This window comes from Neobacillus drentensis, from assembly GCF_036962125.1.
Taxonomy (GTDB): Bacteria; Bacillota; Bacilli; order Bacillales; family Cytobacillaceae; genus Neobacillus; species Neobacillus drentensis_B.
The window spans coordinates 58103-115773 of sequence record NZ_JBALOA010000005.1 but is presented as its reverse complement, the minus strand read 5'-3'; the positions used below and the strand labels follow the sequence as shown (position 1 = coordinate 115773).

The following is a 57671-nucleotide window of genomic DNA, read 5'->3' as shown; positions in this document are numbered from 1 at the left end:
ATACCTTCTCCTACTTCGTAACGAACGAATTCACGGATCGTAGCACCTTTAGATTCAACAAATTGACGAACCTTTTGATCAGGGTTTTTAACAAAAGTTTGATCAAGTACACAAACATCCTCAAAATATTTACCTAAGCGGCCTTCAACCATCTTTTCAACGATTTTTGCAGGCTTGCCTTCGTTAAGAGCTTGTTGTGTTAATACTTGACGCTCATGCTCTACTTCGTCTTGTGATACTTGGTCACGAGATACATACTTTGGCTTAAGTGCAGCAATATGCATAGAAACATCTTTCGCAGAATCAGCATCTGTTGTACCTTCAAGTACAGATAATACAGAAATGCGGCCGCCCATGTGGATGTATGCACCAAAAGCATCATTGTCTGTTTTTGATAAAACTGTAAAACGACGAAGCGTTAATTTTTCACCAATTTTAGCAATCGCAGCATTGATATGGTCTGCTACTGTTGCGCCATTTTCCATTGTTTGAGCTGAAGCTTCTTCAACTGTTGCTGGCTTGTTGTTTAAAAGATGTGCAGCTAATTCCTTTACAAGAGCTTGGAAAGCTTCGTTTTTCGCAACAAAGTCAGTTTCAGAGTTTACTTCTAAGATTACTGCATCGTTTCCTTCAGTAACAACATATGTTAATCCTTCTGCAGCAATACGGTCACCTTTCTTAGCAGCAGATGCAATCCCTTTTTCACGTAGGAAGTCAATTGCTTTCTCCATATCCCCATCAGTTTCAGTTAATGCTTTTTTACAATCTAACATACCTGCACCAGTTTTTTCACGTAATTCTTTTACCATTTGAGCAGTAATTGCCATAATGTAAATTCCTCCTTTATTTTACTATGTATCCATATCTTAGCCAATGACAGCTAATATAAAACTTTCTTCTATTAACCTTCTTTAAAAAAAGGTGATAAAGGGTCTCCCTCTTATCACCTTTTCATTTACTCACTTAAATTAGGCTTGAACTTGTACTTCTTCACCTTGTTTTGCTTCAAGGATAGCATCTGCCATTTTACCAGTTAAAAGCTTAACCGCACGGATTGCATCGTCATTCGCAGGAATAACAACATCAATTTCGTCTGGATCACAGTTTGTATCAACGATACCAACGATAGGAATGTTTAATTTCTTAGCTTCAGCAACAGCGATACGCTCTTTACGAGGGTCAATGATGAATAATGCATCTGGAAGTTGTTTCATGTCTTTAATTCCGCCTAGGAATTTTTCAAGACGCTCTTGTTCTTTCTTTAATTGTACTACTTCTTTCTTAGGTAATACTTCGAAAGTACCGTCTTCAGACATTCTTTCAATATCTTTTAAGCGGCCAATACGCTTTTGAATTGTTTCAAAGTTTGTTAGTGTACCACCTAACCAACGTTGGTTAACATAGTACATACCTGAACGGCCAGCTTCTTCTTTAACTGAATCTTGAGCTTGTTTCTTAGTACCAACAAAAAGAACAGTTCCGCCATTTCCAGCAAGTTCCTTAACCCAGTTATAAGCTTCTTCAACTTTTTTAACTGTTTTTTGAAGGTCAATGATATAGATACCGTTACGCTCTGTGAAGATATATTTCTTCATTTTAGGGTTCCAACGGCGTGTTTGGTGTCCAAAGTGTACACCAGCTTCAAGCAATTGCTTCATAGAAATTACTGACATGATTTTTTTCCTCCTAATGGTTTGTTTTCCTCCGCTCACTTCATTTTTAAACAGAAACTGTTAGTAACAGCACCGTCTGTTTAAATCAATGAGCGTGTGTATTAACACCATGAAATAATATAGCATATGTAAAAATAACAATCAAGTATTACTTTACTAAAAAAACAAAATCCCTGGCAAAGCCAAGGATTTATCACAATTAATTCGATCTTAATTTATCTAATTCAACCAAGAACTTATCATTTAAGACCTTGATATACGTCCCTTTCATACCAAGTGAACGTGATTCAATTACTCCAGCACTCTCAAGCTTTCTTAAAGCGTTTACGATAACGGAACGGGTAATTCCAACACGGTCAGCAATTTTTGATGCTACCAACAACCCTTCACGTCCGTTAAGTTCTTCAAAAATATGCTCAATTGCTTCAAGTTCACTATAAGATAATGAACTAATCGCCATTTGAACAACAGCTTTGCTTCGAGCTTCCTCTTCAATTTCTTCAGATTTTTCACGAAGAATTTCCATTCCAACTACTGTTGCACCATATTCTGCGAGGATTAAATCTTCGTCATGGAATTTTGCTTCTAATCTTGCAAGAATTAGCGTTCCAAGACGTTCCCCTCCACCAATAATTGGAACAATTGTTGTTAAACCTGTACGGAATAAGTCTCCGTTCTCGACAGGAAATGCAGTATACTGACTTTCAATGTCAAGGTTTGACGAGGTTTCTTGAATATTAAATAAACCATTTGTATATTCTTCAGGGAATTGACGGTCCTCAAACATCTTTTTCATTCTTTCATTTTCAATTGCTTGATAAATTGAAAAACCAAGAAGTTTACCGCGACGGCTGACGATGTAGACATTTGCTTCAATTGTTTCACTTAATGTTTCAGACATTTCCTTAAAGTTGACTGGTTTTCCAGCTGCCTTTTGTAATAATACGTTAATTCTTCTAGTTTTTGTAAGTAAATCCATCTGTTCTTCCTCCTAATTAACTACAACCATTATTAAATTTTAGATAAGTATTAATGTTACATTTTAGGGTATTTAAAAAATCAACCCTCTCCCAAATCGGAAAATGAAAGGCTCATTTTTATAGGATAAACTGACTTAAATCTTTGTTTTTAGAAATAGCACCCAGTTTATCATCTACATACTGTGGTGTAATTGTTATCTTCTCCATCGAAATATCCGGTGCTTCAAAAGATAAATCTTCTAAAAGCTTTTCTAAAATGGTATGAAGTCGTCTTGCACCAATATTGTCTGTATTTTGATTGACTTCAAAAGCAACTTCAGCAATTCTACGAATAGCATCGTCAGAAAATTCAATTTGTATACCTTCAGTTTCCAATAAAGCTTGATATTGCTTAATCAGTGCATTATCAGGTTCAATTAAGATTCTGAAGAAATCTTCCACCGTCAGCTTCGTTAATTCTACACGAATTGGAAAGCGTCCTTGAAGCTCAGGAATTAAGTCTGAAGGTTTAGCCATGTGAAATGCCCCAGCAGCAATAAATAGAACATGATCAGTTTTAACTGAACCATATTTTGTCACAACAGTCGACCCTTCCACGATTGGAAGAATATCTCTTTGGACACCTTCTCTTGATACATCTGCAGACGATCCGCCTGAATTTTTACTAGCAATTTTATCAATTTCATCGATAAAAATAATCCCTGCTTGTTCAGCACGATAAATGGCTTCAGAATTTACTTCGTCCATATCAATTAGCTTTGCAGCCTCTTCACTTGTTAATACCTTTCGAGCTTCCCGGACAGTCAGCTTTCGCTTTTTATGTTTTTTCGGCATGAAACTGCTAAGAGCATCCTGCATGTTCATTCCCATTTGTTCAATACCGGACCCTTGAAGCATATCAAACATGGATGGTGTTTGCTCTTCAACTTCTACTGTAACAATTTCATCTTCTAGCTGCCCTAGTGCTAATTTTTCTTTGACAATTTTACGTTTTTCAGTAATCGAATAATCCTCTTGCTGGGTTTCCGGTTCAGTCGAAGGGCTTCCGCCGCCAAATAACATCTCAAGCGGATTTTTAAAGTTACTTGCCTTTTTCGCTGAAGGGACTAGTAAATCAACTAGCCTAGCGTTGGCATTCTCTTCGGCCCGTTCCTTTACACTTTGCATTCTCTCCTCTTTCACTAACCGTACAGAGGTCTCAGCAAGGTCTCTAACCATGGATTCAACATCACGACCAACATAACCCACTTCCGTAAACTTGGTAGCCTCAACTTTAATAAAAGGAGCACCAACTATTTTGGCAATTCTTCTGGCAATTTCTGTTTTACCTACCCCAGTTGGCCCAATCATCAAAATATTTTTAGGGATAATTTCATCCCTAAGTTTCTCATTTAACAACCCTCTTCTAAAACGATTTCTAAGGGCAACAGCAACTGCTTTCTTAGCATCCTTTTGTCCAATGATATATTGATCAAGTTTTTCAACAATTTGACGCGGGGTTAAATTAGTGGTTCTTCCCATAAATATCGGTCTCCTTTCGTTATAGCTCTTCAACAATAATGTTGTGGTTCGTGTATACACATATTTCCGCTGCTATTTCTAAAGAAGCTTTCGCTATTTCCTTTGCAGATAAGTGGTCACCTGCATATTTCTTTAGAGCACGACCTGCGGATAATGCATAGTTCCCCCCTGAGCCAATCGCAAGAATTCCATCATCCGGTTCAATAACTTCTCCAGTACCGGAAACAAGCAATAAATATTCACGGTTCATTACAATTAACATCGCTTCAAGCTTTCTAAGCACCTTATCGCTTCTCCACTCTTTGGCGAGTTCTACTGCAGCTCTTTGAAGATTACCGTTAAATTCCTCTAATTTACCCTCAAATAGTTCAAAAAGTGTAAATGCATCAGCTACTGAACCTGCAAAACCAGCTAATACTTTACCATTAAATATCTTTCTAACTTTTCTTGCAGTGTGCTTCATCACTACCGCATTACCAAATGTCACTTGTCCATCACCTGACATTGAATATTCTCCATTATGATGGATCGCAAAAATCGTTGTCGCATGAAATTGATTCATTACGATGAGCCTCCCTTTAGGGTGATTTCTATTCTCATTTTCGCGCTGATAACTATGTAACATGTGAAAATATCATAAAAAAACATATTTTACTGATATTATGTTGATAATGTTCAATTGTATTTTGAGGAATTCAGTTCCATTTGTAAATACTCGATAATTAACTTTAAGAAAACATTCACATTTGTCATAATATTATCTCACAAGGGCTTCTAAATCGTAACATACTTCTAATTCTCTTGCAATAAACTTTACAAAACTTTCACAAAGTTCTGAATTGTTTCTAACGCTCGATTTGCATGTTGCAAATTCCTTTCTTGCTTGCCTTTAATTCTTTCCGGCAGTTCAGGGAATAAACCAAAGTTTGCATTCATTGGCTGGAAATTTTTCGCGTTGGTTGTCGTAATATAATGGGCCATGCTACCGATTGCTGTCTCAGCAGGGAATTCTAATGGATCTAATCCCTGGGACAATCTTGCTGCATTTATTCCTGCAATTAATCCACTTGCAGCCGATTCAACATACCCTTCTACGCCTGTCATCTGGCCTGCAAAGAACAAATCTTCACGATTCCGGAACTGGTAGGTTGCTTTTAAAACTTTCGGAGAATTGATAAAAGTGTTCCGATGCATCACACCATATCGGATAATTTCCGCATTTTCTAAGCCGGGTATTAATTGAATGACTTCCTTTTGGGCGCCCCATTTTAAATGTGTCTGAAATCCGACAATATTAAAAAGTGTCCCCGCCGCATCATCTTGACGAAGCTGTACTACAGCAAAAGGTCTCTTTCCTGTTTTTGGATCTTCTAAGCCGACTGGTTTTAATGGACCGAAAAGCATCGTTTTCTTTCCTCGTGATCCCATTACTTCAATCGGCATACATCCTTCGAAAAAGACTTCCTTTTCAAACTCTTTAACTGGAACAGTTTCAGCAGAGATAAGTGCATCATAAAAGCGATTAAACTCTTCTTCGGTCATAGGGCAGTTCAAGTAAGCTGCTTCCCCTTTATCATAGCGGGATTTTAAATAAACCTTTTCCATGTCGATGCTGTCTTTTTCAATAATTGGTGCAGCAGCATCGTAAAAATAAAGGTAGTCTTCGCCGGTTAGTCCCTTTAGCTTTTCTGAAAGCTCAGGGCTTGTGAGTGGGCCTGTGGCGATTACTGTTAAACCCTCAGGTATTTCAGTTACTTCTTCATTCACTACCGTAACATTTTCATGGTTTCTCACCATTTCTGTTACTTTCGCTGCAAATTCATGGCGATCAACTGCTAATGCACCTCCTGCTGGAACAGAACAAGCATCTGCTGCCGAAATAATGACTGAATCAAGCTTTCTCATTTCTTCTTTTAACACACCTACTGCATTAGTTAATGTGTTGGCACGTAAAGAATTGCTACAAACTAATTCTGCAAATTTATCTGTATGGTGCGCTGGTGTTTGCTTTACTGGACGCATCTCATATAGTCGTACTTTAACCCCGCGTTTTGCAATCTGCCAGGCTGCTTCACTACCTGCCAATCCTGCACCGATTACATTTATAGTGACATCTTTCATTTATTATCCTCCTAATTATAACCTTGGTTTATGTATATGTGGAAAAGTTCACATACCTATCATTACCTTTCCCACAATTAAGTCCAACTTGCATTGTACTATACGAATGAAAAAGAAAAAAGTTTTAAGATTTTAAACATAATGAAAAGAGTGGACTTTGTCCACTCTCCCCCTTAGCTTTGTGGTTCTTCCTTGTAGTCACAGCTAACACATTGAACTTGCATGCCCTTTTTCAATTTCTTTTCAACTAGCATGCCTTCACATTTAGGGCATTCCCTTGGCAGTGGTTTATCCCAAGAGATAAATTCACATTCAGGATATTTGGTGCACCCATAAAATAATCGCTTTTTCTTGCTTTTACGTTCAATAATCTGTCCTTCTTTACAAGTAGGACAGGTAACACCAATTTCTTTGACAATCGGTTTTGTATTCCTACAATCTGGGAAATTGCTGCAAGCCATAAATTTTCCATAGCGTCCCATTTTAAAGACCATTGGACTTCCACAGTTCTCACAATCTTCCCCTGCCGGCTCGTCTTTGATTTCAACCGATTGCATTTCTTCTTCAGCTTTTTTTAAATCAATTTCAAAGTCTTGATAAAACTCGTCGATTATTTTGACCCATGGTACTTTTCCGACTTCAATATTATCTAAGCCTTGTTCCATTTTCGCTGTAAATTCCACATCTAAAATATCTGGAAAAAACTCTAAAATTGCTTCATCGATTATTTCACCAAGTTCGGTTGGTACAAATCTTTTATTGTCTAGTGCGACGTAACCCCGCTTTTGAATCGTATCAAGGGTTGGTGCATAAGTAGACGGGCGTCCTATCCCCAGCTCTTCGAGTGTTTTAACAAGTCTTGCTTCTGTATAACGTGGCGGTGGCTGCGTGAAGTGTTGCTTCGGCTCAATGTCCTTTTTAAACACTTCATCTCCTTCTTTAAGGTCAGGAAGCATTTTGTCTTTTTCATCTACCTGGTCATCTGACCCCTCAACATAAAGCTTCATAAAACCTGGAAACTTAATTTTCGATCCATTCGCACGGAAGATGACATTGCCATTTTGTAAATCTACGCTCATTGTATCCATAACAGCTTGGGCCATTTGGCTTGCTAAAAATCGATCCCAAATTAATTTATATAAACGGAATTGGTCTCTCGATAAAAATGCTTTTAAGCTATTAGGATCCCTTAATGTACTTGTCGGGCGAATCGCTTCATGTGCATCTTGAGCGTTTGTTTGTTTTTTCTCTTTTCTTTGTTCTTCTTTTAAATATTGTTTCCCAAACTCTGTACTGATGTAATCCGCCGCTTCGGCTTGGGCTACTTCAGAGATTCTAGTAGAGTCTGTTCTCATATACGTAATTAAACCAACTGTTCCTTCTTTTCCAAGTTCAATTCCTTCATATAACTGCTGTGCAAGCATCATCGTTTTCTTAGCACGAAAGTTTAGTTTTCTAGCAGCTTCTTGTTGCAAGGATGAAGTAATAAAAGGTGGGGCTGGATTTCTTTTTCGTTCTTTTTTGGAAACTGACACAACCCTAAATGTATTATCATTCATTTGACTTAAGATTTTTTTGACATCTTGTTCAGATTTTAGTTCAAACTTTTCCTTACCCACCAATGAAAAATACTGGGCACTAAAATGGTCTTTCCCTTTTAAAAACTCTCCATCAATGGTCCAATACTCTTCGGGATTAAAGTTTTTGATTTCATTTTCTCTATCAATAATGAGATGGACCGCAACGGATTGAACTCGTCCTGCACTTAATCCCTTTTTTATCTTTTTCCAAAGCAGGGGACTGATATTGTAACCGACTAGGCGGTCTAAAATTCTGCGTGCTTGCTGCGCATCAACTAAATCCATATTAATTGGTCGTGGATGCTTAAATGACTCTTTAATTGCATCCTTTGTAATTTCATTAAAAACCACCCGGCAATCAGAATTAATGTCTACTGATAAACTATGGGCCAAATGCCAAGCAATTGCTTCCCCTTCGCGATCCGGGTCAGCTGCGAGATAGATTTTTTTTGCCTTTTTGGCTGCTGTTTTTAATTCTTTTAAAACTGGACCTTTTCCACGAATGGTAATATATTTTGGTTCATAGCTATTTTCTACATTGACCCCCATTTGACTCCGTGGTAAATCTCGAATATGTCCCATTGATGCTTTTACTTTATATTTATTCCCTAGGTATCGTTCAATCGTTTTCGCTTTGGCCGGCGATTCAACGATTACAAGAAAATCAGCCATTCAAAAATCCTCCTTAAGAGGGAAAGTGTAGAAGCGCCCCGCATCCGGCAATGTCTGTTTCTAAGGTGCTTATTTGGAAAGCATTCCTAATTACCAGTTATACCTAATTTGAACGGAGAAAATACTTTACAAAACTGCCCTATCCCAAAGTTATTCTTTATATGTTATTTACAATATTATTTATGCTATTTACAAATATTCTTTTTTTCGAACATCTGTTGGAAAATGTATAACAAATTAGAAAATATTGCAACCTTTTTAAGCTAATTTCTCCATTTATTCATGAAAAACCTCTAATTTTAATGAATTTTTCGTAAAAATATCCAGTATCTAGAGTCTTATCTAATTTCAACTAGAATATCCTCCGCTTCTGTTACAAGCTTTGCCCCTTGTTGAATTAATTCATTTGCACCGATGGAATATGGATTAAAAATGCTGCCCGGCAAGGAAAATACATCTCTTCCTTCATTAACAGCATAATTAGCTGTAATTAGGGACCCGCTTTTTCGTTTTGCTTCTATTATAAGTGTCCCCTTGGATAAACCGCTAATAATACGATTTCTTGACGGGAAATGCCATCTAAGTGGTTTAGTATCAGGAGGAAATTCCGAAAGAACAAGCTGGTTTTTCATCATCTCTAAAGCTAAGTTCATATTTTCTTTTGGATAGATATGATAAAACCCTCCAGCAATGACGGCAATTGTTTTTCCGCCATTTTTTATAGCAGATTCATGGGCAAGTGCGTCAATCCCTCTTGCTAACCCACTGACTATTAGGACTCCGTTACTTATTAATTCCGGAAAAATCAATCGAATCGCATTTTTGCCATATTGGGTAGCTTGTCGGGAACCCACCACGGCTAGTTTGGGATCCTTTTCAAGCAAGGAGAGGTCGCCCTTGGCAAATAATGCCCACGGGGGTTGATAGATTTCTTTTAACAACGGTGGATATTCCTTATCCAATATAGTGATAACTGCAATTTCATTGGTATCGTATTGGCGAATTTGGTCACGAATAATATCGGGATTGAAAGTAGGACTAGAAGATTTTTGTGGAGGAATATTTGAGGTACTTGGTGGGAATAAGCTTGTTTGCTGAGAGGATTGGTTTTTTAACCTATATAAGTTCGACAGTGCTGGGTCCCTTTTTAGAATTTGGAAAACTGTACTCCAGGAGATATCAGGGTAGTGCAACAAGGAAATAAGTTTTTCTTTAAAGTCATCCATTTATAATTGCCTCCTTTATTTTATAAAGAACAAATAGCCCCTCAATTATGAGGGACTATTTGATAAGATCTAGCTGAGTTTGAAAACCTATATAACTGTCTAGCACTTACACGGCGTTTCACACTTTTTAGTGAGTTTTACACTTTTCGTATAAGCCTTGCTCTTTTAATACTGTAATTAATGTTTCACCCATTACAGACGGTGTATCGGCAACTTTAATTCCGCATTCGTTCATGACACGGATTTTTTCGTCTGCAGTACCCTTACCACCAGAAATAATTGCACCTGCATGGCCCATACGTTTTCCTGGAGGGGCTGTCCGTCCGCCGATGAAGCCGACAACAGGTTTGGTCATGTTTGCTTTGACCCATTCTGCTGCTTCTTCCTCCGCCGTACCGCCGATTTCACCAATCATGATCACAGCGTATGTTTCAGGATCTTCATTAAATGCTTTTAAAACATCGATAAAGTTTGTTCCGTTAACTGGGTCGCCGCCAATACCAACAGCCGTTGTTTGACCGAGTCCAGCTTGAGTTAATTGATGAACAGCTTCGTAGGTTAATGTTCCAGATCGGGACACAACACCTACATGGCCTTTTGTATGAATGTAGCCTGGCATGATCCCAATTTTACATTCATCAGCCGTAATAACACCCGGGCAGTTTGGACCAACTAAGCGGGTCTTTTTGCCTTCCATATAACGTTTTACTTTTACCATATCCAAAACTGGAATATGTTCTGTAATGCAAATCGCAAGATCCAACTCAGCATCGACAGCTTCGATTATTGCATCGGCTGCAAATGGTGCAGGAACGTAAATAACAGAAGCTGTAGCGCCTGTTGCAACAACTGCATCTTTAACAGTATTAAAGACAGGAACGCCTTCTACTTCCATTCCGCCCTTACCTGGAGATGTGCCACCAACAATTTGTGTTCCATATTCAAGCATTTGTTTTGTATGAAAAAGGGCTGTTGAACCGGTAATCCCTTGAACAATAACTTTTGTATCTTTATTAATAAAAACGCTCACGTTAATTCCCCTTTCTTTAATCCTATTTCACTAATGAAACGATTTTTTGTGCGCCATCAGCCATGGATTCAGCAGCAATAATTTCTACAGTTGACTCAGCTAAGATTTTCTTACCTAACTCAACATTTGTTCCCTCTAAGCGAACAACAAGCGGAACACTTAGCCCAACCTGCTTAGCTGCTTCTACAACACCCTCAGCAATAACATCACACTTCATGATTCCACCAAAGATATTAACGAAAATACCTTTTACGTTTGGATCAGAAAGGATAATTTTGAATGCTTCTGTAACCTTTTCAGCCGTCGCACCGCCCCCAACATCAAGGAAGTTAGCGGGGTCACCGCCGTAATGTTTAATAATATCCATTGTTGACATCGCAAGTCCCGCACCATTAACCATACAGCCAATGTTACCATCTAATGCAACATAGCTTAAATCGTATTTAGAAGCTTCGATTTCTTTAGCATCTTCTTCTTCTAGGTCACGGTACGCTAATACGTCTTTCTGACGGTATAATGCATTTGAGTCAAAGTTTAACTTCGCATCAAGAGCCATTACTTTTCCATCACCGGTCACAACAAGTGGGTTGATTTCGGCAATTGAACAATCTTTGTCAATATAAGCATTGTAAAGAGCTGTCATAAATTTTACAGCCTGGTTAATTAATTCTTTTGGAATATTAATATTAAAAGCGATTCGGCGTGCTTGGTATGGCTGTAAGCCGACAACCGGATCAATTTCTTCTTTAAAAATTTTCTCCGGAGTCTTTTCAGCAACCTCTTCAATTTCTGTTCCACCCTCTTCAGAAGCCATTAAAACGACTCGTGAAGTTGCACGGTCTAAAACTAGTCCAATATAATATTCTTTCTTGATATCACAGCCTTCTTCTATAAGCAGGCGTTTAACTTCTTTTCCTTCTGGACCTGTTTGGTGAGTTACTAATGTTTTTCCGAGGATTTCGCTTGCGTATGTACGAACCTCTACAAGGTTTTTCGCTACTTTAACACCACCGGCTTTTCCCCGTCCACCGGCATGGATTTGTGCTTTTACTACACAAACCTGTGTACCTAATTCTTTCGCTGCTTCGACTGCTTCTTCAACAGTGAATGCTACTTTTCCATTTGGAACCGCAACCCCGTATTTTCTGAGGATCTCTTTCCCTTGATACTCATGGATATTCATTTCCCATCCTCCTATTCAAACTCTTCTAAAAACTGACTCCGTTTTCATTTTATATAATGATACATACCTTGTCTACCATTATGCTAAAAAATTATATACATCTTTAAAATATTCGGAATAGTCAATCATTATTTTCAATTATATCAAGGAAATGCCCACCTGATTTGGAACAATTTGTTTTTTGGAATAATAAAAAAACAGGGATCGCCCTGTTTTTTATTATTGCACTTTAGATTAAACAAAGTCCTTAACTGGTGCAAAGCTTTTTCTATGATAAGAAGTAATTCCATGGTCCTTTATTGCCTCAATATGTTCTTTGGTTCCATAGCCCATATTTTGCTGAAATCCGTATACAGGATAGAGCTGTGAAAGTTCTTTCATTAATGTATCTCTGGCTACCTTTGCCACAATTGAAGCGGCTGCGATCGAAATACTTTTTGCGTCACCTTTAATAATTGCTTCAGAAGGAAAGGGAGTTTCAAGCTTCATTGCGTCAATTAATAAGAAGTCTGGTTTTGGGTCTAATGACGCAATCGCTGCTTTCATTGCTTTTTTTGTCGCATGATAAATATTCAATTCATCAATTTCCGGAGCATGAATCATTGAAATACTGTAAGCAACAGCTTCTTTTCTTATGATTGCATTATACTCTAAGCGCTTTTTTTCTGATAGCTTTTTAGAGTCATCGATACCTGCAAGGAAAAAGTCGCGTGGCAAAATCACTGCAGCTGCAACTACCGGTCCTGCAAGAGGTCCTCTTCCCACTTCATCAATACCAGCTATCATTTCAAAGCCCTTTTCCCGCCATTTGTACTCATATTCATTCATTTCAATAAACTTTTCATTTAAACGTTTATTCTCGGCTAAATTCTTTTTCCATCTATGTATCAGCTGTTGAACACCTTTACGCTCATCTTGAAGTAAATCTACTAAGAACGGATCAGATTCAGCCACGATATTATTTAATTGCCGCTCGATCTCTATGATTGTTAATTGTTTCATTTTATCACCCGCTGTATATACCTTAGTAATTTATAAACAACACAAAATAACACCCAATACAATTTAAATTGGGTGTTATTTCAAAAGTTAGGATAACACTAAATCTTTTAATTTAAATGGTTTGTTTGAGCCAAAAATCTCTTGTTCCAATCGCCTTCCAGTCGGCGTCGCTGCAAGACCACCCTCTGCAGTTTCCCTTAAAGCCGATGGCATGGACTGGCCAATCAAAAACATCGCGTGGATAACTTCATCACATGGAATTCTGCTTTTAATTCCTGCCAGTGCCATATCCGCTGCAGTAATTGCATTGGAGGCACCCATTGCATTTCGTTTAACACATGGAACTTCAACTAAGCCTGCTACTGGATCACATACTAATCCAAGCATATTTTTCAAGGTGATTGCCATTGCCTCAGCAGACTGTTGTGGTGAACCGCCAGCTAATTCTACAATCGCAGCAGCAGCCATACCGCTTGCAGAACCTACTTCTGCTTGGCAACCCCCTGCGGCTCCAGAAATAGAGGCATTATTAGCCACGACGAATCCAAAAGCCGCTGCCGTAAATAAAAATTCAATCATTTCTTCTCGGGTTGGATTTAACTTTTCTTTTACCGCAAATAATGTGCCTGGAACTACACCTGCTGACCCAGCAGTTGGCGTTGCACAAATTACGCCCATCGCAGCATTCACTTCATTGGTTGCCACTGCTTTACTGACAGCATCTAATAAAATATTTCCCCCAAGAGATTTACCACTTTTGATATAGTTTTGGAGCAATACTGCGTCTCCTCCAGTTAGGCCTGTATGGGAGTGAACACCTTTTAGACCTCTTTCTACAGCTTGTTCCATTACTGTTAAGTTAAGATCCATTTTACCGATAACTTCATCACGAGATAGCCCAGAAACTTCTATTTCTTGACGAATCATGATTTCAGCTATCTTTACCTGATTGCTTTCTGCCAATTGAACGAGTTCCACTACATTCCGAAACATAAACCCACCCCCCTATTGCTGTTTCGTTTGAATTTATTCAGCCATGCGAATGATTTTTGATACGTTAGGAAGATGCTCTAATTCCTCGATAACTAACTCATCAATTTTCTGGTCAACTTCAATTACCATTAAAGCCATTTCACCTTTTTCTAAGCGTGAAACTTCCATATGACCGATGTTAATTTCATATTTTGATAAAACACTTGTTACAGCAGAGATTATGCCAAATCGGTCTTGATGAACAACTAGGATAGCTGGATGTTCACCGGAAAGCTTTAATGGGAAGGAGTTTAACTCAGTAATCTCAATCGTTCCCCCGCCAATAGATATCCCGACTAATTCAAGTTCATTATCTTCGTTATATAAATTAATTTTCACGGTATTTGGATGTTCCGGTACGGCTTCTTCCACACGAAAGATAACCTCTAAACCCCATTCTTTTGCAATTTCTAACGATTGAGGCATCCGTTCATCAAATGTATCAAAATCTAATAGCCCTGCCACAATAGCAAAGTCTGTCCCATGACCCTTATAGGTTTTTGCAAATGAACCGTATAAGGAGATTATCGCCTTCTTTGGAAGATGACCAAATAAGGTTCGTGCTACCCTGCCAATTCGTGCGGCACCGGCAGTATGAGAGCTTGACGGTCCAATCATAACAGGACCAATAATATCAAACGCGGATCGATATTTCATAAGGACACTCCTTCGCTTCATTACTAATTAATTCTACAAGAACTAAGGCTAAATAGCCTGCTAAAAATATTGGTAAATAAAAAAGCAAAATGCGCTCTCAAAAAAAAAAGACTCTCCATAGGAGAGTTTAAGCCAAATCTATTTATTATTCAACACCAATATCAGCTGGTCGTTCAAATGTAATCCGGCCAAATTTTTCCGACCTTATTTCCTTAATGACCAACTCTGATACCTTATCATAATCAACGATACCGCCAGGGGCAAGGCACCCGCGCTGTACACCTATTTTATCAAACATCTCAACAACATCTTCAGGAAGAGTTTCAAGACTATAACGCTCCTTTAAGCGCTCAGGATATTCACGTTCTAGAAATCTTAAGACATAGACAGTAAGATCTTGCAGGTTGAGTAAAGTATCTTTGATAGCACCGGTTACAGCCAGTTTCTTACCTACTTCTTGATCCTCAAACTTTGGCCATAAAATCCCTGGTGTGTCTAAAAGTTCCATTTCTTTCCCTACTTTAATCCATTGTTGAGCTTTCGTTACCCCAGGCGTATTTCCAGTTTTAGCGATATTCTTTTTTGCTAACCGATTAATCAGTGTCGATTTACCTGCGTTTGGAATTCCGACAATCATTGCTCGAATTGCCCTTGGATTTGTTACACCTCTTGCTCTAAGGCGGTCAAATTTTTCTTTTAAGATTTCTTTAGAAGCCTGAGCAATTTCTCTCATTCCTTCACCCGCTTGAGAGTTAATTGCTAAAGCTTTAATTCCTTTTTCGGCAAAGAAGTCAACCCACTGTTTCGTTGCTTCTCTATCAGCCATGTCCGCTTTATTTAACAAGACAAGTCTTGGTTTATGCTGAATGATTTCATCAATCATAGGATTTCGCGAAGAGTAGGGAATCCTTGCATCAACCAATTCAAATATAATATCAACTAATTTTAACTTTTCCGTGACCTCTCTGCGAGCCTTTGCCATATGGCCTGGAAACCATTGGATCGTCATCGTTGGCCACCCCCCTTAAAAGCTTAAGCCCTTGACCAGCCCCGACAAGCAAAAGCCAAGCTGGCAGGAAGGTTGATTTTTAACCTTCAAGTCGGATTGGCTTTTGACCTCGAGGGACTAGGCGCTTTAGCTGGATAGTAAACTTTATTTAACTGTTACGATATGTGCATCATTTAAAGGCCAGTATACGAAACTTGTTTTACCAATTATTTTACTATATGCAACGGTCCCAATGTGACGGCTATCTTTACTAAAACGACGATTGTCCCCCATCACAAACAGTTCCCCTTCTGGGACTGTTTTACGGCCAATTTTTTCTTCCAATGTGAAGTCATCTGTTAACGGTCCATCTTGAACTTCTTTTTTATACTTATCCAAATATGGCTCTTTATACGCTTTTCCATTAACATATAATACATCATCCTTATACTCAATGGTATCGCCAGGAAGTCCAATCACTCTCTTTATGTAATCTTTTTGCTCAGGTGCATGAAAGACAATGATATCAAACCGTTTGGGCTCACCAATATGATAACTAAATTTATTTACGATCATTCGGTCCTGATCCTTCAATGTCGGCATCATCGATAACCCATCAACGACAATCGGAGCAAATAGGAAATAACGAATGACTGCAGCTAAAATCACAGCAATCAAAAGGGCTTTTGTCCATTCCCAGAGTTCATTTTTCTTTTTTGTCATAGAAATCCCCGCCAATCTCAGTAAAAAAATGTTTTATAAAGCTTATTTTACATAACTTCAATAAATTTAACACGATGGGAACCTATTTTTTAATCAAACTTTAATAATTTATTTAAAAATCAGCAACAATTTGGAAATGGAATAAAATGCATAAAAAAAGAGCCTGCTCCCGAGCAAGCTCTTTTCTTTTCATATTATCGAATCTCTTTAATTCTTGCTTTTTTACCACGAAGGTTACGCAAGTAGTAAAGCTTAGCACGGCGAACTTTACCGCGACGAAGTACTTCTAGCTTCGCAATTTTTGGTGTGTGTACTGGGAAAGTACGCTCTACGCCTACTCCGTAAGAAATTTTACGAACTGTAAAAGTTTCGCTAATTCCACCACCACGACGCTTAATCACAACACCTTCAAATAACTGAATACGCTCACGAGTACCCTCGACAACTTTAACGTGTACACGTACAGTGTCACCAGGACGGAAAGCAGGAAGATCAGTACGAAGCTGTTCTTTTGTGATTTCTTCAATCAATTTTTGCATCGTTTTCAACTCCTTCCAACAGACGCTCATGCACATTAAACCTCTAAATCCATTGCAGCGGAACATCGTTATAAGACCACAATCTGATAGGTATCAGCTCAAGTCACAAGATGTATCATACCATATTTACTAGACACACGCAATACTACTTGTATTCTTTTTTTATTTCAGTAACTAATTTTTCCTGCTCGTCTGTTAATTCCATTTTCTCTAAAAGATCTGGGCGTCTTACTAATGTACGTCGTAATGATTCTTTATTACGCCATTCCTCTATTAACTTATGATTTCCGGATATTAGAACTTCCGGAACCTTTAGGCCGCGGAAATCAGCTGGTCTTGTATAATGTGGATGTTCAAGCAGTCCAGTGCTAAATGAGTCTTTCATATGTGATTCCTGATTGCCTAACACTTCTGGCAGCAGACGGACAACACTATCGACTACCACCATGGCACCTAGTTCACCGCCTGTCAGAACATAGTCACCTATGGAAATTTCATCGGTAACCACATATTCTCTAATCCGTTCATCATAGCCCTCATAATGGCCACAAATAAATATTAAATGGTCCTCTTTTGCTAATTCTTCCGCTTTTCGCTGGTCGTAGCGTTCACCCTGTGGACATAGAAGAATCACTCTTGGATTCGTACTTTTTGCATTTTCCTTAAGAGATTCAACCGCATCAAAGATCGGCTGCGGTTTTAGAACCATACCAGCACCACCGCCATAGGGGTAATCATCCACCGTTGAATGTTTGTTATCTGCGAATTCCCGAAAATTAACAACATGATAGTTGACAGCTGACTTCTCGGCAGCCTTTTGCAAAATCGATTGGCCTAGTACTCCAGTAAACATCTCCGGGAAAAGCGTAAGGATATCAATCTGCATCATGAAAGTAATCCTTCCATCGGTTCAATTAGGATTACTTTTTCTTTCACATCTACTTTCTTGACCACATCATGGATATAAGGGATAAGTATCTCTTTCCCGCCTTTTCCTTTAACGACCCACACATCATTGGCACCAGGAGATAGAATTTCAGAAACTTTTCCAAGTTCCTCCCCTTTTGTTGTTGCAACAAGGCAGCCAATGATTTCATGATAATAAAATTCATCTTCTTCAAGTGTACCAAGTTGTGTTTCTGGAACCTTTAGAATCCCATCTCTAAACTTTTCCACTTCATTGATATTGTTGTACCCTTCAAATGTTAATAATTCAAAATTTTTATGGGTGCGGTGGCTTTTGACGGTTAGTTCCATCGGTGTGCTTGAATTTGGCATAAACAAATATAATACATTTCCCGCCTTATAGCGCTTTTCTGGGAAGTCTGTCTTTGAAATGACCCGAACTTCCCCTTTAATTCCTTGTGTATTAACAATTTTTCCGACATTAAACCATTTTTCCATAATCTTATTCACCTTCTCTTATTTCCTCGATTATTCCGTTTTTAATGATAATTTCAGGCTGACCTAGACGTTCGTTCCATGAATCGCCCACTTTGACCTCAATGAGTGCCTGGATTTCTTTTTCCTTTAATTCACTGCCTAAAGGTAGCATATGTAATTGTTCGATTTGAAACTCAAGAAGCTTTTCTTTTTCCAACCTCTTGTTGATTTCTTTGTCAAAATGATTCTTTAATGCTCCAGGTGAAAACTTTTTCGTCTTTTCTAAACGCTTTAGTTCAAATTGAAGCTGACTGTTTTCGCGTTGAAGCTGCTGCTTTTGTGCTTCATATTGATCAAATAATCTCTTCTTGCTTTCTTCCGTTAGAATCTGTTTAACCACCACAGTTTGAATGATTTGCAAAGAAATTCCTCCCTAAATAGATCTTGCCATTCTCTATCTAGCTCTTGCGCCCCTGTACAAGGCGCTTCCGCTTTTCGTTATAGCAAAAAAGGGAGGAATCAATTCCTCCCTTTCATCTAGGTGCAAAAAGCTATTCACCAATTTCTAGAAAAATTTTCTTTTGTTGTGATGATCCTGCTGCATAAACAACAGTTCTAATGGCCTTTGCAACACGCCCCTGTTTACCAATTACTTTTCCCATATCTGTTTTATTAACAGATAATTGATAAGTTACACGGCTGTCGTCTTCCACGACATTCACTCGAACGTCTTCTGGAAAATCAACAAGAGGCTTAACAATCGTTTCGACTAATTGTTTCATCGTCGTCCGAATTACTTGCTTAATTTTGCATTATGGAATTTTTCCATGATGCCTTGGTTAGAGAACAGGTTACGAACTGTATCAGATGGTTTTGCACCGTCTTGTAACCATTTAAGAGCTAATTCTTCATTGATGTCTACTTTAGCTGGTTGTGCAACAGGATTGTAAGTTCCAACAACCTCGATGTAACGTCCATCACGTGGTGAACGAGAATCTGCTACTACGATACGATAGAAAGGAGTTTTGTTAGCTCCCATACGTTTTAAACGAATTTTTACTGCCATTTTAAAAAAGCACCTCCGAATAGTTTCACACAAGATAGTATAATATCAATTCTTTTATAGTTTGTAAAGTGTTTTTTCTTTACATGCCTAAAACTCTCTAGAATGGATTAAATGGAAACTTAAATCCACCTTTTTTCTTGCCTTTTTGCTGCATTCCAGTCATTTGTTTCATCATTTTTTTCATATCTTCAAACTGCTTCAACAAACGGTTTACTTCTGTTACAGAACGGCCGCTGCCCTTAGCAATCCGGTTTTTCCGTTTTGCGTTCAAGATTTCCGGATTATTTTTCTCTGCCATCGTCATCGAACGGATGATTGCTTCTACGTGAGCAATTTGCTTCTCATCAATTTGAAGATTGTTTAACCCTTTGATTTTGTTTGCACCAGGCATCATCTTTAATAATTCATCAAGTGGTCCTAAATTACGAACTTGCCCAAGCTGTTCCAAAAAATCTTCGAGCGTGAAAGACGCATTCCGCATTTTTTGTTCCAACTCTTTGGCTTTTTCTTCATCAACATTTGCCTGTGCCTTTTCAATTAACGTCAGCACGTCACCCATACCAAGGATCCTGGATGCCATCCGTTCAGGGTGGAACGGTTCAAGAGCGTCTAGCTTCTCTCCCAAACCGACAAATTTAATCGGTGTTTGCGTAACAGCGCGAATGGAAAGCGCTGCACCACCCCTAGTATCGCCATCCAATTTGGTTAAGACAACCCCAGTTAGGCCGAGTTGTTCATTAAAGCTTTGAGCAACATTGACGGCATCTTGACCGGTCATGGCATCGACAACTAGGAAGATTTCATCTGGCTTAGTTAATTCTTTAATGTCCTTTAATTCACCCATTAAGTTTTCGTCCACATGAAGTCGACCGGCGGTATCAATAAGGACATAATCATTGTGCTCTTCTTTTGCCTTCTCAATAGCCTGCTTAGCAATTTCTACTGGGCTAACTTGATCACCGAGCGAGAAAACTGGCATATCCAATTGCTTACCAAGTGTTTGAAGTTGTTTAATAGCGGCTGGTCGATAAATATCTGCAGCAACAAGTAAAGGCTTGCGGTTATACTTTTTGCGGAGTAAATTAGCAAGTTTACCTGATGTCGTTGTTTTACCAGCACCTTGTAAGCCGACCATCATGATGACAGTAGGCGGACGATTAGACGCAGCGATTTTGCTTTGTTCTCCACCCATTAATTCCGTCAATTCTTCATTAACGATTTTAATAATTTGTTGTCCAGGTGTTAAGCTTTTCAGTACTTCCTGCCCTATAGCACGTTCACTGACTTTTTTCACAAAATCTTTAACTACCTTGAAGTTTACGTCAGCTTCTAGTAGAGCTAACCGCACTTCCCGCATCATTTCTTTTACATCCGCTTCTGAGACTTTTCCTTTTCCGCGGATTTTCTGGATTGTATTCTGCAGTCGGTCGGCTAATCCTTCAAATGCCATTCATGCCGCCTCCTAATCTAAATTCTCCAACTCGGCAACTGCTTCTAACATTGCCTGCTTTGAAGGGTCGTCCTCGTTAAGTAATTCTTTTACATTTCTTAAAAGTTTACTTCGCTCTTGAAATTTATGAAATAACAACAACTTTTCTTCATATTCCTCGAGCATTGCCTCGGTCCGCTTAATATTATCATAAACGGCTTGACGACTGACGTCATACTCTTCGGCTATTTCCCCTAATGAGAAATCGTCTAAATAATAGAGAGACATATAGCTTTGCTGCTTTGGTGTTAACAACGTATGATAAAAATCATAAAGATAATTCATCCGTGTTGTCTTTTCAAGCATGCCAATCCCCTCCAACACGTATGTTAAGTGAAATGCCTTTACATAATTAGTTTACAGGGTCAGACATTATCTGTCAAGATAATCCCTTTACATCACTAATCAGCTTTATCTATCTCATTAGCAAATAATCCATACACATATTTCTCTGCATCAAATTCCTGAAGGTCATCCATTTTTTCACCCAAACCAACAAATTTTACTGGAATATTTAATTCATTGCGAATCGCAAGTACAATTCCACCTTTGGCAGTTCCATCCAATTTGGAAAGGACGATTCCACTCACATTTGTTACCTCTTTAAATGTTTTCGCCTGGATTAAAGCATTTTGACCAGTTGTTGCATCTAGAACAAGAATTACTTCATGAGGAGCACCAGGAATTTCTTTTTCAATAACCCGCTTGACCTTTTCTAGCTCCTTCATTAAATTCACTTTGTTTTGTAAGCGGCCGGCAGTATCACATAACAGAATATCCGCCTTCCGGGATTTCGCTGCCTGAATTGCATCATACATAACCGCTGCAGGGTCGGAACCTTCTGCTTGTTTGATGACGTCCACTCCAACTCTTTCTCCCCAGACTTCTAGTTGTTCAATCGCTCCTGCACGGAAGGTATCTCCTGCAGCCATCAGTACTTTCTTTCCTTCGTTTTTAAATTTATAACCTAGTTTACCAATAGTAGTTGTTTTTCCAACCCCATTAACACCCACAAAAAGGATAACAGTCAACCCATTTTCCTGTATATTCAATTTCGAGGATTGTTGTTCACCTGCATTATAAATGTCAACAAGCTTCTCAGAAATAACACTTTGGACTTCCTGGGGATCTTGGATGTTCCTCCGTTTTACCTCCATTTTCAGCTCTTCAATTAATTTCATCACTGTCTCAAAACCGACATCGGCTTGAATCATAATTTCTTCTAATTCTTCAAAAAAGTCTTCATCTACTTTACGATATCTTGCGACCAGGTCATTCACTTTTCCTGAAAAATTATCCCTTGTTTTGGTCAAACCCTCTTTAAACTTCTCTGTAACCGTGTCTGTTGATTTCGTAATTTTTTCTTTTAATTTTTTAAAAAAACTCATTTTTTCACTTCCTATTATTAAAATTCAACAAGCTCTTTTGTATCCTCAAGACGAACTGACACAAGCTTCGAAACACCTGATTCTTGCATTGTTACCCCGTAAAGGACATCTGCTTCTTCCATTGTGCCTTTGCGGTGGGTTATGACAATAAACTGCGTCTCCTTACTGTACCGTTTTAAGTATTGGCTGAAACGTTGGACATTTGCTTCATCCAAAGCGGCTTCAACCTCATCTAGGATACAGAATGGAACAGGCCGTACTTTCAAAATAGAAAAAAGTAACGCTATTGCCGTTAATGCACGCTCTCCACCTGAAAGTAAGCCTAAATTCTGCAGTTTTTTCCCAGGTGGTTGCGCCACAATTTCAACACCTGTATTAAGTAAATCTCCTGGAGTAGTTAAGACCAGATCAGCCCTTCCCCCGCCAAAGAGCGATCTAAATACCGGCTCAAAATGTTCGCGAATACCATTGAAGGTTTGTTCAAAGCGCTTCTTCATCTCCTCATCCATTTCCTCAATGACCTTATAAAGCGTTTCTTTGGCTTCTTGAAGGTCGTTCTTTTGTTCATTGAGGAACTCATATCGTTCGGAAACACGCTCATATTCTTCTATCGCACCAATGTTGACATTTCCAAGCTCCTCTATTGCCAGTTTGATAAGTTTGACCTTTTTCCGTGCTTCTTCTAACGGTATCGTTAAGGGAAATTGCTCCTTAGCACCTTCAAATGATAAGAGATATTCTTCTCTTAAACGGGCAAAACGGTTTTCAAGCTCTACATCTAAGCGATTAATTTTTACTTCCTCGTCTTTTAAAACAACAATCAGCCCACGGTGAAGCCTTTTTACTTCTTTTACCTCTAGTTCTAGGTCTTCTAAAGCATTTTTTAAGGATAAGCGTTCCTCTCTCCTAACAGTAATTAACTGTAAAGCGGCTTCCTTATCCTGCTGTTTCCTAGTAGCAGCAGACTCTAACAGTTCCTCACCTGAGGAACTATTTGTCATTTCAGAGCTTAATAAATTTAAGTCCTCTTTATACAGGGCAAGCTTTTGTTCACTCTCTTCAATATCTTCTTGTAATTGAGAATAGCGTTCCCGTGCACTCATATACTGTTCATTTTTGGAAGCAAATGCGACTTTCAAATCATTGATTTCGTTTGTAAGTGCTTCTTTCGATGACAGATCACTCGACTTTTGTTCTGAAAGCTTTGCTATTTGAGCATCAAGATTCCCAATCGAAATTTTGTAGTTTTCAATTGCAATAGATAATTCCTTTTTTCTATTTGTTAAAGTTGATTTCTCATCAGAAAATTGCCCTTTTTCAAGATCATAAACAGCTAATCGTTCGTTGATATTCTTTTCTTCTAGCTCCGCCTGACGGAGGTCACCCTTTAAAGACAGTTCATTTAATCGTAATTCTTCTCCCTCTTTCCTCATTTCCTCCAGTTGTTTTTCAGAGAGTTGAACCTCTTCTTTTAAGGACTTTACCAATTTCTCTAATTGGATTGTCTTTTCATCCATTACACCGAGCTTTTCTTTTAACTCCTCAAGCTCTCCTTTTCGCGTTAAAAGTGAGGAACTTTTTTGTTTTATCGCTCCACCTGTCATTGAACCGCCTGGATTTACAATATCACCATCAACGGTGACCATTCGACAGCGATATTGAAGAACTTTAGCCAATTCATTCGCGCCTTTTAAATCTTTCGTAATCACGACATTTCCCAGCAGGCTGCTCATAACTTCCTCATATTTCGGATCAAATTTCACTAGACTTACTGCTGTTCCAATATAGGAAGAATGATCTTGTATAGAAGATATTTGGCCTTCTGATAAGGAACGCCCTTTTATGACATTTAACGGTAAGAACGTAGCCCTTCCAAAAGAATTCTGCTTTAAATATTGAATGGCTGTACGTCCACTTTGTTCATGATCGACAACGATATGCTGCAGCGCACCGCCAAAAGCGGTTTCTAAGGCAGTCTCATACTCTTTTGGAACGTTCACAAGTTCCGCAACAGCCCCTTCAATTCCAATCAGCTTTTTTCCGCGAGCTTTCAGAATTTCTTTTACACCTTGGAAAAATCCAGAAAAATCTTCTTCCATTTCTTCGAGCATTTCTTTTCTTGACTTTGCCTGCTGGAGAATTTGATAGGCTTGGTAGAGTGTCTTTTCCTGCTTTTGATAGTTATTTCTCGTTGACTCCAGCTTCCGTTGTTTTTCCCGGAACGCTCCTACCTGATCTGTTATTTTTTGTTGGATTTCATCTAAAGCAACTCGAATGAGCGATTTTTTATTCTTTGCAATGTTCCGTTCTGCAAGAAATTTGTCATTTTCAACATCGAGTCGAGAACTTTTTCTTTCTTGCTGCTCAAGCTGGGTATCAATGAATTTCAATTCATTTTTTGCGCCAGCTTGATCGTTTAGTAAATCAATATATTCACTTTTTAATTCCTCAATTTTTTCTTCAATATTTTCAGTGAATAACTGCAATTTTGCCTGTTTTTCTTTTAATTGCTTTTGCAATCGGGTAACCTGTGTACCCAAATCCTCAACTGACTTAGCAAGGATGTCACGATTATTTTTATGTTGGTTCATTTTTTCGGTTATTTCTGAAATGTTGTTTTGAAGTTGCTCCTTATTTTGTGAGGCATTCTTCTTTCGTTCTTTTAAAACTTCTTTTCTGCCCTCAAGTTTTTCTAGTTCCTCAGTAGCATGAAGGAGAACGTTTTGCAAATCAGTAATCGATTCATCAAATGCAGCGATCTGATCTCTTTTTTCAACGATTTTAGCTTCTTTTACTTGTAAGTCAGAAGAAATCTTGAGTTCTTCCTCCTGATGTTCTTGGAGCTGTTTTGAAAGACTCTCCCAATTTTGATGAAGATCTTCAATTTCATAAACAGTTAAGGCCACTTCAAATTTTTCCAGTTCTTCTTTTTTCTCAAGAAAATCTTTTGCCATCGATGCTTGGATCTTTAATGGTTCAACTTGGCTTTCAAGCTCGTGAAGGATGTCGTTGACACGGTTTAAATTATCCTGTGTCTCAAACAATTTTACTTCTGCTTTTTTCTTCCGATGTTTATATTTTAGGACACCTGCCGCTTCATCAAATATCGTTCTTCTTTCTTCCGCTTTACTATTCAAGATTTCTTCCACTTTACCCTGACTAATAATAGAAAATGCTTCTCGTCCCAGCCCAGAATCCATGAATAAATCGATAATATCTTTAAGACGGCACTGCTGTTTATTTATTAAGAATTCACTCTCACCTGAGCGAGAAACTCTTCTTGTGACGCTTACTTCGTTATAATCAAGTGACACGCCTTGGTCTTGATTATCTAAAGTTAATGTAACTTCAGCAAAATTCAGAGGTTTTCTGGTGTCGCTTCCGCCAAAAATAATATCCTCCATTTTGCTGCCTCTAAGCGACTTCGCTGATTGTTCACCCAGCACCCAACGGATGGCATCTGTTATATTACTCTTGCCACTGCCATTCGGACCTACTACCGCGGTTACTCCTGGCACAAAATCAACACCAATGCGGTCAGCGAAGGACTTAAAGCCAATAATGTCCAACCGTTTTAAAAACATTTCTTAATCCTCCCTATGCATGCAAGCCTGGACTACTCGCAAACATTCTGTCATTCTATGTTGTTTTTGCTTTTAAAATGTCTAAAGCCATTTGAGCGGCATGTTGTTCAGCTTCTTTCTTTGATTTGCCAGTTCCTACACCTAATTCCTTACCGTTCAAGGATACTTTAGAAACAAACTCTTTGTTATGGGCAGGTCCTATTTCTTGAAGAACACGATACTCAATGGTTCCGGTTCCATCACGTTGGATAAGTTCCTGCAATTGACTTTTATAATCCATCACATGAGAAAAAGCACCAGCATTAATTTTAGGAAATACTACCATTTCAAGAAAGCTAATAACCGCTTCAATTCCTTGGTCCAAATAAAGGGCTCCGATGAATGCTTCAAACACATCGGCTAGTAAAGCAGGTCGCTCTCTGCCGCCAGTCATCTCTTCACCTTTACCCAACAATACTAATTTTCCAAAATTCAGTTCGTTAGCAAATGCTACGAGGGAAGGCTCGCATACAATCGCTGCTCGAAGTTTCGTCAATTCACCCTCAGTCATCGTTGGATATTTCTTGTAAAGGAATTGTGAAACAGTTAGCTCTAAAACGGCATCCCCTAGAAACTCAAGTCTCTCATTATCTTCGAAAGGCTTTCTGCGATGCTCATTCACATAGGATGAATGAGTAAAAGCTTGTTTTAATAATTTCTCGTTTTCAATCGTTATACCAATCGTATTTTGAAAACCCTTAAAAAGATTTTCTTTTGCGCGATTATTCAACTCTTTTTCATTACTGTTCTTGCGCATATAAAACTTCTCCACCTTGCATCAAATAATTTACATACTACTGCTAAGTACTAGTTTAAAAAAGTTTCCGACAAAACGCAAAGAAACTTGGCATCACAATGGTGCGCCAAGTTCTATTTTACAGAATAAAGCTCCGTTTGAAAACGGAGCTTTTGTGAATAAATCCAACGATTACTTTATGCTTTGTATGTAATTAACAGCGTCACCAACTGTGCTAATTTTTTCAGCGTCATCGTCAGAAATTTCCATATCGAACTCATCTTCTAATTCCATAACTAGTTCAACTACGTCAAGGGAATCAGCGCCAAGATCATCTTTAAATGAAGCTTCAAGTTTAACTTGAGATTCATCTACACCTAAGCGGTCAACGATGATTTTTGTTACACGTTCTAATACTTCTGCCATGCCTGTTCACCTCCCCTCAAGCTATTATAGAGTATTTTATCAAAATAATACACTAGGTTTTTTTTACTAATTGTTACATCACCATTCCACCGTTAATATGAAGGGTTTGCCCGGTCATATAAGCAGAATCATCAGAAGCTATGAATGCGGTAATTTTAGCGATATCTTTAGGCTCGCCTAATCTTGCTAACGGAATTTGTTTTAACATCTCAGCCTTAACTTCTTCAGATAATTTATCTGTCATATCTGTGGTTATAAAGCCTGGAGCAATTGCATTTACAGTAATATTCCGCGAAGCAAGTTCTTTAGCAGCTGTTTTTGTTAAGCCGATGACTCCTGCTTTTGCAGCAACATAATTTGCCTGTCCTGGATTTCCACTTACGCCAACAACTGAAGCAATATTAATGATACGGCCAACCCGCTGCTTCATCATTTGTCTTGTTACCGCCTTAGTACAAAGGAATACACCTTTAAGGTTGATATTAATAACATCGTCCCATTCTTCTTCTTTCATTCTCATCAACAAATTATCTTTTGTGATCCCTGCATTATTTACGAGTATATCAAGTTTACCAAAATTGTCGATGGTACCCTTTACCATGGCTGCGACTTCTTCAGCGTTGGATACATCACATTTTACTGCGAATGCCTCTCTGCCAAGTGCTTTTATTTCATCAACAACCTCATTTGCCTTCGCCTCACTGCCTGAAAAATTTACCGCTACATTGGCACCTTGTCGTGCCAACTCAAGAGCAATTTCTCGGCCAATCCCTCTTGATGCACCTGTTACAAGAGCTGCTTTCCCTTCAAGATTCATATTTTCTCCTCCTTTAATGCATCAATAACAGACTGTGCGCTAGCTTCGTCTGATACAGAAAATGTGGTGACTGTTTTATCAATTTTTTTAATTAAGCCCGAAAGAACTTTACCTGGCCCGATTTCAATGAAGGTATCGACACCTAACTCAATCATTTTACGGACTGAATCTTCCCATAGTACAGGAGAATAAAGCTGCTCGATTAATTTATCCTTGATTTCAGAAGCAGAGGTAATTGGTTCTGCAGTAACGTTTGCAATGACTGGAACCGACGCATCCTTCATTTCAATTCCATCAAGAACTTCACGAAGCTGGTCTGCTGCAGGTCTCATTAAAGCGGAATGGAATGGACCGCTCACATCTAAAGGAAGGGCTCTTTTTGCTCCCGCTTCTTTTGCTTTTACACCTGCTATTTCGACACCTTTTCTCGACCCAGAAATGACGATTTGCCCTGGACAATTTAGATTGGCTAATGATACAGGATTCCCCGATTCACTTACCTCGTTTGTAACCTCAGCTAGCCGCTCACGATCAAGCCCTAAAACAGCAGCCATTGATCCTTCTCCATTTGGGACAGCATTCTCCATAAACTCTCCCCGTTTTCGAACAGCATACACCCCTTCCTCGAAAGAAAATGTTCCAGCCGCAACGAGCGCTGTATATTCACCAAGACTGTGACCAGCGACATAATCAACATTCAGTCCCGATTTTTGAAAGTAGTCTAAAATAGCAATACTTGTTGTTAAAAGAGCTGGCTGTGTATTAAAGGTAATCGTTAATTCTTCTTTTGGTCCTTCAAAAATTAATTTACTCAATGGAATATTTAGCTTTTCATCTGCTCTCTTAAAATAGTCCATAACCGAGGAGTGATTTTCTGCTAACTCTTTTCCCATTCCGACTGCTTGCGATCCTTGACCTGGAAACACAAATGCTATTTTTCTCATTTGAAAACTCCTTTACTATTCTGCTTTGTCGCTATTTGCTTCTTCGGTTGACATCTTAATTAAACCAACGACATCATTGCTTACCATTTCCCTAGTTTGTCTAATCGCACTAAAAATCGCTTGGGCATTGGAGGAGCCGTGTGCTTTAATTACAGGAGCGTTTAATCCAAACAAGGCAGCACCACCATATTCAGAATAATCCATTGTATTTTTTAAGGTTTTAAAATTAGGTTTCAGCACTGCTGCGGCTAATTTACTTGTAAAACTACTCATTAAGGCAGTTTTTAACATTTTAAACATAGAAAGGGCGGTTCCTTCGGTTGTTTTTAAGACCATGTTTCCAGTAAATCCATCTGTCACAACAACATCAGCAACACCTTCTAATAAATCCCTAGCTTCTACATTCCCGACAAAGTTAATCTCGGCATGTTTCAACAATTCGAAGGCTTGTTTGGTAAGTTCATTCCCTTTCTTTTCCTCGGTCCCGATATTTAAAAGGCCGACCCTTGGCTTTCTGATTCCTCTAACCTTTTGACTGTAAATTGAACCCATCTGTCCATATTGTAGTAGATGCTCAGCCTTGGCATCCGCATTTGCGCCGACATCTAATAACAAAAATCCTTCGCCGCCTATGGTCGGTAATGTTGGTGCTAAGGCTGGGCGGTGAATCCCTGTTATTCTCCCAACCACAAAAAGACCTGCAGCAACTAATGCACCTGTATTTCCTGCTGAAATACAGGCATCTGCCAGCCCATCTGCTACTTGCTGGGCAGCTAGGACCATCGAGGCATTCTTTTTACGACGAACCGCTTTTACAGGCTCATCTGTTCCAAGGATTACTTCAGTGGTATGAATGACTGAAATCCGTTCATGAGTAGTTAATGTTTCTTTAATTTTATTTTCATCCCCAACAAGGGTAATATGTATGTCTGAATATGCTTGTACAGCTTTTAATGCACCTAAGACTATTTCTTTTGGGGCATGGTCGCCGCCCATTGCATCGATTGCTAGTTTCATTTTCTTCATCCTTTACCGATTTTTCGAACGGTACATTTCAAATTCTCCGGTAAAAACAAGTTCATTATTTACAAAACTTGCCACTTCGACACTTGTTCTGCCCAAGTTCCCATCAATTTTTGTTACCTTTGCTTTGGCAATTACCCGCTCATTCAATTTTACCAACCGCTTAAATTGAATATTAGCTTTTGCTGTTAACGCTAATTCATCATTAATTACTGCCACAGCTAGGGAATTAGCCTGTGCGAATACATGATGGCCACGAGCAATGTTATTTCTTTTGAACACATGCTCCTTTTTTACATCAAAAATTGATATCGCATTCTGATCCAATTCTATATGAATAATTTCTCCAATCACTTCTTCTAGCGGCAACGAGCGGACTTCATCATCAAATCGTTTCTCAGCTACAGTCTTGATCCGTTCCCTGAGTTCAGGAATTGATAATTCTAAACGGTCTAGACGAATGGTTTGGACACTTACCTGAAATTTTTCTGCTAGATCTTCATCCGTAATAAAAGGATTCTCTACTATGGTAGAAGCCAACAATTGTTGTCGCTCTTTTTTAGTTTTTCTCATGTATTTTACACCGTCCGCGATTCTTATGACTAGGTACTAATAGTAGTATAAAATTCGAAAAAGAAGATTGCAAGAATTAGTTTATAACACATAATTATTTGCACCTTCTTATTAAGAACTCATAAAGGGGAAAAGGTTTGAATTAATCTAGTTTTTCCCCTTCTAAAACACCTGATTCATCAAGGATATTTCTTAAATATTGGTATTCTGGGGAACTCCAAAATGTTTCTGACTGAATCAGCATCACCGCATCAGTTCTAGCTGTTTCAAGGGCCCGATAATCATGTACCATATCAGCAACCTTAAATTCAGGAACTCCGCTTTGCTTTCTGCCGAAAAAGTCACCTGGACCTCTAAGTTCTAAGTCCTTCTCACTTAAGACGAACCCATCATTCGTTTCGGTCATAATTCGCATTCTTTCTTGTCCCACATCTGTTTTTGGACTTGCCAGCAAAATACAGTAGGATTGATCACTGCCGCGTCCCACCCGTCCGCGCAATTGATGAAGCTGTGAAAGACCGAACCGTTCTGCATCATAAATCACCATCATCGTCGCATTCGGAACATTTACTCCAACCTCTACAACTGTAGTGGAGACTAGCACCTGTACTTTGTTGGCACTAAAATCCTTCATTACCGCATCCTTTTCTTCTGAACTTAACCGACCGTGCATTAGGCCTGCTTTATAACGGTTTTGAAAATAGTGACTTAATGTTGTATATACGTCAATGGCGTTTTGGACATCGAGTTTTTCTGATTCTTCAATAAGCGGGCAAATAACATAGGCTTGGTGCCCTTTTCGTAACTCTTTTTCAACAAAAGCAAGCACCCGTTCAAGCATTTCCGGTTTTGCCCAATAAGTTTCAATCGCCTTTCGCCCTGCTGGCATTTCATCTATGATTGAAACATCCATTTCACCAAAAACAGTAATCGCAAGGGTTCGAGGAATCGGTGTCGCCGTCATAAAAAGCACGTCAGGATTCTCACCTTTTTCTCTAAGAACTCGTCGCTGTTCAACTCCAAAGCGATGCTGCTCATCCGTGATGACAAATCCAAGTCTTTTGAAGACGACTTCATCTTGTATTAATGCATGTGTCCCTATTAATATGTCAACATTCCCTGCTGCTAGTTCGAGGAGTATTTCTTTGCGACGTTTTCCTTTAACCGAACTCGTCAACAGTTCACACCTGACACCACATGGTTCTAACATAATTTTTAAGCTTTCGGCATGCTGCTCAGCTAATATTTCTGTTGGTACCATTAACGCACCCTGAAAACCTGCCGTGACACTGGCATACAAACCAATCGCTGCAACCACTGTTTTCCCTGAGCCAACATCACCTTGCAGCAAACGGTTCATGCGGAGTGGTGATTTGAGTTCAGCCAAAACTTCATGGACAACCCGTTTTTGGGCATTTGTCAGTGGAAAAGGCAGACTATTAATAAATACCTCTACCTTTGTTATGTCATAGTTTTGACAAACTCCTGGGGAATGTTCCCTCTCAAATTTCCTTAGGGCTTGCATTTTTAATTGAAACAAAAGAAATTCTTCATATACAATTCGTCTCCGAGCCTGTTTCACATCTTCTTGACTGTCGGGAAAGTGCATTGCTTTGAATGCAGCCTGTCTGTCTAGGAGTCGATATTTTTTCAGGAAAGCTAATGGCAGTGTTTCTTCAATAAACTGTCCATATTGATGAAAAGCAATGCTGATAAATTTACGGATTCCCTTTGTCGTTAATTTCCCTCTTAATGAATATACCGGCTCAAAATCCTTTGCTTTTGCACTTGTGCCGATCTGCATCTCGTTTGCAGTAATCGTTTGCCGATGAGCATCCCATTTTCCTGTAATCGTAATCGTTTCATTAATGATAATTTTATTCTTTAGATAGGGTTGGTTAAAAAAGACTACTTTAATTAGATGTGCTCCAACAAAAAAGCGAAACATCAGCTTGGACTTTTTCCTGCCATAATAGTTAAGAGAAGGCTCGCTATGAACCTTCCCTTCCACCGTTACCTTTTCATCATGCTGCACCTCTGTGATATCGCGGAGGCGGTAATCTTCATAGCGATAAGGAAAATACTCCAATAAATCTTCAATCGTAAAAATTTTCATTTCTGAAAAAATCTCAGCAGTTTCTTCACCAATTCCCTTTAAGACGGTTATTGATTGATTAAGATGTGGATTCACTATTACTTTGCGGATTACCGAAGACTTAGCTTCCAGTTTTCGACTTGTCGGTGTCACCGCCAACCCTCCCTTCGCGCTATTGCTTTTAATACAGCTTCTTTATTTTCACTTTTTTTCGACAAAAAAAGAAGGGGTTTCCCCTTCTATTTTAGCCGTTCCTTATTCAATTGAAAAGATAAATGAATACAACGGCTGCTTACCATTGTGGATTTCTACTTCAACATCTTGATAATTTTCTTCTACAAACTGTGTGAGTTTGTTAACTTCTTCTTGGCTGACATCTTCTCCATAAATGATCGTTAATATTTCTGAATCCTCATCGAGCATTTGTGAAAGTAAGTCCTCCGCTACTAGTCCTTTGTTCTTGTTTTTTACAACAATTTTCCCTTCGGCTATCCCCATGAAATCATCTTTCTCGATTTCTAACCCATCAATTTGAGTATCACGAACAGCAAAGGTTATTTGACCAGTTTTCACATGCATTAACGCATCATTCATCGCAGCTTCATTTGTCTCTAGGTCAGCGGAAGGATTGAAAGCTAACAGAGCTGATAGACCTTGTGGGACCGTTTTGGACGGAATCACAAAAATATCTTCTTCCGAAACATCAGCTGCCTGCTGGGCTGCCATAATAATGTTTTTATTATTAGGTAAAATAAATACCTTTTTAGAATTGACCTCTTTAACAGCCTTAACGAGATCCTCTGTGCTTGGATTCATTGTTTGCCCACCTTCAATCACAGCATGGGCACCTATACTTTTAAATAAATCGGCAACACCTGAACCCATCGAAACAGCTACAATTCCATATTCTTGCTGCTCTTTTGGCCCCTTATTGGCAACAGGAGCAACATGTGTTTCGCCAACGATATTGGTGTGTTGCTGGCGCATATTTTCTATCTTCATATTTATTAGGTTTCCAAACTGTTGCCCGTAACTTAATACTTCTCCAGGCTGTTCAGAATGAATATGAACCTTTACAACATCCTCATCGGCAATAACCAATAAAGAATCTCCTAATTTGCTGAGATCATTTCTGAAGATGCCTTCATCGAAGGGGTGTATTGCCGTCTTTTCAGATTCAAAGCGGACCATAAATTCAGTACAATATCCAAATTCAATATCCTCTGTGTTAATGTGTCCCTGAACACTTTTATGGTGCTCTGTATTAACCAACTCATCCATGGACAAAGATGCAGAAGGTGTATCAGGCAGCTTTTCACCTTTTAAAACAGCTAGAAATCCTTCGTATACAAAAACAAGTCCTTGACCACCACTGTCAACCACGCCAACTTCCTTTAATACTGGGAGTAAATCCGGAGTACGTTTTAAAGAAGCTCTAGCTTCTTTTAATACTTCTTCCATAATGACAATGATGTCGTTTGAAGTCTCAGCTGCCTGAACAGCCTTTTTAGCCGAATCTTTAGCAACGGTTAAAATAGTTCCTTCTACAGGTTTCATGACTGCTTTATAAGCTGTCTCTACTCCAGCATCAAAGGCATGTGCAAAATCTGCCCCCGAGATTTGCGCCTTCGTTTCAATTGCCTTTGAAAAACCACGGAATAACTGTGAAAGAATGACTCCTGAATTCCCGCGCGCTCCCATTAGCAACCCCTTGGAAAGGGCTATTCCAACTTTTCCTATATGATCTTGAACATTATTTTTTACTTCCTTTGCCCCTGATGCCATTGATAAATTCATGTTTGTTCCAGTATCACCATCGGGCACGGGAAAAACGTTTAAAGCATCAACCATTTTTGCATTTGCTGCTAAATGATTGGCCCCTTGAATCACCATTTCGGCGAAACGTTTTCCATCTAAAGCTGTTATTGACACAAACTTTCCTCCTCTACTTAAGTTCGCCTAGCGAACTTACGGGTTCGTCACGCGAACTCCCTGAACGTAAATATTTACCGAGTCAACGGCAAGTCCAACAGTCTTATCGAGGGTATATTTAACCTTTGATTGCACGTTGTGGGCAATTTCAGAAATTTTCGTTCCATAGCTAACAATAATGTACATATCAATATGTAATGCCTCATTCTCTTGGCGAACAATTACGCCCCGAGTGAAATTTTCTCTTCGAAGTATTTCAGTAATTCCATCTTTAATTTGGTTCTTTGAGGCCATACCGACAATTCCATAGCATTCAATTGCCGCTCCTCCAGCGATGGTAGCGATTACTTCGTTTGAAATATCAATTTGTCCGTACTTAGTTTTTAATTCAATGGACATGAATCGTTCCCCCTCCTGAAAAAATTGCTCCTTGACTACAGTCATTTTACTATAGTCACTGCAATATTGAAAGTTATTCCTGCCTGTTTACTATAAGAGCATTTAATATTTAGTGATGTCAAGGCTTTTTTCTTGAAAGGTAACTATTGCAATCAAATAAGTTGTATGATAAATTATTAAGGTATCTCAAGTCTAGAAAATTTGTTCTAACAATTTTCTTTATCCAGATGAGAATCTTAAAGATTGCTGTATAAAGCTTTTGGTAGTTAAGGAGGGAAATCATTATGCCACGTCAATGTGTTGTAACTGGAAAGAAAACAACAACTGGTAACGCACGTTCTCACGCTATGAACGCAAATAAGCGTACATGGGGTGCTAACCTACAAAAAGTACGTATTCTTGTTGATGGTAAGCCTAAACGTGTTTGGGTTTCTGCAAGAGCGTTGAAATCAGGTAAAGTAGAACGCGTTTAATATGACCGTTTGAGAAGACATCCGCTAAGGATGTCTTTTCTTTTTGTACAAAAAAGTACAATTTAACTTTTTACCCTATTGTATAATATTCCCCAAAAAACAAAATAAAAAGCACCCAATTTTAACGGGTGCCATTCAATAAAGAAAGTTAATCAAACCTATAAACCCATACTATTCGTTTTTCTTAAACGCCCCAATCATCGCACGGACAAGTCCACCTAAAAACTTCGGCAGTTTAATTGTATAGAATTTCATACTGTCCCTCCTCACAAATCTCCCAGCTTATTTCAACTCAACTTTTTTCGAACGCCCTACCATATTATTCAAACGGTCGAAATCAGTACCTATTAATCGTGACTTCTTATCACTATTAATATGCCTTCTGAAAATGAAAAAGTACCATAATCACTAATAAGTTCATTACTAATACATAGTGTTGAACCGATAGAAATATGACGATTTTTCAAAGGAAATTTAAAGCCCTCTAGGGTGAGATTGCGGATATTTTGTGTTAAAGGAACAAAGGAAATATATTTTTTTGTATCTATTTTTTCAATGGTGTAGCTGCCTGCTTCCTTAATAAAAACAATGTTATTACGGTCAATTAAACAAATCTCAACTTCATTTTTTTCTTTGAACTGTGCAACCAATAAATGAACATTTGCAAATAAGTGATCCAGTCTTCCTCCAGTTGCACCAAATATACGGATAGTGCTTGGGTGCTGTTTTAGTGCCCAATTAAGAGCTAGTTCCATGTCCGTTTCATCTTTTTCTGGTCTAAACTTCTTAAATTCAGTTACACGTCCCTCAATATACTCTAATTCCTTCGACGTAACAGAATCAAAATCCCCAAAAGCAATGTCTGGGGTTATGTCTCTGTTTAATAAATGATAGACACCTCGATCTACTCCGACCCAGATTGCATCTTCATTCAAGTATTCTGTTAAAGTCGGCAAGTGGTCTTCAGGTCCCCCGGCAAGAATATTAATGATCATCAATACGTCTCCCTTTTTAAAATATGCAAAAAGCCAGCACTTAAGCTGGCCCTTTCCATTAACCTCTTATTAGCGAAATTGCCTTCGCATAATCTTCTTGATTATAAATCGCAGATCCAGCAACGAGGACATTTGCCCCTGCTTCCATACAAAGCCTTGCCGTTTCTGAATTAACACCGCCATCAATTTCTATCTCTATATTTAACCCTTTTTGGTCAGCCATTTCTTTTACTTTTCTTATTTTCGGAAGGACCTCTGGAATAAATTTTTGTCCGCCGAACCCCGGATTAACTGACATTAATAACACCATATCAATATCTCCAATAATATGTTGAATTGATTCCACGGGTGTTGCGGGATTTAATACCACACCGGCTTTAATTCCATAAGACTTAATATTTTGGATGGTCCGGTGCAGGTGCCTGCAGGCTTCCACATGGACAGTAATATAATCAGCTCCTGCCTTGGCAAATGCCTCAATATACTGATCAGGGTTCTCAATCATAAGATGGACATCAAGCGGAAGTTTCGTGATTGGACGAATGGCTTCTACAATTAGGGGTCCAATTGTGATATTAGGTACAAAATGACCATCCATCACATCTATATGAATGTAGTCTGCTCCACCTTTTTCCACAGCTATGATTTCTTCACCCAATTTCGAAAAATCGGCTGAAAGTATTGAAGGTGCTATTTTTACCATTAGTTAATACCTCGGCTTTCTATCTTTTATCTCCTGGAGGAAGTCTAAATAATGTTGGTAACGATAGGTTGGGATTTCACCGTTTTCCATCGCTAGTTTGACTCCACACTTTGGTTCAGTTACATGCAAACAGCCTCGAAATTTACAATTCTCACTTGCACTTTGTATTTCTGGGAAACAAAAAGTCAAATCTTCCGCTTCAATATTGGTGAATTCCAATGAACTAAATCCTGGCGTATCTGCAATTAGCCCATTTCCAATCTTGATTAATTCCACATGCCTTGTCGTGTGCTTACCTCGGCCTAGATGTGATGAGATATCATTTGTTTTTAACTCAAGATCGGGTCTGAGTACATTAAGTAAGGATGATTTCCCCACACCTGATTGACCAGCAAAAACAGATATTTTATTATCGACATGCGGACTTAACAATTCAATACCTGCTTCTGTTTCGGAGGAGGTAAGAATCACCTTATAACCGGCCGCTGTATACTGCTCTGCATACTCCTTGATCATTTTTTGTTCATCATCGTTTGTAAGGTCCATTTTGGTAATACAGATAAGTGGCTCAATTCGGTTAAATTCAACAAGCACTAGGAAACGATCTAATAACACTGTACTGAATTCTGGTTCAACTGCTGAAAAAACAAGTATGGCTTGATCTACATTTGCAATCGGCGGACGTATTAACTCATTCTTGCGAGGCTTAACCTCCATAATGTAACCTTCCAAGTCATTTTCAGCTTGAAAAACAACCTCGTCACCCACTAGGGGGGTAACCTTATTTTTTCTAAATACCCCCCTACCACGGCATTGTATTAACTTATCGTTTCCAAGTACATAATAGAAACCACTTAATGCTTTAACAATTTTTCCTTCAGGCATAGCCACACTCCTTGCCCTTTCAATTAAAAACACACCGATATTGATTATTCCGTTTCAGAATAGTTAATTACATCCTCCGCTATGACCTTGGTGTCCCGGATTACTCTATACCCAGCTTTTCCGCCGTATGGAATCGTTAATTCAATTTGTTTTTTTGTAGTTTCAGTTATAAAAAAGGTTTCTGCTGGTTCCGTCATGCTATGATTCATATCTTCAATATAGATGAGAACCTCCTGCTTAGGAACTGGTTCACCGGCGACCGGAACGGTCGGTTCATAATCGATTGTAATATCCTTGACTACCGTTTTAGGTGGCTTTTCCTCTTTACCTTTTGAGATAATAACGGTTATTGTTTCTCCCTTAGTCATTTCTGTCCCAGGTTTTGGTGTTTGCGATATAACCATATCTGCTGGAACCTTTTCATCAAACTTTTCCTCTTTCTCTATCTTGAGTCCTACTAAGGAAGCATAGTCTTCTGCACTTTTAAAAGTGTATTGGGTCAAGTCCTTGAGGATAATTTTTTCTGGTCCTTTGCTAACTTCAAATTCTAAAACAGTATCTTCAGGGATAATCTCGTCACCACCAGGTGGGGATTGGTTAAGGATCGTTCCTGGTTCACTTTCATCAAATTTCTCGGTTTTCTTAATATCTTTAAAATTCCTACCTTCCAATAAACGGAAAACGTCATCATAAAGTCTGCCAACATAATCTGAAAGCTCTGTTTTTCTTTTACCTGTACTAACATATAAGGTAACTTTTGTGTTTTCCTTTACCGTAGATCCAATTTCCGGATCAGTCTTGATAACTTCACCTTGCTCAATCTTGTCATCCGAGATTTCGATTTGGTTATCTACCTCTAAGCCATTAAGCTTAAGCTTTGAAATTGCATCAGATAATTCCATCCCACTCACATCAGGGACTTTGATATCCTTTGCAGATAATAATGGCGGTAAAAATGTAAAAGCTAATAATCCAAGAACACAAAGGATTAGAAAAGTCGAAATTAAGATCATTGGCCATTTTTTCCGTTCCTTCTTAATCTTTTTCTCCTTTTTTGGTTTATCCTTTTTGTTTTGAACAATTTTTTCAGTACTATGCACTAAAGTTTCATCCATGTTTTTATATGGACGGTCATTTGTTATGATCGGTATTGCTTTTGTTGCTTCTTCATCAACCGGAATGATAAACTTAGGTTCATTCATTCTTTCAGGATTCAAAGCCGTTCTTAAATCCTCCTCCATTTCATCGACACTGTTATAACGATGGAATGGATCTTTTGCAGTTGCTTTCAGGACAATATTCTCAACACTTTGCGGAATGTTTGAATTCCATCTTCTAACAGAAGGAGTTTCTGATTGGAGATGCTTTAACGCAATTGACACGGCCGATTCTCCAGAGAACGGTAGCCTGCCTGTTAAAATTTCAAACATTACAATCCCGAGGGAATATATATCAGATTTCCTATTTGCCATACCGCCTCGGGCTTGCTCGGGTGATAAATAGTGAACTGAACCTAAAACAGAATTTGTCTGGGTGATGCTAGTTGCACTAAGTGCCATAGCAATTCCAAAATCAGTAATTTTCACATTGCCATTACGATCAATAAGAATATTATGCGGCTTAATATCACGATGAATAATATGATTTTGATGGGCATGTGAGATGGCAGAAGTTAATTGCATCATAATATCTAAGGCTTTTTCAACACGAAGTGACGAGTGTTGGTTTATGTATTGCTTTAATGTTTGCCCATTCACGTATTCCATAACGATATAGTAAAGTGAATCCTCTTCTCCTACATCATAGATACTTACAATATTGGGATGGGTAAGACTGGTAGCTGACTGTGCTTCTCTATGAAAACGGCGAATAAATTCCTCATCATTGACAAAATCAAGGCGGAGCATTTTAACAGCAACTTCTCTGTCTAAAATCATATCATGTGCTAAATACACATTGGCCATACCGCCTCCGCCAATCATTTCTAAAACTTTATAGCGGCCGCTTATTCTCTTCCCAATAATCACTGCTCATCACCCAATTCAACATCATTAGTATACTCTAATATGATTAGGGTTATATTGTCTTCTCCACCATTCTCATTTGCCATGTTAATTAGGGTAGAAGCCTTTTGTTCGAGTGGTTCTTCATTTTGAAGTATTTGGACCATTTCCTTTTCATTCACTTTGTTAGACAAGCCATCAGAGCATAAAAGTAGAAAATCTCCTTCTTCAAACATAATCGTTTTTATATCGATTTTTACATCCAATTCGGTTCCCAGTGCTCTTAAAATCCAATTTTTCCTTGGGTGATGCTCCGCATCTTCTTTCGTAATTTGTCCGGTACGGACTAATTCATTGACAAGGGTATGGTCGTCAGTAAGCTGCTGAAATCCAGTATCATTAAGAATATAACAACGACTATCCCCGACATGTGCGATTGTTGTAAAATTTTCTGATGCAATCACAGCTTCAATCGTTGTGCCCATTCCTTCACATTCAACATGACTTCTTGAATGTTCGTATAGTAATTGATTAACCTGAAGGACATGAGTTTTTAGCCAAGCTTCCGCCTGGTCCGGTGTTTGAATTCCTTCAGATTTCTCCCACATTTCCTGGAGATGTGTAACACTCATTTTACTAGCAACATCACCAGCTAGGTGACCGCCCATACCATCAGCAACTATGGCAAGGCGGTGTCCATCCCGATTAACAAAAGTACCACCACTATCTTCATTATTCTGACGGACTCTGCCTTGGTCCGTTCTAAATATTGCTTTCACTTTTGTCACCTCGTCTCCTCTTTCCGCTCCTTTGCACGAAGTTGCCCACATGCTGCAGCTATATCTGATCCTTGCTCCCTGCGAATCGTAACATTAATCCCAAGGTTTTTTAATGTTTTTTCAAAAGCAAAGATTTTTTCCCTTGGTGTCCGTACATAATCCCTTTCTGGAACATAGTTAACGGGGATTAAATTCACATGGCACTTCAACCCTTTTAATAATTCAGCCAACTCCTCAGCATGCTCAACTGAATCGTTGACCCCGCCAAAAAGACCATATTCAAAGCTTATTCTACGGCCTGTCTTATCGATATAATACCTTACCGCAGCCATTAAGTCATCAAGTTTATAAGCCTTGTTAATCGGCATTAACCGTGAACGTAATTCCGTATTTGGTGCATGCAGAGAAATAGCAAAATTAATTTGAGTATCTTCATCAGCAAACTTATAAATTTTTGGAACGATTCCACTTGTTGAAACAGTTATATGGCGAGCCCCAATATTAAGTGCTTTTTCATGATTAATTATTTTTAAAAACGCCATCATATTATCGTAGTTATCGAAAGGCTCGCCAATACCCATTATAACCACTGAACTAACACGTTCATCAGTTTGATCAAGTGTTTGTTGTACTTTGACCACTTGAGCCACAATCTCACCAGCTTCTAAATGCCTTTTAAGACCGCCTAAAGTAGATGCGCAAAAGGTACAACCAATTCGACAGCCCACTTGTGTCGTAACACAAACGGAGTTCCCATAATCATGGCGCATTAACACTGTTTCAATGGAGTAGCCATCATGAAGCTCAAACAGGAACTTAATCGTTCCATCAGACGATGTTTGCTGAATCACCGTATTTAAGGTAGTTAGTTCAAATTGACTAGAAAGCTTATCTCTAAGTCCTTTCGAGACATTACTCATATCCTCAAAGGTTGTAATTCTTTTTTTATAAAGCCATTCAAAGATTTGATCGGCACGAAATGGCTTTTCGCCATTTTCTGAGAGCCAATCCTTTAATTCGTGTAACTGCAATGAATAAATTGATCTTTTCTTAATTTCTATAGTTGTGTTTGTCTCAGTTGTATTTAATTGTTCCAACTGTTACACCTTCTTTCTTATTGTCTAGCTCCAACGCCTAGGCGCTTACACTTTTCTTAATACTGCAATATAGAATCCATCCGAACCAATATCTTGCGGGAATATCTGCAAATCAAAGCCTGTAATAAGTGGCTGAATCGCTTCTGGCATTCGGTCTTTAAAGGATAAATCCCCTTCAAATTCAGGGTTATTCTCGAGGAATGTCTTAACCGTGAACTCATTTTCCTCTTTATCAACGGTACATGTACTATAAACAAGAATACCTCCCTTTTTCAGTAAAGGGGTTACGGATGTTAATAGGTCTTGCTGAATCGTACTTAAACGCATGATATCCGACTCAGTTTTCGTATATTTCATATCTGGCTTTCTCCTCATGACTCCGAGGCCGGAGCACGGAGCATCGAGTAGAATTCGGTCAAATGACTCATTCTTAAACTTTTCCTGTAATTGTCTTGAATCAGAGACACTTGTTTTAATATTTTCTAGCCCTAACCGTTTAGCATTATCATTGATTAAGCGAACTTTGTGCTGGTGAAGATCAACAGAGATTACTTCACCGGTATTGTCCATTTTTTCAGCTATATGCGTACTTTTCCCGCCTGGTGCCGCACAGGCATCAAGAATATATTCGTTTGGCGATGCACCTAATGCATAGGCTGCGAGCATCGAACTTTCATCTTGGATGGTAAACATACCGTATTTAAAGGAAATTGTCGAAGCCAGGTTTCCTTTTAACGAACGAATCGCCTCAGGAATAATCGGGCTTTTTTCAATTTGATAACCATCTTCCTCTAAGATGGCAACACATTCATCTCGTGAAATTTTCGTGAGATTGACTCTTGCCGTTTGCAAAGGTGCAGTTAAGTTTATCTCACACATTTCTTTCGTTTTATCGAAGCCGAATTGGTGAACCCATCTGTTAATTAGCCATTCAGGATGACTAGTTTCAAGTGCGAGCCTTTTGTTAGGGTCGGACACTTGTTCTAATGATCGAAGTCCTTCTCTCTGAATACTCCGTAAGACGCCATTAACTAAACTGCCAATTCCTTTATGCCCTCGATTTTTGGCAATTTCAACTGCTTCGTAAATGGCAGCTCGATCTGGAATTCGATCAAGGTAAACCATTTGATAAAGGGTAAGCCTCAATAAATGGTGAACCCAATTTGCTAATTTTTTATTATCTTTGACAAAAGGCTCTAAAAAATAGTCAAGAGCCATTCTTCGTTGTAATGTTCCATACACTAATTCTGTTAACAGGCCCACATCCTTATCTGACAACTCATTTTTTTCAATTGTCGTATTAAGAAGTAAATTACTGTAGGATTGATTCTTTTCAATCGTAACTAACATATCCATTGCAATTGACCGGACATTATTTTTTGTTGAAGTCATGCTAGTCTCCCAACTTCGTGCCTATAGATATTTTTGAACCCCTTAAAAATTGTTCACTCATCATCTTTGTTTTCCCAGAAGGCTGTAGTTCAATGATGTGTATCGCTGTTTCATTCCCCGTACTCACCGTGAAGCCATCGGGTTCAACCTTCATAACAGTCCCAGGCAAGGCTCCCATTAGACCTGCCACTTTTCTTGCACGCCAGATCTTTAAAACTTGGCCGTTCAAGGTTGTAAATGCAACTGGCCATGGGTTTAACCCACGGATATGGTTATAGATTTCTTCACCGGTTTTGGCCCAATCAATTTTTTCCTGTTCCCGTTTAATATTGGATGCAAAAGTTGCGTCTGCATTGTTTTGTTGTCTCGGAGTAAGTTTTCCCTCCAACAGAAGCGGCAGGGTTTCCGATAATAACTTAGCCCCTGCTGTACTTAATTTGACGTGAAGTGTGCCAACATTGTCGTCTTCAGTAATTGGAACTTCGATGCTTGTTAAGATATCTCCAGCATCTAATTTTTCAACCATATACATGATTGTGACACCGGTTTTTTGTTTTCCTTGCATAATAGCGTAATGGATTGGAGCACCGCCGCGTAGTTCTGGAAGTAAGGATGCATGGACATTAATACAGCCATGTTTTGGTGCCTCTAATAATTTATTGGGCAAAATTTGTCCGAACGCAACTGTAATAATTAAATCCGGATTCAAGGAAAGGATTTTCTCGAGCTCTTCTTCTTGACGGATTTTTTCTGGTTGAAATACTGGAATCCCATGTTTTAGTGCCTCAACCTTAACCGGAGGTGGTGTCAATATCTTTTTTCTTCCGACCGGTCGATCTGGTTGTGTTACAACACCAATAACTTCATATCCATCATGAAGGATTTGTTGTAAAACTGGTACGGAAAAATCCGGAGTTCCCATAAAAACAATCTTCGTCATTCAGCTTCTACCCCTTTTACTTCATCTTCCTCTAGATATTTTGTAACTTTAGTCGTAAATAAAATCCCATCTAAATGATCGATTTCATGCTGAATCGCCCTAGCGAGGAAGCCTTCTGCTTCTAATCTGTACTTTCTGCCTTTACGGTCAAAGGCTTCAATCTTAACAAAATTTGGCCTAGTTACTTCACCAAATAATCCTGGAAAACTTAAACAACCCTCTGGTCCTGTCTGTTCACCGGAGGTTTCTAAAATGATTGGATTAATCATTTCAATCGTCCCTAATTCATCATCAATATCAACAATGGCAACTCTTGCATCCAATCCGATCTGCGGAGCAGCAAGTCCAACCCCATCGTATTCAATCATCGTGTCATACATATTATCTAGTACTTTGGCCAGCTTTCTATCAAACTTATCTACTGGCTTGCACGTCTGCTCAAGTATTTCAGCAGGGTATGTTACTACTTTAAGTGTTGGCAAATCATTTCCCCCATTATTAATGCCATTTATTCAGGCGTAAATTAATTTTTTTATTGCTTACATTTTCACCAAAAAAGCAAAATATTAACCTTTAACGTCCTTTAGGTCAGACAGTTTACATTAAAATAAATGGATTGACATCAATTGTAACCAGTAATCCACTTTTGGTATCTGTTTGGTATTGATCTAAAATCGTTTTTAACATTTTTGCCAAGTTCGGTTCCCGCTTGTATTTTATCAGACATTGATAGCGATATCTATTATTAATCCTAGGAATAGGCGAGGCTGCTGGTCCTAAAACGACCGCATGGGTAGAGACCTGTGAACGTACAAAGCTAACAATTTTTTCTGTAGCCGTAACGACTGTCATTAATTGTTCATGACTGACAGTGATTAATGATAGATAATAGAAGGGTGGATAATGATGGTTTTTTCGCATCATCATTTCCCTTTGATAAAAGAGATCATAATCTTGTGTCCCTGCCAGCTCGATACTATAGTGTTCAGGTGTGTAGGTCTGAATAATGACTTCGCCCGGCAATTCGTGACGGCCTGCTCTTCCACTCACTTGTGTTAATAATTGAAAGGTTTTTTCAGATGCACGGAAATCAGGTAAATGAAGCATGGTATCTGCTGAAAGTACGCCAACCAGGGTGATATTGGGGAAATCCAGGCCTTTCGCAATCATTTGTGTCCCGAGGAGAATATCTGCTTTTCCATTTTGAAAATCAGTTAATAATCGTTCATGAGAACCCTTTCGTCCTGTCGTATCCACATCCATACGAATAACTCTTGCTTCAGGGAGTATTTTCCCGAGTTCATCCTCCACCTTTTGTGTACCTGTTCCAAAATAACGAATATACTCACTTGAACATTCTGGGCATTCTTTCGGAACATGACTTTCATAACCGCAATAATGACATTTCATTTGTTCATGAACACGGTGGTAAGTAAGGGAAATGTCGCAATTAGGACAATTCATGACATAGCCACAATCCCGGCACATCACAAAGGATGAATGTCCTCGTTTATTTAAAAATAAAACAGATTGTTGTTTTTTTTCGATCCGGTCCTTTAGCATCTCAAATAGCTTCCGCGAAAACATGGACCGATTGCCATTACGGAGTTCTTCACGCATATCTATAATCTCTACCGAAGGGAGCGATTGATTGTTCATCCGACTAGGGAGTGATAACAGATGATATACCTTCTTTTGAGCCCTGGCAAATGATTCAAGTGACGGGGTGGCACTTCCGAGTACAACAGGGCAGTTATAAGTTCGTGCCCTTTCAATGGCCACATCCCTGGCATGGTAACGAGGCATTTCCTCCTGCTTGTAGCTTGTTTCGTGCTCTTCATCAATAATAATAATTCCTAAATTCTCAAAAGGCGCAAATATCGCAGATCTTGCACCCACCGCAACCTTTACCTCTTTGCGTTGAATCTTGCGCCATTCATCGTATTTTTCTCCTGCTGATAAACCACTGTGCAAAACAGCGACCAAATCCCCAAATCTTCCTTTAAACCGATTGACCATTTGTGGGGTAAGTGAAATTTCAGGCACTAAGACAATTGCTTCCTGCCCTCTTTCAATCACTTCTTGAATCGATTGGAGGTAAATCTCTGTTTTCCCGCTTCCCGTTACCCCATAAAGCAAAAAGACTTCATGTCGGTTTGTTTCAATCGAATTAAGAATAGGTGCTATTGCTGTTTGTTGGGAGGTTGTTAATGGTAACGGCTTTGAACGCTTAAATGTACTATGTTCAAACGGATCGCGATAAACTTCCATTTCAAATTCAATAAGAAGCTTTTTCTCTACGAGAGCTTTGATGGTTGCAGATGTTGCTATTTTTTCAGCTACCAGCTTTCGCATTTCAACTGCATCGAAATGCTCGATGAAATAACTTAGGACTTGCTTTTGCTTTTCTGCTTTGGCGGGAAAATGAGCAACTTCCTCTTTTAACTCTGCCAAAGATAAAAGCGGGCGAACAAATTTAAGCTTTTTCTTTTTAACCTTTTCCTTGACAATATAAATTACTTCCAGATTCCCTTTTGCTGCTTCTTTCTGTAATAAAGGAACCATTCCATTCTTCAAGGCTTCTTCCCAGTCAACCAGTTGATTGCTTTCAAAAAGAGCATGGAGGGGTTCTGGAAGATCAGTAATCTGCATACCTGCGGCAAGCTGTACACTTTTTTCATACTTCGCTTTCAAGGCCGCAGGGAGCATGACCTGATAGGCAAAAATTTTAAAACAAAGTGTATGTTCTGTCAGCCAGTCACCCAGTTCCAATAATTCCGTGTTTAAAACAGGCTCAAGCTCCATCGGTTCGATGATTTCTCTTAATTTCTTAAATTCAGATTGTGATTTTAACGATGTGACAAACCCCTGGATTTTTCTCGGACCGAATGGGACAATCACCCTCATTCCCGGCTGAATGACTCCACTCCACTGTTCCGGAATCAAATAATCAAAGGCCCGATCCGTTTGCTTTGTTGGTACATCCACAATCACACTAGCTATTTCCATTCTTATCCATATCCTTCATAAGAGAAGTAATTTCCTCAATAATCATTTTTGCTACATTACTTTTTGACATCAGTGGTAATTCCCTAATTGCACCTGAGCGCTTAAAAAGCGTCACAATGTTTGTATCCGTCCCAAACCCTGCACCTTCCGCTTTTACATTATTGGCAACAATCATATCGGCATTTTTCACCGTTAATTTTTTTCTGGCGTATTCTTCCACATTTTCGGTTTCAGCAGCAAAACCAACAAGTACTTGGTTTTTCTTTCTCTTTCCCAGCTCTAACAGAATATCTTTCGTTCTTTCTAATTCAATAGTCGAGTCACCTGCTTGTTTCTTTACCTTGTGATCGTAGGTAACTTTTGGACGGTAATCAGCAACAGCTGCTGTTTTTATGACCACATCTGCTAATGGATAATAGTTCAGGACCGCGTTGTACATATCCTCTGCGCTTTCAACTTTCACCACTTCAACTCCTATTGGAGGAGTAAGATTAACTGGCCCAGAAACTAAAACAACATGAGCACCTTGTTTTATTGCTTCCTCAGCTAGTGCATAACCCATTTTTCCCGTAGAGTGATTCGAAATAAACCGGACAGGATCAATCTTTTCACGAGTAGGTCCTGCTGTAACCACCACTGTTTTCCCTTTTAAGGGTTTGTGACCTGCATTCATAAAGTATTCCCGAACAATCTCGACGATTTTTTCAGGTTCTTCTAATCGACCCTTTCCTACATATCCACAAGCCAGATAACCCTCACTAGGTTCAATAAATTGGTATCCATATTCGGCCAGAAGGGAAAGGTTTTTTTTCACAGCAGGATGATCATACATATGTACATTCATAGCAGGGGCAATCCACACGGGTGATGTTGCTGCAAGGAGTGTAGTTGTAATCATATTATCAGCGATTCCGTTAGCTAATTTTCCGATTGTATTGGCTGTAGCTGGAGCAACAAGGATTAAATCAGCCCAATCTGCTAAATCAATATGGGCAATGACACGCGGATTTATCTCATCAAAGGTATCAATATATACTTCATTACGGGATAATGCCTGAAAGGTTAATGGCGTAACAAACTTTTGAGCTGAGTCACTTAAAATAACTTTTACATGTGCTCCCGTCTGAACAAGCTTACTTGTTAGTGCTGCTGCTTTATATACAGCTATTCCACCTGTGACACATAATAATATTTTTTTATCTTTCATCATCGCTTCCCCCGTTTCTTAGTCCAATAGTCTTTCTTTTATTATGCAAGAATGAAATCAATTTTTCATCTTTTACCTACTGACATTCGACAAAATCCACAATAAATAGAAATTCCAAAATAAAAAAGGCTGACATATAAGGTTTCACCTCTTTTGTCACGCCTTCCTCATCAATTCTTTCGATATAAGTATTATTTACTACTCAGCAGATGTTTCTGCTTTCTTAGAAATACGGTAGGTTAATTCACCGCTATAAATTTCCTCAAGTGCTTTACCAACATGCTTGTGGGAAACGTATTTTGGGAGTCTTTCATCCTTCACTTGGGACATAACACGTGCGCGCTTTGCAGCAACGGACACAAGTGAGTATTTAGAATCAATTTTTTCAAGCAACGAATCAATAGAAGGGTATAGCATATTATTCAACCTCCAGCAATTTTTTATAGCGATGTTCTACTCGTTCTCTGCGGCAATGCTCCGCAGTAACAATGGCTTTCACACGTTCACAAGCTCGTTCTACTTGATCATTTTCAACAACATAATCATATAATTCCATCATTTCAATTTCTTCCCGCGCAGATAACATTCTATTGTGGATAATGTCATCTGTTTCTGTTCCTCTTGTTACTATCCGATTTTTTAATTCAGACAAACTTGGCGGCATGAGGAAAATAAATAAGCCTTCAGGAAACTTTTCACGAACCTGACGGGCACCTTTTACTTCGATTTCTAAAAAGACATCTTTTCCAGCATCTAAGGTTTCTCGAACATAGTCGACTGGGGTTCCGTAATAATTGCCAACAAATTCAGCATACTCTAACAACTTCCCCTGTGTAATTAACCGTTCAAATTCTTCCCTTGACTTAAAAAAGTAATCTACTCCATCAATCTCCCCTTCTCGAGGGGAACGGGTTGTCATCGAAATGGAGTACTCAAAAGCTGTATCCGGATGGGAAAAAATTTCTTTCCGAACCGTTCCTTTTCCAACCCCGGATGGACCGGAAAGTACAATTAACAATCCTTTTTCCTGCATTTTCAAAAATCCTACCCTTCATCAATTATTTCATCACGATCATCTAAACGGTGTGCAACTGTTTCAGGTTGTACGGCCGATAGAATAACATGGTCACTATCCATAACAATCACCGCTCGTGTCCGTCTACCGTATGTGGCATCAATTAATGCCCCCCGGTCTCGAGCATCTTGAATAATTCTTTTTATTGGAGCAGATTCAGGGCTGACAATTGAAATAATTCGATTGGCAGAAACAATATTTCCAAATCCAATATTAATTAATTTAATCGACATGGTATTCATCCAATCATTAATAATATATTTTGACCGTCTCAAACCATTTCTAAACAACAATTACTCGATATTTTGAACCTGTTCCTTAAGCTTCTCTAGCAGACTTTTAATATCGACAACCTGTTTCGCAATGTTCGAATCATTAGCTTTGGAACCAATCGTATTCGCTTCTCTGTTCATTTCCTGGACGATAAAATCTAATTTCCTTCCAATTGGTTCCACACTAGTAAGGGTCTGTAAGAATTGTTGAATATGACTTTTTAAACGGGTAACTTCCTCATTTATATCTGCCTTATCAGCAAAGACGGCCACTTCCGTTAATATCCTCGTTTCATCCAATTGACCATTAATGAATTCTTCCATCCTTTTCGTGAGGCGCTCCTTATAGGATTGAGCCACATGGGGTGCAAATTTCTGAAGTTCAAGAACAGCTTTTTCTAATTGGGAAATGATCGCAAGCAGATCTTTTTTCAATTCTTCTCCTTCTGCAGAGCGCATTTGTTTTAATACAATGGCTGCTTCCTCGGTTGCGGCAAGAACGAGTTTCTCCAGTTCATCATTTCCAATTTCGCTTTCTTCAATATGTAAGAGTTCACTTCTGCTAAGCAAATCCTGAAGTGTTATTGTTCCATCGACCTCATAGTTATCACGTACCTGCTTAATCGTTTCGTAATACTCATCAAGAAGTTTCCAATCAATATGGACCTTACGGGTAACGACACCCTCACCCTCTAAGCTGACATAAACCTCAACTCTGCCACGGCGAATATACTGACTAAGTTTCTTTTTCATTCTATCTTCTATTTTTAAAAGCTGTCTAGGCATGCGGATATTCATTTCACAAAAACGGTGGTTTACAGTTTTTACTTCCACATTAACAGAGAAAGAATCAGATTCTGTTTTGGCTCTTCCAAATCCCGTCATACTAATAACCATTTTGTGCACATCCAATCTCCTGAAAAATTGATCGGCCAAAAAAGACAAAAGGTAATAGAGTGATTCTATTACCTTTTGGATTATAACACACTTTATTTTGTTTTTCTTAACAAAAATGAACCGGCTAGTAAAAAAGTTGGAATCGATGATAACCCAACAATCAATAACCAATCCTTTGCAGCAATCGGGAGAGTATGGAAAACAGGCTGCAGAGGTTGGTAGTAAATAACAACTAGCATTAATACAAGGGAAGAGATAACCGCCCAAACAAGATATGGATTGCCAAAAGGGTTTCTGGAGAGAACTGATTTTTCACTTCGACAATCAAAGACGTGAATGAGTTGTGCCATCACGAGTGTAGCAAAAGCTACAGTTTGTGCATATGGCAAACGTGCAGGATCGTTATGGTAAACAATCATGAAAGAAAGCAAGGTTACAATACCTATCAGGAATCCACGCGATACGACCTTCCATCCCAACCCGCGCGAAAAAACACCTTCATCTGGACTGCGCGGCTTCCGTTTCATCACGTTTTCTTCCGGCCGGTCGAGTCCAAGTGCCATTGCAGGCAGACCATCAGTAACCAAATTCACCCAAAGAATCTGGATAGGAATGAGCGGGAGTGGGAGCGCTAAAATCATTGCAAATAGCATTACCAAAATTTCCCCCACATTGGAAGCAAGTAGGTATCGGACGAACTTTCGAATATTTTCATATATATTTCTACCTTCAACGATAGCCGCCTTAATGGTCGCAAAGTTATCATCCAACAAGACAAGCGCCGAAGCTTCCTTAGCCACATCTGTACCGGTAATTCCCATTGCAACACCAATGTCAGCCGCCTTAATAGCTGGAGCATCGTTTACACCATCACCTGTCATCGCCACAATATGTCCACGATTTTGTAATGCCTTGACAATCTTCAATTTATGCTCTGGTGAAACCCTTGCAAAAACGGAAACATCATTAACGACTTCTTCCAATTCTTCGACAGACATTTCAGATAAGGTATTCCCGTCAATAACCTTACTTTTATTGGTTATGATTCCAAGTTGTGTGGCAATCGCTTTTGCCGTTATCACATGGTCACCGGTAATCATAACGGTTTTAATTCCTGCTTCCTTACATTCTTTGACCGCTTGTTTCACTTCTGGTCTTGGTGGATCTATCATTCCTTGGATACCAATAAGTGTTAAATTTTTCTCTGCTTCATGTTCACTTAATATCACGGTGTTAGCCTGAATTGGTTTAAAAGCAATTGCAATTGTCCGGAGCGCCTGTGCAGCAAGTCCGTTTACTGCCTCCTGAACCCTGACAAGTGTCTCTTTATTTAGAAATTGTGTTCTCTCGTCCCAAAGGACAGATTCACTAATACCTAATAGTACGTCTGGTGCCCCTTTTGTGACAATAAAATGCCGGTCCTGCTTGTCTTTAACATGGACACTCATCATTTTTCGTGTTGAATCAAATGGGAATTCATCGATAATCGTAAATTCATCTAATAATTTAGTACGATCAAAACCCGCCTTCATTGCACTTACTAACAGGGCCCCTTCAGTAGGATCACCATCAAGTAAATAATCATCATCCTTGACGACTAAATCTGAATGATTACATAACATCCCAAAAATAAGCATTTGCTGTAAGGCTTTTTCATCTTTAGGATTTATATTTCGTTCATTTCTATAAAAGTTGCCTTGCGGTCGATAGCCAACACCGTCTACTGTCCACGTTTGCCCCCCGCTCCATAAATGAGTAACCGTCATTTTGTTCTGTGTCATTGTTCCGGTTTTATCCGAACAAATGACCGAGGCACAGCCAAGTGTTTCAACCGCAGGGAGTTTCCTTACTATCGCATTTTTCTTAATCATCTTTTGGACACCAAGTGATAATGCCACAGTTACAATTGCCGGTAAGCCTTCTGGAATAGCAGCAACGGCGAGGGAAACTCCTGCTAAAAACATCTCATAGATATCGTGGCCTCTTAACACACCTACCACAACAACAAGGACGGTTAATAACAAGGCTACAGTTATTAAGATTTTTCCTAATTGCTCTAAACGGCGTTGTAATGGTGTATCTTGCGCCTCAGCATTTTGGAGTAGGTCAGCGATTTGTCCCATGGCTGTTTTCATGCCTGTTCCAATGACAACGCCAATTCCGCTTCCCCTTGTAATCATCGTCCCCATAAAGGCAATATTCTCCATATCACCAATTCCTGGGTTAGGGTTATTGAGGGGCTCAATATGTTTGGAAACAGGAACTGATTCACCAGTAAGTGCCGATTCCTCAATTTCTAAACTTTTTGACTCAATCACGCGGACATCGGCACCGATTCGGTCCCCGCTTGCAAACTTCAAAATATCACCTATGACAATATCCTTCGAAGGAATTTTGACCCACTGTCCATCCCGAAGCACGGAAACTTGCGGGGCTGATAATTCCTTTAACGCCTGCAGTGATTTCTCTGCCCTTCTTTCTTGAAAGAATCCTAGAAAGCCATTGATGATGACGATGGCGATAATCGCAATGGCATCAATGTATTCGCCAAGTAAACCAGATATTAGTGTAGCGGCAAGTAGAACTAGCACCATAAAATCTTTAAATTGACTAAAAAATAAGAGTAAAGCTGATTGCTTTTCTCCTTCTTCCAATTCATTAAGACCGTAGAGCTTGATCCGCTTTTTTACTTCTTCCTGCGATAATCCCGAAGAAAAGTCGGTTTCTAAGGCCTTTTCTACTTGATCTATCTTCATTTCATGGAATTTCATCCGACCATCTCACTTCCCCCTTTAAATACCATAAGTACATGCTCTAAAGAAAGCTTATTCAGGGTCGTCCCAAAAAATGCTATGATATGGTGAAAGAAAAATTAGATAATAGGTTAAAAATAAGACAGTCTTTTTTTAGTAAGCTATAATGAATTCATATGAATGTAGTAAAGGATGTTTTCCATGTCATTTGATGGTTTATTTACAAAAGCAATGGTCGATGAGCTGGTCCGTTCGTTAAAGGGCGGACGGATTAATAAGGTTCATCAGCCCTATAAAAATGAAGTAATTCTAACCATTCGTGCGAATGGTGTCAATCAAAAGCTGCTATTATCTGCTCACCCAAGCTATGCACGGGTTCAGTTCACTAACGAAGCTTATGATAATCCAAGTGAACCGCCAATGTTTTGTATGCTTCTCAGGAAACATGTGGAAGGATATATTTTAGAGGATTTATATCAAGTAGAAACGGAACGCATGATCGTCCTAGAAATTAAAGGCAGGAATGAGATTGGAGATATTAGCTATAAACAATTAATAATTGAAATTATGGGCAGACATAGCAATATCGTGCTCGTTGATAAATCGCGGAATATTATCCTCGACAGCATTAAGCATGTCTCGTTTGCGGTGAACAGCCACAGGGCAATTTTGCCTGGCCAGCCATATGTTTTTCCACCTGCCCAGCATAAAAAAAATCCATTTCATTTATATGAAGAGGACCTTTTAAGAAACATTGATTTTAATGCAGGTAAAATTGACCGTCAATTGGTTGAACAATTTGCCGGGATTTCTCCACTTTTCGCCAAGGAAGTGATCTTCCAAAGCGGTCTTGCCAACCGTGCTACTGTCCCGGGAACGTTTATAAGTATGGTTAAAAAAGTTGAAACAGGAGGAGATATACTCCCTTCCATTATTTCGGCAGGCGGTAAGGACGCATATTACTTATTTCCACTTGAGCATCTAAAAGGAGAAATAAAAACATATCCCACTTTAAGTGAAATGCTTGATCGTTTTTATTTTGGAAAAGCTGAACGAGACCGGGTCAAACAGCAAGGAAATGATATTGAACGATTTATTCATAATGAAAAAGAAAAGAATGAAAAGAAAATTGATAAGCTGAGAGCTACCTTAAAAGAAGCGGAACGAGCTGAACAATTTCAACGCTATGGCGAACTGTTAACGGCTAATCTATATGCGGCTAGTAAAGGGATGCGTGAAATTGAAGTTCTTAATTATTATGATGAATCCGGAGGGATGATTATCATTCCGCTTGACCCGCGGAAAACACCTTCTGAAAACGCCCAAAAGTATTTTTCTAAATACCAAAAGGCAAAAAATGCTCTTGAGATTGTTGTTGAACAAATTGAAAAAGCACAAGTTGAAGTCACCTATTTTGATAATTTATTGCAGCAAGTTCAGGCCGCTTCCCCTAAGGATATTCAAGAGATTCGGGAAGAACTAGTAGAAGGCGGCTATATTCGGGAACGGCAAAAAAAGAAATTGAAGAAGACACAAAACATAAAGCCTGTTTTAGATCATTTTATTTCTAGCGATGGTACGGAGATTATCGTTGGCAAAAATAATAAACAGAATGACTATTTAACAAATAAGTTGGCGGCAAGGGATGAGATTTGGCTTCATACTAAGGACATTCCCGGCTCACACGTGGTGATTCGCAGCAAAGAACCATCTGATGAAACGATTCGTGAAGCGGCCGTTTTAGCCTCTTATTTCAGTAAGGCACGCAATTCAAGTTCTGTTCCTGTCGACTTTACCAAAGTCCGATTTGTTAAAAAACCTAGCGGTGCCAAGCCTGGATTTGTGATTTATGATAATCAACAAACTGTATATATCACCCCGGATGAAGAATTGGTTCTTAAATTGAAGAAAAATTAGAAAAAGAGGATGTCCTAGAGCTTTGGACATCCTTTTTCTGTAGTATTACTAGTGAAGTTACAATAAAATTAGTGGATTCGACCAGATTTTTTCATTTCAATGGGCGAATTTTGAACTTCTATGGGCGAATTCTCTTGTTTAATGGGCGAATTCCACAAGTTAATGGGCGAATCGCCAAATTGACAGGCCAACGATTTCTTTATGATATTAAAGAGTAACCCCATCAAATTGTTTACTCCATTCAGAGGGTGCCTGACTCCATGCTATTAAACTCTCTTGATCATCTCTCATGATATAGCCCTTTTCAATCGCTACCTCTACTAATGTAGGAAAGTTTGTCAGTGACAGACTCGTAATGTCAGCCTGTTCGAATGCTTCTTTGCCCTTTTGGAGTCCATATGTAAAAATGGATACCACTCCAAGCACCTCACAGCCAGCTTCTCTTAAAGCTTGAACAGCTGTAATCACACTTCCACCCGTTGAAATTAAATCTTCCACTACCACTACTTTCTGCCCCTCTTTAACTGTCCCCTCAATCTGATTCCCTTTCCCATGTCCCTTTGCTTTGGAACGAACATAGCACATGGGTAAATCCATCAGTTCGCTCACCCAGGCGGCGTGTGGGATTCCGGCTGTTGCTGTTCCCGCAATCACTTCTGCCTCTGAAAAATGTTCAAGAATAAGTTTTTGCAAACCTGAGGCAATTTCTCTTCTTACTGCAGGGAAGGAGAGAGTTAATCGATTATCACAATAAATGGGGGACCTCAGTCCAGAAGTCCATGTAAATGGGTCCTGTGGCTTTAAGGCTACCGCATTCATTTCTAATAGTCTTTCAGCAATTACATGTTTCATAGTTTTATCCCCTTCCATGCTTCCATCCATTTTTCAAAGCTTTTGACTTGGTCAACTGACCGAGTAATCGAACGCCCTACCACAATTGAACTAACCCCCGAATTTCTTGCATATTCCGGTGTTGCCACTCTCTTTTGATCTCCAACCTGATCAGACTCCATGCGAATACCTGGGCATACGGTCAAAAACGATGCCCCAGCTTTTTCCCTAATAAAAGCAGCTTCCCAGGCAGAGCAGACAACACCGTCTAAACCAGCTTCCTTTGTAAGCTGAGCATAATGCAAAACGGATTCTTCCAAGGAAACAGGAATGAGCTGTTCTTTATTCATTTGCTCTTCTGAAGTGCTTGTCAACTGTGTAACGGCAATACATTCAGGGCGTTTCCGTCCGTTGGCAGTCCCTGCTTCGAGCCCTTCAAGTGCTGCATTCATCATTTCTTTTCCCCCAGCAGCATGGACATTAACTAAGTCACATTCCAAGCGGGCAAGACCCTTCATCGCACTTTTTACGGTATTCGGAATATCATGAAGCTTTAAATCTAGGAAAATACGATGACCTTGTTCTTTTAATTGATGAATGATTGATGGCCCTTCTTGGTAAAACAACTCCATACCAACCTTTACAAATAGCTCTCTGCCTTCAAACGGCTCCAAAAAACGATTTACTTCGCGGCTATTAGCAAAATCAAGCGCGATGATAAGCGAGTTGTCCATGTTCCTTCCAGCTCCTTCCTGTACATTCACTGATGTGTACAAATCCTAATTTTTCAAGTAGTTCAGGCAGTTCCTGAATAATCGTAGGACATACAAATGGGTCTACGAAATTAGCGGTACCGACTGCGACTGCACTTGCGCCCGCATAAAAATACTCAATGACATCACTAGCTGTCTCAACGCCGCCCATACCGATAATTGGAATCCCAACAGCCTGGCTTACTTCGTGAATCATTCGAATTGCTACTGGCTTTATTGCCGGGCCGGATAATCCGCCTGTTCGATTCGCTAGGATTGGTTTGCCTGTTTTTATATCAAGTCTCATTCCAATAAGGGTATTTATCATGGTCAACCCATCCGCGCCACCATCTTCAACAGCCTTTGCCATTTCAACAATGTTTGTGACATTGGGCGATAGCTTCACATATACAGGTACCTCTGATACCGCTTTAACCTTACGGGTTAATTGTTTCGCTATTTCCGGAATAGTTCCAAAAGCAATCCCGCCGGTTTTTACATTAGGGCAGGAGATATTCAGTTCAAGTGCATGAACATTGGAAGCCTTTGAAATTTGACGGGCTACCTCCACGTAATCCTCTTCAAGCGAGCCAGCAACATTTGCAATAATTGGTACATCGTACTGAGATAAAAAAGGAAGCTCTGCGCCAAGAACCTTTTCTAATCCAGGATTTTGCAGGCCAATTGCATTTAGCATGCCTGCAGATGTTTCGGCGACACGAGGTGTTGCATTTCCGAATCTTGGTTCGACGGTTGTAGCTTTAATCATTATCGCCCCGAGTACACTCAGATCATAGAACTGACTGTATTCTCTGCCGAACCCAAAGCAGCCAGAAGCAGGCATGATTGGGTTTTTTAAGTGTAAGCCTG

General features: G+C 39.1%; 56 protein-coding genes (2 of these 56 running past the window's edge). 2 read left to right on the top strand and 54 right to left on the bottom strand.

Annotation, left to right across the window (positions count from 1 at the left end; translation table 11 throughout):
• The 34 genes from tsf to V7121_RS04995 form a co-directional block, all read right to left on the bottom strand.
• Positions 1-827 carry the 5' portion of a translation elongation factor Ts gene (tsf, locus tag V7121_RS05160; RefSeq protein ID WP_335499352.1) on the bottom strand. Its footprint begins 55 nt before the window's first position, so only the first 827 of its 882 coding nucleotides appear in the window; its start codon is at positions 825-827; its stop codon lies beyond the left edge, outside the window.
• 141 nt (positions 828-968) lie between these two features.
• Positions 969-1673 (bottom strand): 30S ribosomal protein S2, encoded by a 705-nt coding sequence (gene rpsB / locus V7121_RS05155; RefSeq protein WP_218345632.1) that lies wholly within the window; start codon positions 1671-1673, stop codon positions 969-971.
• Between the two features lie 199 nt (positions 1674-1872).
• Positions 1873-2652, bottom strand: coding sequence for a GTP-sensing pleiotropic transcriptional regulator CodY (gene codY / locus V7121_RS05150; RefSeq protein ID WP_335499356.1), 780 nt, complete (start codon positions 2650-2652; stop codon positions 1873-1875).
• Between the two features lie 118 nt (positions 2653-2770).
• Positions 2771-4174 carry an HslU--HslV peptidase ATPase subunit gene (hslU, locus tag V7121_RS05145; RefSeq protein ID WP_335499359.1) on the bottom strand — a complete coding sequence of 468 codons (1404 nt, stop codon included), beginning with the start codon at positions 4172-4174 and terminating at the stop codon, positions 2771-2773.
• A gap of 19 nt (positions 4175-4193) precedes the next feature.
• A complete protein-coding gene (gene hslV / locus V7121_RS05140; protein WP_026566454.1) occupies positions 4194-4736 on the bottom strand; it encodes an ATP-dependent protease subunit HslV in 543 nt (180 codons plus the stop codon).
• Between the two features lie 251 nt (positions 4737-4987).
• Complete coding sequence (gene trmFO / locus V7121_RS05135) at positions 4988-6295, bottom strand: FADH(2)-oxidizing methylenetetrahydrofolate--tRNA-(uracil(54)-C(5))-methyltransferase TrmFO (protein WP_335499362.1); 1308 nt, start codon at positions 6293-6295, stop codon at positions 4988-4990.
• 173 nt (positions 6296-6468) lie between these two features.
• On the bottom strand, positions 6469-8547 hold the full coding sequence (gene topA / locus V7121_RS05130; RefSeq protein WP_335499363.1) for a type I DNA topoisomerase: 2079 nt from the start codon (positions 8545-8547) through the stop codon (positions 6469-6471).
• A 338-nt stretch (positions 8548-8885) separates the two neighbouring features.
• Positions 8886-9773: a DNA-processing protein DprA gene (dprA, locus tag V7121_RS05125; protein WP_335499365.1), complete on the bottom strand. Its 888-nt coding sequence runs from the start codon at positions 9771-9773 to the stop codon at positions 8886-8888.
• A 127-nt stretch (positions 9774-9900) separates the two neighbouring features.
• Positions 9901-10803, bottom strand: a complete 903-nt coding sequence (sucD, locus tag V7121_RS05120) for a succinate--CoA ligase subunit alpha (RefSeq protein WP_335499368.1) — start codon at positions 10801-10803, stop codon at positions 9901-9903.
• Positions 10804-10825: 22 nt separating this feature from the next.
• A complete protein-coding gene (gene sucC / locus V7121_RS05115) occupies positions 10826-11986 on the bottom strand; it encodes an ADP-forming succinate--CoA ligase subunit beta (RefSeq protein WP_335499370.1) in 1161 nt (386 codons plus the stop codon).
• Positions 11987-12220: 234 nt separating this feature from the next.
• Positions 12221-12988, bottom strand: coding sequence for a ribonuclease HII (locus tag V7121_RS05110; RefSeq protein ID WP_335499372.1), 768 nt, complete (start codon positions 12986-12988; stop codon positions 12221-12223).
• 87 nt (positions 12989-13075) lie between these two features.
• Positions 13076-13981 (bottom strand): L-serine ammonia-lyase, iron-sulfur-dependent, subunit alpha, encoded by a 906-nt coding sequence (sdaAA, locus tag V7121_RS05105; protein WP_335545914.1) that lies wholly within the window; start codon positions 13979-13981, stop codon positions 13076-13078.
• Between the two features lie 33 nt (positions 13982-14014).
• The gene (gene sdaAB, locus V7121_RS05100; protein WP_335499377.1) at positions 14015-14677 is read right to left on the bottom strand and encodes an L-serine ammonia-lyase, iron-sulfur-dependent subunit beta; all 663 of its coding nucleotides are present in this window, start codon (positions 14675-14677) and stop codon (positions 14015-14017) included.
• 145 nt (positions 14678-14822) lie between these two features.
• Positions 14823-15686: a ribosome biogenesis GTPase YlqF gene (gene ylqF, locus V7121_RS05095; RefSeq protein ID WP_335499379.1), complete on the bottom strand. Its 864-nt coding sequence runs from the start codon at positions 15684-15686 to the stop codon at positions 14823-14825.
• 144 nt (positions 15687-15830) lie between these two features.
• Positions 15831-16388: a signal peptidase I gene (lepB, locus tag V7121_RS05090; RefSeq protein ID WP_335499382.1), complete on the bottom strand. Its 558-nt coding sequence runs from the start codon at positions 16386-16388 to the stop codon at positions 15831-15833.
• Between the two features lie 194 nt (positions 16389-16582).
• The gene (rplS, locus tag V7121_RS05085) at positions 16583-16927 is read right to left on the bottom strand and encodes a 50S ribosomal protein L19 (protein ID WP_026566443.1); all 345 of its coding nucleotides are present in this window, start codon (positions 16925-16927) and stop codon (positions 16583-16585) included.
• Between the two features lie 145 nt (positions 16928-17072).
• Positions 17073-17813 carry a tRNA (guanosine(37)-N1)-methyltransferase TrmD gene (gene trmD / locus V7121_RS05080; protein WP_335499385.1) on the bottom strand — a complete coding sequence of 247 codons (741 nt, stop codon included), beginning with the start codon at positions 17811-17813 and terminating at the stop codon, positions 17073-17075.
• Positions 17813-18331, bottom strand: a complete 519-nt coding sequence (gene rimM / locus V7121_RS05075; protein WP_335499388.1) for a ribosome maturation factor RimM — start codon at positions 18329-18331, stop codon at positions 17813-17815. Before rimM ends, trmD begins: the two co-directional genes overlap by 1 nt.
• A gap of 4 nt (positions 18332-18335) precedes the next feature.
• Positions 18336-18731, bottom strand: coding sequence for a YlqD family protein (locus V7121_RS05070; RefSeq protein ID WP_335499394.1), 396 nt, complete (start codon positions 18729-18731; stop codon positions 18336-18338).
• Positions 18732-18861: 130 nt separating this feature from the next.
• Positions 18862-19092 carry a KH domain-containing protein gene (locus tag V7121_RS05065; RefSeq protein ID WP_335499397.1) on the bottom strand — a complete coding sequence of 77 codons (231 nt, stop codon included), beginning with the start codon at positions 19090-19092 and terminating at the stop codon, positions 18862-18864.
• Between the two features lie 11 nt (positions 19093-19103).
• Positions 19104-19376 carry a 30S ribosomal protein S16 gene (rpsP, locus tag V7121_RS05060; RefSeq protein WP_088086361.1) on the bottom strand — a complete coding sequence of 91 codons (273 nt, stop codon included), beginning with the start codon at positions 19374-19376 and terminating at the stop codon, positions 19104-19106.
• A 97-nt stretch (positions 19377-19473) separates the two neighbouring features.
• Complete coding sequence (gene ffh / locus V7121_RS05055; protein ID WP_335499399.1) at positions 19474-20826, bottom strand: signal recognition particle protein; 1353 nt, start codon at positions 20824-20826, stop codon at positions 19474-19476.
• Positions 20827-20838: 12 nt separating this feature from the next.
• Entirely contained in the window at positions 20839-21171 is a 333-nt protein-coding gene (locus tag V7121_RS05050; RefSeq protein WP_335499401.1) for a putative DNA-binding protein, read from the bottom strand.
• A gap of 95 nt (positions 21172-21266) precedes the next feature.
• The gene (gene ftsY / locus V7121_RS05045; RefSeq protein ID WP_335499403.1) at positions 21267-22253 is read right to left on the bottom strand and encodes a signal recognition particle-docking protein FtsY; all 987 of its coding nucleotides are present in this window, start codon (positions 22251-22253) and stop codon (positions 21267-21269) included.
• Between the two features lie 17 nt (positions 22254-22270).
• Positions 22271-25837 (bottom strand): chromosome segregation protein SMC, encoded by a 3567-nt coding sequence (gene smc / locus V7121_RS05040; protein WP_335499405.1) that lies wholly within the window; start codon positions 25835-25837, stop codon positions 22271-22273.
• 55 nt (positions 25838-25892) lie between these two features.
• Positions 25893-26633, bottom strand: coding sequence for a ribonuclease III (gene rnc, locus V7121_RS05035; RefSeq protein WP_335545912.1), 741 nt, complete (start codon positions 26631-26633; stop codon positions 25893-25895).
• Between the two features lie 171 nt (positions 26634-26804).
• Positions 26805-27038 carry an acyl carrier protein gene (acpP, locus tag V7121_RS05030; RefSeq protein ID WP_098261157.1) on the bottom strand — a complete coding sequence of 78 codons (234 nt, stop codon included), beginning with the start codon at positions 27036-27038 and terminating at the stop codon, positions 26805-26807.
• Positions 27039-27111: 73 nt separating this feature from the next.
• Complete coding sequence (gene fabG / locus V7121_RS05025) at positions 27112-27855, bottom strand: 3-oxoacyl-[acyl-carrier-protein] reductase (RefSeq protein ID WP_335545909.1); 744 nt, start codon at positions 27853-27855, stop codon at positions 27112-27114.
• The gene (fabD, locus tag V7121_RS05020) at positions 27852-28799 is read right to left on the bottom strand and encodes an ACP S-malonyltransferase (RefSeq protein WP_335545907.1); all 948 of its coding nucleotides are present in this window, start codon (positions 28797-28799) and stop codon (positions 27852-27854) included. The genes fabG and fabD overlap by 4 nt, the downstream gene beginning before the upstream one ends.
• A gap of 15 nt (positions 28800-28814) precedes the next feature.
• Positions 28815-29816 (bottom strand): phosphate acyltransferase PlsX, encoded by a 1002-nt coding sequence (gene plsX, locus V7121_RS05015; RefSeq protein ID WP_335499414.1) that lies wholly within the window; start codon positions 29814-29816, stop codon positions 28815-28817.
• Between the two features lie 12 nt (positions 29817-29828).
• A complete protein-coding gene (gene fapR / locus V7121_RS05010; protein ID WP_335499416.1) occupies positions 29829-30395 on the bottom strand; it encodes a transcription factor FapR in 567 nt (188 codons plus the stop codon).
• 142 nt (positions 30396-30537) lie between these two features.
• The gene (gene recG / locus V7121_RS05005; protein ID WP_335546154.1) at positions 30538-32586 is read right to left on the bottom strand and encodes an ATP-dependent DNA helicase RecG; all 2049 of its coding nucleotides are present in this window, start codon (positions 32584-32586) and stop codon (positions 30538-30540) included.
• A 159-nt stretch (positions 32587-32745) separates the two neighbouring features.
• Positions 32746-34422: a DAK2 domain-containing protein gene (locus V7121_RS05000; protein ID WP_335499419.1), complete on the bottom strand. Its 1677-nt coding sequence runs from the start codon at positions 34420-34422 to the stop codon at positions 32746-32748.
• Positions 34423-34458: 36 nt separating this feature from the next.
• Entirely contained in the window at positions 34459-34821 is a 363-nt protein-coding gene (locus V7121_RS04995) for an Asp23/Gls24 family envelope stress response protein (RefSeq protein ID WP_024030202.1), read from the bottom strand.
• Positions 34822-35105: 284 nt separating this feature from the next.
• Between V7121_RS04995 and rpmB the strand changes: the two genes are divergently transcribed.
• A complete protein-coding gene (rpmB, locus tag V7121_RS04990) occupies positions 35106-35294 on the top strand; it encodes a 50S ribosomal protein L28 (protein WP_026566424.1) in 189 nt (62 codons plus the stop codon).
• Positions 35295-35465: 171 nt separating this feature from the next.
• On the opposite strand, the gene spoVM is transcribed toward rpmB, so the two are convergent.
• The 17 genes from spoVM to V7121_RS04905 all read right to left on the bottom strand — a co-directional run bounded on the left by spoVM (position 35466) and on the right by V7121_RS04905 (position 53319).
• The gene (gene spoVM, locus V7121_RS04985) at positions 35466-35549 is read right to left on the bottom strand and encodes a stage V sporulation protein SpoVM (RefSeq protein WP_035445740.1); all 84 of its coding nucleotides are present in this window, start codon (positions 35547-35549) and stop codon (positions 35466-35468) included.
• 92 nt (positions 35550-35641) lie between these two features.
• Positions 35642-36289, bottom strand: coding sequence for a thiamine diphosphokinase (locus V7121_RS04980; RefSeq protein ID WP_335499421.1), 648 nt, complete (start codon positions 36287-36289; stop codon positions 35642-35644).
• A 58-nt stretch (positions 36290-36347) separates the two neighbouring features.
• Entirely contained in the window at positions 36348-36992 is a 645-nt protein-coding gene (gene rpe, locus V7121_RS04975; RefSeq protein WP_335499423.1) for a ribulose-phosphate 3-epimerase, read from the bottom strand.
• Positions 36993-36995: 3 nt separating this feature from the next.
• A complete protein-coding gene (gene rsgA, locus V7121_RS04970) occupies positions 36996-37877 on the bottom strand; it encodes a ribosome small subunit-dependent GTPase A (protein ID WP_335499424.1) in 882 nt (293 codons plus the stop codon).
• A gap of 44 nt (positions 37878-37921) precedes the next feature.
• A complete protein-coding gene (gene pknB, locus V7121_RS04965; protein ID WP_335499426.1) occupies positions 37922-39904 on the bottom strand; it encodes a Stk1 family PASTA domain-containing Ser/Thr kinase in 1983 nt (660 codons plus the stop codon).
• Positions 39901-40659 carry a Stp1/IreP family PP2C-type Ser/Thr phosphatase gene (locus tag V7121_RS04960; protein ID WP_335499585.1) on the bottom strand — a complete coding sequence of 253 codons (759 nt, stop codon included), beginning with the start codon at positions 40657-40659 and terminating at the stop codon, positions 39901-39903. Before V7121_RS04960 ends, pknB begins: the two co-directional genes overlap by 4 nt.
• A 5-nt stretch (positions 40660-40664) precedes the next feature.
• Positions 40665-41756 (bottom strand): 23S rRNA (adenine(2503)-C(2))-methyltransferase RlmN, encoded by a 1092-nt coding sequence (gene rlmN / locus V7121_RS04955; protein ID WP_335499428.1) that lies wholly within the window; start codon positions 41754-41756, stop codon positions 40665-40667.
• A gap of 45 nt (positions 41757-41801) precedes the next feature.
• Positions 41802-43148, bottom strand: coding sequence for a 16S rRNA (cytosine(967)-C(5))-methyltransferase RsmB (gene rsmB / locus V7121_RS04950; protein ID WP_335499430.1), 1347 nt, complete (start codon positions 43146-43148; stop codon positions 41802-41804).
• 1 nt (position 43149) lies between these two features.
• The gene (gene fmt, locus V7121_RS04945) at positions 43150-44088 is read right to left on the bottom strand and encodes a methionyl-tRNA formyltransferase (protein WP_335545905.1); all 939 of its coding nucleotides are present in this window, start codon (positions 44086-44088) and stop codon (positions 43150-43152) included.
• Positions 44085-44570, bottom strand: coding sequence for a peptide deformylase (gene def / locus V7121_RS04940; RefSeq protein ID WP_335499434.1), 486 nt, complete (start codon positions 44568-44570; stop codon positions 44085-44087). Before def ends, fmt begins: the two co-directional genes overlap by 4 nt.
• A gap of 115 nt (positions 44571-44685) precedes the next feature.
• Positions 44686-47097: a primosomal protein N' gene (gene priA, locus V7121_RS04935; RefSeq protein ID WP_335545903.1), complete on the bottom strand. Its 2412-nt coding sequence runs from the start codon at positions 47095-47097 to the stop codon at positions 44686-44688.
• A complete protein-coding gene (gene coaBC, locus V7121_RS04930) occupies positions 47084-48307 on the bottom strand; it encodes a bifunctional phosphopantothenoylcysteine decarboxylase/phosphopantothenate--cysteine ligase CoaBC (RefSeq protein WP_335499438.1) in 1224 nt (407 codons plus the stop codon). The genes priA and coaBC overlap by 14 nt, the downstream gene beginning before the upstream one ends.
• Before the next feature lie 195 nt (positions 48308-48502).
• Positions 48503-48721: a DNA-directed RNA polymerase subunit omega gene (gene rpoZ / locus V7121_RS04925; protein ID WP_335499440.1), complete on the bottom strand. Its 219-nt coding sequence runs from the start codon at positions 48719-48721 to the stop codon at positions 48503-48505.
• A 1-nt stretch (position 48722) separates the two neighbouring features.
• Complete coding sequence (gene gmk, locus V7121_RS04920; protein WP_335499443.1) at positions 48723-49337, bottom strand: guanylate kinase; 615 nt, start codon at positions 49335-49337, stop codon at positions 48723-48725.
• Between the two features lie 11 nt (positions 49338-49348).
• Positions 49349-49612, bottom strand: a complete 264-nt coding sequence (remA, locus tag V7121_RS04915) for an extracellular matrix/biofilm regulator RemA (RefSeq protein WP_335499445.1) — start codon at positions 49610-49612, stop codon at positions 49349-49351.
• 60 nt (positions 49613-49672) lie between these two features.
• Entirely contained in the window at positions 49673-50548 is an 876-nt protein-coding gene (locus V7121_RS04910; protein ID WP_335499447.1) for a YicC/YloC family endoribonuclease, read from the bottom strand.
• Between the two features lie 92 nt (positions 50549-50640).
• Positions 50641-53319, bottom strand: coding sequence for a calcium-translocating P-type ATPase, SERCA-type (locus V7121_RS04905; protein WP_335545901.1), 2679 nt, complete (start codon positions 53317-53319; stop codon positions 50641-50643).
• A gap of 183 nt (positions 53320-53502) precedes the next feature.
• On the opposite strand from V7121_RS04905, the gene V7121_RS04900 reads away from it, so the two are divergent.
• Positions 53503-55218, top strand: coding sequence for an Rqc2 family fibronectin-binding protein (locus tag V7121_RS04900; RefSeq protein WP_335545899.1), 1716 nt, complete (start codon positions 53503-53505; stop codon positions 55216-55218).
• Between the two features lie 207 nt (positions 55219-55425).
• Here V7121_RS04900 and pyrE read toward each other — a convergent pair whose 3' ends face one another.
• The 3 genes in view from pyrE to V7121_RS04885 are tightly spaced (each overlapping or abutting the next) and all read right to left on the bottom strand, a layout consistent with a single transcriptional unit that may run on beyond the window.
• Positions 55426-56070 (bottom strand): orotate phosphoribosyltransferase, encoded by a 645-nt coding sequence (gene pyrE / locus V7121_RS04895; protein ID WP_335499454.1) that lies wholly within the window; start codon positions 56068-56070, stop codon positions 55426-55428.
• Positions 56067-56783, bottom strand: a complete 717-nt coding sequence (pyrF, locus tag V7121_RS04890; RefSeq protein ID WP_335499456.1) for an orotidine-5'-phosphate decarboxylase — start codon at positions 56781-56783, stop codon at positions 56067-56069. Before pyrF ends, pyrE begins: the two co-directional genes overlap by 4 nt.
• Positions 56755-57671: the 3' portion of a dihydroorotate dehydrogenase gene (locus V7121_RS04885; protein ID WP_335545897.1), read on the bottom strand. The gene runs 25 nt beyond the window's last position; the window shows 917 of its 942 coding nt (coding positions 26-942); its start codon lies beyond the right edge, outside the window; it ends in the stop codon at positions 56755-56757. The genes pyrF and V7121_RS04885 overlap by 29 nt, the downstream gene beginning before the upstream one ends.

Excerpts from the sequence above, each read along its gene's own strand:
- V7121_RS04995 (WP_024030202.1), bottom strand. The coding sequence starts at position 34,821 with ATGTCCATTGAATTAAAAACTAAGTACGGACAAATTGATATTTCAAAC.
- V7121_RS05050 (WP_335499401.1), bottom strand. The coding sequence starts at position 21,171 with ATGCTTGAAAAGACAACACGGATGAATTATCTTTATGATTTTTATCAT.
- trmFO (WP_335499362.1), bottom strand. The coding sequence starts at position 6,295 with ATGAAAGATGTCACTATAAATGTAATCGGTGCAGGATTGGCAGGTAGT.
- fmt (WP_335545905.1), bottom strand. The coding sequence starts at position 44,088 with ATGACGAAGATTGTTTTTATGGGAACTCCGGATTTTTCCGTACCAGTT.
- V7121_RS05110 (WP_335499372.1), bottom strand. The coding sequence starts at position 12,988 with ATGAAACAATTAACAATCATAGAGATCGAGCGGCAATTAAATAATATC.
- sdaAB (WP_335499377.1), bottom strand. The coding sequence starts at position 14,677 with ATGAAATATCGATCCGCGTTTGATATTATTGGTCCTGTTATGATTGGA.
- fabG (WP_335545909.1), bottom strand. The coding sequence starts at position 27,855 with ATGAATCTTGAAGGGAAAGCAGCTCTTGTAACAGGTGCATCAAGAGGG.
- lepB (WP_335499382.1), bottom strand. The coding sequence starts at position 16,388 with ATGACAAAAAAGAAAAATGAACTCTGGGAATGGACAAAAGCCCTTTTG.
- hslV (WP_026566454.1), bottom strand. The coding sequence starts at position 4,736 with ATGAATCAATTTCATGCGACAACGATTTTTGCGATCCATCATAATGGA.
- rnc (WP_335545912.1), bottom strand. The coding sequence starts at position 26,633 with ATGCGCAAGAACAGTAATGAAAAAGAGTTGAATAATCGCGCAAAAGAA.
- rpmB (WP_026566424.1), top strand. The coding sequence starts at position 35,106 with ATGCCACGTCAATGTGTTGTAACTGGAAAGAAAACAACAACTGGTAAC.
- plsX (WP_335499414.1), bottom strand. The coding sequence starts at position 29,816 with ATGAAACTAGCAATCGATGCAATGGGCGGCGACCATGCCCCAAAAGAA.
- hslU (WP_335499359.1), bottom strand. The coding sequence starts at position 4,174 with ATGGGAAGAACCACTAATTTAACCCCGCGTCAAATTGTTGAAAAACTT.
- sucC (WP_335499370.1), bottom strand. The coding sequence starts at position 11,986 with ATGAATATCCATGAGTATCAAGGGAAAGAGATCCTCAGAAAATACGGG.
- priA (WP_335545903.1), bottom strand. The coding sequence starts at position 47,097 with ATGGAAATAGCTAGTGTGATTGTGGATGTACCAACAAAGCAAACGGAT.
- coaBC (WP_335499438.1), bottom strand. The coding sequence starts at position 48,307 with ATGATGAAAGATAAAAAAATATTATTATGTGTCACAGGTGGAATAGCT.
- fabD (WP_335545907.1), bottom strand. The coding sequence starts at position 28,799 with ATGAGAAAAATAGCATTTGTGTTTCCAGGTCAAGGATCGCAAGCAGTC.
- rpoZ (WP_335499440.1), bottom strand. The coding sequence starts at position 48,721 with ATGCTATACCCTTCTATTGATTCGTTGCTTGAAAAAATTGATTCTAAA.
- pyrF (WP_335499456.1), bottom strand. The coding sequence starts at position 56,783 with ATGGACAACTCGCTTATCATCGCGCTTGATTTTGCTAATAGCCGCGAA.
- V7121_RS04900 (WP_335545899.1), top strand. The coding sequence starts at position 53,503 with ATGTCATTTGATGGTTTATTTACAAAAGCAATGGTCGATGAGCTGGTC.
- trmD (WP_335499385.1), bottom strand. The coding sequence starts at position 17,813 with ATGCAGATTGATATCCTTACGCTTTTCCCGGAGATGTTTACTGGAGTA.
- rpe (WP_335499423.1), bottom strand. The coding sequence starts at position 36,992 with ATGGTAAAAATAGCACCTTCAATACTTTCAGCCGATTTTTCGAAATTG.
- V7121_RS04905 (WP_335545901.1), bottom strand. The coding sequence starts at position 53,319 with ATGAAATTCCATGAAATGAAGATAGATCAAGTAGAAAAGGCCTTAGAA.
- ftsY (WP_335499403.1), bottom strand. The coding sequence starts at position 22,253 with ATGAGTTTTTTTAAAAAATTAAAAGAAAAAATTACGAAATCAACAGAC.
- codY (WP_335499356.1), bottom strand. The coding sequence starts at position 2,652 with ATGGATTTACTTACAAAAACTAGAAGAATTAACGTATTATTACAAAAG.
- ffh (WP_335499399.1), bottom strand. The coding sequence starts at position 20,826 with ATGGCATTTGAAGGATTAGCCGACCGACTGCAGAATACAATCCAGAAA.
- rpsP (WP_088086361.1), bottom strand. The coding sequence starts at position 19,376 with ATGGCAGTAAAAATTCGTTTAAAACGTATGGGAGCTAACAAAACTCCT.
- rplS (WP_026566443.1), bottom strand. The coding sequence starts at position 16,927 with ATGCAAAAATTGATTGAAGAAATCACAAAAGAACAGCTTCGTACTGAT.
- V7121_RS04910 (WP_335499447.1), bottom strand. The coding sequence starts at position 50,548 with ATGGTTATTAGTATGACGGGATTTGGAAGAGCCAAAACAGAATCTGAT.
- remA (WP_335499445.1), bottom strand. The coding sequence starts at position 49,612 with ATGTCGATTAAATTAATTAATATTGGATTTGGAAATATTGTTTCTGCC.
- gmk (WP_335499443.1), bottom strand. The coding sequence starts at position 49,337 with ATGCAGGAAAAAGGATTGTTAATTGTACTTTCCGGTCCATCCGGGGTT.
- ylqF (WP_335499379.1), bottom strand. The coding sequence starts at position 15,686 with ATGACGATCCAATGGTTTCCAGGCCATATGGCAAAGGCTCGCAGAGAG.
- spoVM (WP_035445740.1), bottom strand. The coding sequence starts at position 35,549 with ATGAAATTCTATACAATTAAACTGCCGAAGTTTTTAGGTGGACTTGTC.
- pyrE (WP_335499454.1), bottom strand. The coding sequence starts at position 56,070 with ATGAAACATGTAATTGCTGAAAGACTATTAGAAATGAATGCGGTAGCC.
- V7121_RS05065 (WP_335499397.1), bottom strand. The coding sequence starts at position 19,092 with ATGAAACAATTAGTCGAAACGATTGTTAAGCCTCTTGTTGATTTTCCA.
- acpP (WP_098261157.1), bottom strand. The coding sequence starts at position 27,038 with ATGGCAGAAGTATTAGAACGTGTAACAAAAATCATCGTTGACCGCTTA.
- rpsB (WP_218345632.1), bottom strand. The coding sequence starts at position 1,673 with ATGTCAGTAATTTCTATGAAGCAATTGCTTGAAGCTGGTGTACACTTT.
- fapR (WP_335499416.1), bottom strand. The coding sequence starts at position 30,395 with ATGAGAAAAACTAAAAAAGAGCGACAACAATTGTTGGCTTCTACCATA.
- rsmB (WP_335499430.1), bottom strand. The coding sequence starts at position 43,148 with ATGACTTCAACAAAAAATAATGTCCGGTCAATTGCAATGGATATGTTA.
- smc (WP_335499405.1), bottom strand. The coding sequence starts at position 25,837 with ATGTTTTTAAAACGGTTGGACATTATTGGCTTTAAGTCCTTCGCTGAC.
- rsgA (WP_335499424.1), bottom strand. The coding sequence starts at position 37,877 with ATGCCTGAAGGAAAAATTGTTAAAGCATTAAGTGGTTTCTATTATGTA.
- topA (WP_335499363.1), bottom strand. The coding sequence starts at position 8,547 with ATGGCTGATTTTCTTGTAATCGTTGAATCGCCGGCCAAAGCGAAAACG.
- rimM (WP_335499388.1), bottom strand. The coding sequence starts at position 18,331 with ATGGAAAAATGGTTTAATGTCGGAAAAATTGTTAATACACAAGGAATT.
- dprA (WP_335499365.1), bottom strand. The coding sequence starts at position 9,773 with ATGGATGACTTTAAAGAAAAACTTATTTCCTTGTTGCACTACCCTGAT.
- sdaAA (WP_335545914.1), bottom strand. The coding sequence starts at position 13,981 with ATGTTTCGGAATGTAGTGGAACTCGTTCAATTGGCAGAAAGCAATCAG.
- V7121_RS04980 (WP_335499421.1), bottom strand. The coding sequence starts at position 36,289 with ATGATCATTAATATTCTTGCCGGGGGACCTGAAGACCACTTGCCGACT.